Origin of the sequence: Streptomyces lycii (genome assembly GCF_009735685.1) — a bacterium.
Classification (GTDB): Bacteria; Actinomycetota; Actinomycetes; order Streptomycetales; family Streptomycetaceae; genus Streptomyces; species Streptomyces lycii.
Window position 1 is genome coordinate 1 of the sequence record NZ_WHPN01000301.1, and the last position, 42,265, is coordinate 42,265.

Genomic DNA, 42,265 nt, shown 5'->3' on the forward strand with positions numbered 1-42,265 from the left:
GCACCCGCACCCGCACCCGCACCCGCACCCGCCAGCGTCACCCCGGCACACGGCTCCCCGCACCGCCACGAACGGCCCGCTCCCGGCCGGCACCCCACTCCCCCGCATCCGGCACACCCGCACCCCGCCCGCGACGCCCGAAGCCCTCCGCACCCCGTCCCCGACGCCCCCACACCCTCCGTACCCCGGCACCCCGCCGCCCCGCCCGCAGTGGACAGGAGGCCCCATGGCCGCATCCCCGAACCCCGCCCGTACCGTGCCGCCTCCCGACCTCCCCGGCGCCGGGCCCGGCCGCCCCCGGCGCCGCACCCTGCTCAAGGGGTCGCTGGCCGGGGCCGGGGCGGCGCTGGCCGCCGGAGCGCTCAGCGGCTGCGGCTCGGCCGCGGCGGCGGACGACCCGGACACGGTCCGCATGTGGAGCCTGTTCAGCGGCTCCGACGGCGCCCTGCTCACCGACATGGTGAAGGAGGTGCGCCGGGACATGCCCGGGATCGGCTGGGAGCACACCGTCCTGGAGTGGGGCCCGCCGTACTACACGAAGCTGTCCATGGCGGCCGCCGGCGGGCGCGCCCCCGACCTGGCGATCGCGCATCTGTCCCGGCTCCCCGGCTACGCGCCGACCGGGCTGCTCGACCCGTGGGACCTGTCGCTGCTGGCCGAGTTCGGGGTCGAGCGCTCCGATTTCGCCGAGCCGGTGTGGCGCAAGACGCTGACGGACGGCACGGCGTACGCCATCCCGCTCGACACGCATCCGTTCGTGACCTTCTTCCACCCCGACGCGGCGTCGAAGGCCGGGCTCCTGACCGCCGACGGCGCCCTCGACCTGGACGCCTTCGGTTCTCCCGAACGCTTCCTGGAGGCCTCGCGCGAGCTGGCGAGGGCGACCGGCAGGAGCGGGGTCGCGTTCGGCTACGTCCTCGACTACGCCCAGTCCTGGCGGCTGTTCTACGGCCTCTACCGGCAGACCGGTGGCGTGTTCCGGCTGCCGCCCGGCGGGCCCGCCGAGATCGACACGGACCGGATGACGCATGTCGTCGAGTTCATGACCCGGCTGCTCGACGGCAGGGCCAATCCCGCACGGCTCGACTACGTCTCCGCGCTCGCCTCCTTCAACAACCGGCAGACCGGGATGATCCTGTCCGGCGAATGGGAGCTGCCCGCCTTCCGGGCGGCCGATCCGGAGGTCGGCGGCGCGCCCTTCCCGAACGTCTTCGGGGAGGCGGCCGTCTACGCCGACTCGCACTCCTTCGTACTCCCCCGGCAGAAGGACCCCTCCGAGGAGAAGCGCCGCAATGTGCACCGCTTCGTCGCCGGGATGCTCAAGGCCGGGCAGCTCTGGGCGCAGGCCGGTCACATCCCGGCGTACGGGCCGGTGACCAGGACCGCCGCGTACCGCGGCCTGACGCCGCAGTCCGACTACGCCGCGGCCCAGGAGCAGGCCGTGTTCGACCCGCCCGCGTGGTTCACCGGCGCCGGGTCCGACTTCCAGACCCGGATGGGCCAGAGCCTCCAGACGGCGCTCGTGGACGGCACGGCCCCGGACCGGGTCGCCCGCGACATGGTCCGCAAGGTCAACACCCTGCTGGCCAAGCCGGATCCCGCCTGAGCCGCGTGAGAGAAGAGCCGCGATGACCGCAACCAGCACCACGAACGCCACCACTCCTCCGGGCGGGGGCGCGCCTCCCGAGCCGGGGGGCGTAGTCCCCCGCCGCTCCCCGATCCGCCTCCTCCCGCCCGGGTTCCTCCCGCCGGGCCTCCTCTTCGCCCTGCCCTTCCTGCTGCTGTTCGCCGCCTTCCTCGTCTGGCCCCTGGTCCAGGGGCTCTGGATGAGCTTCACCGACATCGCGCTGACCGGGCGCGGCGGCGACTTCGTCGGCACGGCCAACTACGCCGAGGCCCTGGCCGACGCCGAGATGTGGCGCACCGTCGGCCACACCCTGTTGTTCACCCTGATCTCGACCGTGCCGCTGGTCGTCGTGGCGCTGGTGATGGCGCTGCTGGTCTACACCGGGCTGCCCGGCCAGTGGGTCTGGCGGCTGGCGTTCTTCGCCCCGTATCTGCTGCCCGTCGGTGTCGTCGCGCTGCTGTGGCTGTGGCTCTACCAGCCGGACCTCGGCCTGTGGAACCAGCTGCTCACGGCGTTGGGGCTGGACCGGGTGGACTGGCTCAGCGACCAGTCCGTGGCGCTCTGGTCGATCGCGCTGACGACCCTGTGGTGGACGGTCGGATTCAACTTCCTGCTGTTCCTCGCCGCGCTGCAGGCCGTGCCGGACCATCTCTACGAGGCCGCGGCGATCGACGGCGCGGGCGCCTGGCGCCGGCTGTGGTCCGTCACGCTGCCGCAGCTGCGGCGGATCACCGGGGTCGTCACCGTGCTCCAGGTCCTCGCCTCGCTGAAGGTGTTCGACCAGGTGTACCTGCTCACCAAGGGCGGCCCGAACGGCGCCACCCGCCCGGTGCTGGAGTACATGTACGACGTCGGCTTCACCGGCTACCGGCTCGGCTACGCCTCCGCCATCAGCTACGTCTTCTTCGCGATCGTCATCGCCGTGTCGGTCGCCCAACTCGCGTTCGTTCCCCGGAAGGAGAGCTGAGATGGCAGTCCAGACGGGATTCCCGGCCCCGGCCGGAGCCCGCTCCGCCGCGCCCGGGCGCCGCCGGGCGGAGGCCGGGCGCGGCGGCGGGCGGCTCATCATCGGCGAGAGCCGGCTCGCCCGCCGGCTGGCGCTGGGCGCGCTGGCCGTCATGTCGCTGGCCTGGCTGCTGCCGCTGCTCTGGGCGGTGGTCACCTCCTTCAAGACCGACGCCGACGCCAGCAGCGCGGACCACTGGGTGCTGCCGCCGGAGGGCTGGACGGCGACCTCGTACCGCACGGTGCTGGAGCAGGGTGACGTCCTGCTGTGGATGTTCAACAGCCTGGTGATCGCGGCGGCCGTCACCGTCATCACCCTGGTGGTCTCCGCGATGGCGGGTTACGCCTTCTCCCGGACGGTCTTCAAGGGGCGCAAACAGCTCTTCGCGGTCACCGTCGCCTCGATCCTGGTGCCCGGTCAGCTGCTGATCGTGCCGTGGTTCCAGCAGATGCTGACGCTCGGCCTGGTGGACACCTACGCGGCCGTGATCCTGCCGCAGGTGGTCGCGCCGATCATGGTCTACATCCTGAAGAAGTTCTTCGACGGCATCCCGCGGGAGTTGGAGGAGGCCGCCCGGATCGACGGCGCCGGCCACTGGCGGGTGTTCCGGTCGATCGTGCTGCCGCTGTCGCGGCCGATGCTGGCGGCCGTCGGGATCTTCGTCTTCATCGGCGCGTGGAACAACTTCCTCTGGCCGTTCATCGTCACCAGCGATCCGTCACTGATGACGCTGCCGGTCGGGCTGACCTCGGTGAAGAACGCGTACGGCGTGCAGTACGCGCAGACGATGGCGTCGGCGGTGCTCGGCGCGCTGCCGCTGCTGGTCGTCTTCATGCTGTTCCAGCGGCACATCGTGAAGTCGGTGGCGACGACGGGACTGGGCGGGCAGTAGCCCGCGGCATCGCGGAAGGTCCGGGGGCCGGCCGGTCCCCGGACCTCCGTCGTTCCCGCCCCGGGCCTCAGCCGACCTCGACGGCGTCGAGTTCGGCGTAGTGCTCGCCCTTGCCGAGCCGGATCGTGTTCCAGCCGTCCCGCAGGCCGACCTCGACGGCGGTGTGCCGCCAGTTGTCCCAGCCGGTGTGCGGATAGGTGACCGCGCCGCCGGCGCTGCCGTTGACGGTCAGGGTGTGCGAGGCGGCGACGGGTGCTCCGCCGCTGAGGGAGCCGTTGCCGTACCGCACGGTCAGGGTGTGCGGGCCGGCCGACGCGGCGAACACGGTGAACTCCACGTGGCTGTCGGCGTGGTCGATCTTCCCGACCGCCCTGCCGTCCCAGGCGCCGGCGGCGTCGCGCACGACGGCGTTGTTCAGCGCGGCCCGCTCGGCCTGGTGGATGACCTTGCTGCCGCGGACGACGGGACAACCGTTCGCCCAGCCGAGGTCCGCGACGTACAGCATGCGCTTGGTGGTGGCCGCGTCCCAGCCGTGGAAGACGATGCGGTCGCGTCCGTCGGGTCCGGTGACGACGTCCTGCCCGCCGGGCCCGCGCACGGTTCCGTCGAAGGTCCCGGTGCTCATCAGGGGCGCGGCGGCCTTGGTGTACGGGCCGGTGAGGCTGTCGGAGACGGCGTAGCTGCTCTTGTAGCCGTCGCCGCCGTAGGAGGCGGCCGAGTAGAAGAGGACGTACCGTCCGTCGCGCTTGACGAGGGTCGGTGCCTCGATGACGTCGCCCTCCCAGGCCTGGTCCTGCCGGATCAGGCGGGTGGCGGGGCCGGTGGTGGCGGTGCCGTCCGCGTTGACAGGCTGGATGTGCAGCCAGGTGTCCCGGCCGCAGCAGTTGCCGTCGTTCTTCCAGAGCAGATGGCGCTGCCCGTTCTCGGTGTAGCCGGACGCGTCGATGGCGCCGCCCTGGTCGGCGGGGCAGACGAGCGGCCCGTCGCCGACGGGTTCGAAGGGGCCTTCGGGGGTGGCGGACCGGGCCACCCCGATGCACTGCCGGTCGGTGGCCCGGTCCCGGGCGGTGTAGTGCATGGTGAAGCCGCTGCCGTTGTCGAACACCTCGGGCGCCCAGACCAGGGGGGTCTCCGGCTTCGCCCAGTCCCCGAGCCGGGGCAGCGCGTCGGCGTCCGAGTACGTCCAGTGGACGAGGTCCGCCGACTGGGCCCGCTGGATGTTCCGGCCGTCGCTGTTGGTGGCGTACGCGTGGTACGTGTTCCCCGCCTTCACGACGTCCGGGTCGGGGAAGTTGCGGTCCAGTACGGGACCTCCGATGCCCGCGGGCGCGTAGGTGCCGGACGACGCGGCGGCGGCCGGGAGTGCCTGGGCCGCCGGGGACGTCGCGGCCGGGCCCGTGACGGCGGCGGCCGCCGCGGTGAGCAGTACCGCGAGTCTTCGGGCCGGCCGCCGGGAGAGGCGTCCGGGTCTGCGGTGTGTCGCTGTCATGCCGGGTTTCCTCCTGAAGAGAGGGGATCATCCGGAAGGGAAGCCTGCCTGGAAGGGACGAGGTGCCCGGAAGGGGCGGTGTGTCCGGAAGGAGTGGCATTCTCGTTTTACATCGATGTAACGATCGGGCGGACCGGGCGGCGTGTCAATGAACCCGACAGGGGTTCCTTGCCGCGCGGGCACAGCCGCCGAGGATCCGGTGCACGGCCGGGCCGCGCCCCGTCCCGGTAGCACCCCGCCCGGGGAGCGCCCCCGGGAGCGCACCCGAAGCGCGCCGCCCCCGCCCCGTCCCGGCGTCGCGACGCCCGTCCGGGGCCCGGCTCCCCGCCCACCCGGACCTCCGGCGGCGCGGCCCGGGGCCGGGTGGCCGGGTGTCCCGCCGCTCCGGAGGCGCGGGTCAGGCCCCGGCCGCCCCGCGCCGGCGCAGGTACGCCTCCAGCTCGGCCGCCCCGGTCAGCATCGACCGCCCGCGGCCGGACAGCCGTTGCCGCCAGTCGAGCAGCGCCGTCTCCAGCGGCTCCAGCCCGCCGGCCGCCCGCACCTGGGCGATCAACGGGGCGATCTGCTCCAGCGGATAGCCGCCCCGCCTGAGCTGGCGGGTCAGCCGGGCGTCCCGCGTGGCCGCCTCCTCGTAGACGCGATAGCCGGTCCGCGGGTCGCGGCGCGGGCGCACCAGCCCGGCGCGCTCCCAGGCGCGCAGTGTCGCGGGCCGGATTCCGAGCTTCCCCGCCAGCGGGCCGATGAACGTGCCGCCGGCCCCGGACACCGCGGGAGGTGCGGGCGGCCCGGAAGCCCCCGCGGACTCCAGGTCGCGCAGGGCGCTCTCCACGGCCCGGAGGGTCCGGCGGTCGTCCAGCAGCTGGGCGTGGCTCTCGTCGACGAGGCGGAACGCCTCGTCGTCCTCGCCCCGGTTCACGGCCCGCATGACCGCCGCCGCCGTGCGGTGGCCGTGGCCCGGCACCAGGGCGAGGAACGCGCGCAGGGCCGCCTCGTGCAGTGCGGTGTAGACCCGGTATCCGTGGGGCGTGCGATCGGCGGCCGGGAGGATGCCGGCCTCCTCGTAGTTCCTGACCGCCTGTGTGGACAGACCGTGCCCGCGCGCCAGATCAACCGGCCTGAGCCGATCGCCGTTTTGAAGGTTTCGCCCCATGGAGCGGACTTATCGCGGAAAAGTCTCCACCAAAGGTTCAACGATACCGTCGAAGGCATGGCTACCGACATCAAGGACACCACCCGTGCCGTCGAGGCCGCCGCCGTCATGGGGCTGCTCCCCGCCCGGCCGCGGCTGCTCGCCCTGGGCGAGCCGGCCCACGGCGAGGAAAGCCTGCTCGAGCTGCGCAACGAACTCTTCCGGCAGCTCGTCGAGCAGGAGGGCTACCGGACGATCGCGATCGAGAGCGACTGCCTGGCGGGCCTGGCCGTCGACGACTGCGTCACCTCGGCCACGGGCACGCTCGACGAGGCCCTGGAGCACGGGTTCAGCCACCCCGACCTGGGCTTGAGCACCTCCGCGGCCAACCGCGAACTCGTGCGCTGGATGCGCGCCCACAACGACGGCCGGCCCCCGTCCGAGCAGGTCCGCTTCGCCGGCCTGGACGGCCCGCTGGAGATCACCCACGCGGCGAGCCCCCGGCGGGCCCTCACCGCGCTCCACGACCACCTCCGGGCCCGGGTCGCCGCGGACCTGCTCCCGTGCACCGGGGAAACGCTCCACCGCCTGCTCGGCGCCGACGAGAACTGGACCGATCCGGCCGCGATGACGGACCCGTCCCGTTCCGTGGGGCGGTCGGCCGGGGCCGGCCGGCTGCGGCTGCTCGCCGACGATCTGGTGGCTCTGCTCGACGCCCAGACGCCGCACCTGCTCGCGACGGCGCCGCGGGACGAGTGGGAGCGGGCACGGCTGTACGGGCGCACCGCGACCGGCCTGTTGCGCTATCACTACTGGATGGCCGACACCTCACCGGCCCGCATGACCCGGCTGTGCGCGCTGCGGGCGCTGATGATGGCGGACAATCTCCTCGCCGTCGCCGAACGGGGCCCGGCACTCGTCCACGCCCACAACATCCATCTGCAGCGGGAGAAGAGCACGATGCAGATGTGGCAGGGGCCGGTGGAGTGGTGGGGCGCCGGTGCGCTGCTGAGCGCCCGGCTCGGCGAGGAGTACGCCTTCGTGGCCACGGCCCTCGGCACGATCCGGCACCGGGGCGTGGACACCCCTCCCCCGGACACCGTCGAGGGACTCCTGTACGCGCTCCCGGAGGACCGCTGCCTCGTCGACGCCCCGCGGCTGGCCGCCGCCCTCGGCACCGCGCCGCCCGCGCCCCGGGTGTCCCCCTGGTTCGGCTACGCCCCGCTGGACCCGGCCGGTCTGGCCCGGCGGGACGGGATCGTGTTCCTCAAGGACCTTCCCCGGGATCCCCGCGACGCCGCGGACAGCGGGCGTTGAAGGGCGGGTTCAGGCGCGGGCGGCGGCGTTGCGGGTCCGGAGCCGGAAGATCAGCAGACCGGCCGCGCAGAAACCGGCGCTCCAGGTGAGCCCGAGGGCCAGGTGTCCCCACAGGGCCGTGTCGGCGAAGGCGCCGCCGACCCCGAACTGCATCGGGCCGAAGGACGGAAACCACTGCAGCACCGGCTTGTTGGCCAGCGGGTTGCCGATCGGGTTCTGCAGGAACGTGTCCATCAGCCCGCCCATGATGATCAGGAAGAACCCTTCGAGGTCGTTCTTGACCAGGACGCCGAGCAGCAGGCCGAGGGCTCCGTAGGTGAGGGCGATGACCGTGAAGCCGGCCAGGACCGACGCCCAGCCCGCGAGATCCGGCCGCCAGAACACGAGCAGGACGAGTGCGGCGTAGCCGGCCACGGCCGTGGTCACGAGGCCCACCGAGAGGGTCTTGGCGGCGACGAGGACGGACTGCCGGTACCCGGCGAAGACCAGGCGCCGGTCGAAGGCGAGCGTCTTGCGCACCGCGTCGAAGACGGCGAAGCCGGTGATCATGGTGATGGCGTTGAGCCCGGCGGAGATCAGGGTCAGCCGGCCGCCGTCGACGACGAGCATCTCCCCGGTCGAGTACAGCTTGAAGCGCAGCGACTCGTCCCCGGCCATGGCACTCATCAGCAGATACCAGACGGGCACGAACACGAGCAGCAGCAGCGCCGCCATCCGGTTGCGGGTCTGGTTGCGCAGGGAGAAGCGCAGGGCGGTCGGGAACTGGCCGAAGGCGGGAGCGGTACCGGCGTGCCGCGGTTCAGACGTTGACATGGGTGTCCCTCCCGGAGACGGTACGGGGCTCCAGCCGGCCTCCGACCAGGTCCTCCAGCCGGTCGAACCGGTCCTGCTCGAAGACCAGATGGGTGATGATCACGACGGCCCTGCCGCGCTCCCGCAGGTCCTCGACCAGGTCCCAGAAGTGGAGGTACGTCTCCCAGTCGAAGCCCTGGTACGGCTCGTCGAGCAGCAGGACGTCCGGGTCGTGCAGCAGCGCGAGGGTGAGGTTGAGCTTCTGCAGGGTGCCCCCGGAGAGTTCGCCCGCGGGCTTCTCCTCGTACTGCTCGTAACCGAGCCGGCGGATCAGTTCGCGGCCCCGGTCGAGGCCGGGAAGCCGGTGGGCGGCGGCGAAGTAGCGCAGGTGCTGGCCGACGGTGAGGTTGTGGTTGAGGACGGGGACCTGCGGGCAGTAGCCCAGGCTTCCGGAGAGCCGGACCTCGCCCCGGTCGGCGGGGAGGGTGCCGGCGAGCGTCTTGAGCAGCGTGGACTTGCCGGAGCCGTTCTCCCCGACCACACCGACGAGTTGGCCCGGTGCCACCCGGAGGTCGGCTCCGCGCAGCACGTGGTGGGCGCGGAAGGACTTGTGGACGTCTCGCGCTTCCAGCACGGCGCCGGGATCGGGCACGGAGGTCATGACGGGTCTCCTTCGGCGTGGGAGCGGCCGGAACCAGGGCCGGAGTCAGGACCGGGGCCGGGATCCGCCGGGCTCGCGGTCAGGCCGCCCGTGTAGACGCTGAGCATCTCGGGGGCCCAGCGCGCCATGCCGTCCGCGGAGAGCGGGTCGAAGCCGAGCACCCGGGCGGCGTGGTCGTGGAGCAGCAGCACGGCGAGGTCGTTGAGCAGCAGGAACACGGCGCGCGCGGCGGGGTCCCGGCCGGGTGCGGCCGTACCGCCCGCCACCATGGCGTCGAGCGTCGCCCGGCTCAGCTCGAACAGCTTCCCGAAGAGCCGGTGTCCGGCCTCGCCTCCGGAGAGCAGCAGCCAGCGCAGATAGGCGGGCATCGGGGAATCGGGCGGCAGATGCCGGAGGAAGGCCTCCCCCAGCGAGCCCGCGGCCTCGGAGTCCAGGGACACCGCCCCGCCCTCCCCGGCCAGCTCGCCGAGCATGGCCTCGAACGTGGCCAGGACATGGCTGTCGACGGCCTCCCGCAGGCCCTCCTTGGAGCCGAAGTGGTGGACGACCAGCGCGGCGGACACCCCGGCGGCCGCGCCGACCTGCCGCATCGTCACGGCGCCGGGCCCGTGCGCGGCGAAGAGCCGCAGTGCTTCGTCCCGGATGACGGCGCGCGCGGTCCGGTCCTCGGACGGCGAGAATGCTGAACTCATGTTCAACATGCTAAACGCTTGTTCAGTCCACTGTCCAGCACCGGGCCCGGCACGGCCCGGACACACCGAGGGCCCGCCCGGGGTCGTCCCCGGGCGGGCCCTCCGTGCCGTTCCTCAGTCGCGGACGAGTCGCGGAATCTCGAAGGCCTCGGCGTACGCCACCGAAACCTGCGAACCCCGGTAGGCGGCCAGCGCCCTGACGCCCTCCTCGCTGCGCGGCTGCGGCCACTCCTCGACCTCGCGGCCGTAGGCACGCAGCGCGGCCAGCTTGCGTTCGACGTGGTCCTCGGAGACGACCTGCCAGCAGACCGGGCTGAAGGCCGGCCGGATGCCCGACGCCTCTCCCCAGTCGGTCGCCGACCGCACCTCGAAGCAGCGGATCTCCTTCACACCGCTGCGCCCGGGGCGGGCGGCCACCCGGACCGCCGCGCTGACCAGCCGGTGGTCCTGGTTGAGGTCGGCCGTGCTGGAGGTGAAGACGGCGTCCGGCCCGAACTCCCGGACCTCCGCCTCGACGGTCCGGTTGAGGTCCAGCTGGCCGACCGTGTCGAGCCGGTTGTCCCCGTAGCCGTGCACCCCGACCTCGGCGATGCCCAGGATTCTGGCCGCCTCCTTGACCGCCACCGAGCGGTCGGTGGCGGCCTGCGGCCCGGCGGCGTGGCGGGATCCGTCGTCGTGGGTCAGCACGCACAGCCGGATCCGTACGCCCTCGTCGGCCAGCCGGGCGAGGGTGGCCCCGGCGCCGAGCGTCTCGTCGTCGCCGTGCGCGACGACCACCAGCAGCCTGCGCATGCCGTGCTCCGGCAGCCCCTGCGGCGCTCCTTCCACCGGCCCCTGCGGCGCCGCCGGCTCCCGCGCCGTCACAGCCGCTCCACCAGCCGGCTCCGGGGCAGGACGCCCCGGGTGTCCAGCACGGAGCAGCCGGCGTCCGTCACCGCCCGCAGGTCCAGCGCCTGGTGGGGCTGGAGGAGTACGGCGATGTCGGAGACCGCGGCGGTGGACGCGAGGTCTTCGGCCCGGTGGACCGGCACCCCGTCCACGGACCACTCCTCCACCAGCGGGTCGGCGAAGGTGACGCGCGCACCGGCCCGGCGCAGGGAGCGGACCAGCGGGGTCGCGGGAGATTCCCGCAGGTCCGCCACGTCCGGCTTGTACGTGACACCGACGACGAGGACGTCGGCCCCCTGCAGGCACTTGCCCTCGCCGTTCAGCTGGCGCTGGACACGGGAGAAGACGTGCTCGGGCATCGCCTCGTTGACCTCGACGGCCAGCTCGACCAGCCGGAAGGGGCGGCCCAGCGCGCGGACGGCGTGCGTGAGGTACAGCGGGTCGACGGGGATGCAGTGGCCGCCGACGCCGGGGCCGGGCAGGAAGCGCTCGAACCCGAACGGCTTGGTCGCGGCGGCCCGGATCGACTCCCACAGGTCGATGCCCAACTCGTCGCAGAACACGGCCATCTCGTTGACAAGCGCTATGTTGACGCTTCGGTAGGTGTTCTCCAGGAGTTTGCAGAGCTCGGCCTCGCGGATTCCGGCGACGGGCACGATCTCCCCGATGAACTTTCCGTAGAACGCGGCCGCGCGGTCCGCACAGGCCTGCGTGTGGCCCGCGACGACCTTGGGGGTGTTGCGGATGTCGAATTCCGGGTTGCCGCAGTCCACTCGCTCCGGTGAGTAGGCGAGATGGAAGTCCGCGCCGGCGGTGAGGCCGGAGCCGTGCTCCAGCAGCGGCAGCACGACGTCCTCGGTGGCCCCGGGCCAGATCGTCGACTCGACGACCACCAGGGTGCCGGGGCGCAGGTGCCGCGCGACGGTCTCGGCGGCGGTGCGGACCAGGCTGAGGTCCGGCCGCCGGTCGGCGTCCAGCGGTGTCGGGACGCAGATGACGACGGTGTCGCACGAGGCCAGGACCGCCGCGTCCGTCGTCGCCCGGAAGCCCCGGTCCAGCATGAGGGCGAGGTCGTCGTCCGCCAGTACGTCGACGGGCGACCGGCCCTCGTTCAGCGAGGCGACCTTGCCCGGCTCCACATCGATGCCGACGACGTCACCGCCGACCGCGCTCGCGGCCTCGGCCACGGACAAACCCACATAACCAAGTCCCACGACTGCTTGAGAGTGTTCCACGAGCCCTCCTCGGGTCAGTTGGTGACAAGTCGGCGAGTGCGGCCGGCGCGGATCTCGGACGCCACGTCCCGCAGCACGTCGTCCAGGTTCCGGCTGGGCTGCCAGCCGGTCAGGTTCGTCAGACGGGTGGTGTCCGGGACCCGCCGCCGCGGCTCTTCGGAGTGGGGCCCGTACACCTCTTCCTGTGGTACGAGGACGATCCGGGACCGCGACCCGGTGACGTCGATGACGCGCTGTGCGAGTTCCAGGACGGTGATCTCCTCGGAGGAGCCGAGGTTGAACGTGCCGCCGACCGCGCGCTCCTCCTCCAGCAGCAGGAGCAGGCCCGCCACGGCGTCCGCGACGTGCAGGTAGCAGCGTGTCTGGCGGCCGTCCCCGTAGACGGTCAGGGGTTCGTTCGCGAGCGCCTGGTGCACGAGGCGGGGGATCACCATGCCGTGCGCGGGACTCTGCCGGGGACCGACCGTGTTGAAGAAGCGCACGATCACGGACTCCAGTCCGCGCTCCCGGCGGCAGGCGTTGACCAGGGACTCGTCCACGGCCTTGGCCTCGCTGTAGGACCACCGGGCGACGGCGGGGCTGCCGAGCACCCGGTCGGAGTCCTCGCGGAGCGGGACCTCGGGGTTCTTGCCGTAGATTTCGCTGGTGCTGGCCAGCAGCAGCTTCTTGCCGAAGCGTTCGGCGGCGTGGACGACGACCTCGGTCCCGCGCACGTTGGCGGCCAGGGAGTCCAGGGTGCGTTCCACGATCAGCCGGACGCCGACCGCGGCCGCGAGGTGGACGACGACGTCGCACCGCTGGACCAGCTCGGCCACCAGGGCTTCGTCGAGCACCGAGCCCCGGACGAAGGTGAAATTGCCGCCGGACGTCAGACCGGCGTCGGACAGGTTGGCCTCGTCGCCCGTCTCCAGGTCGTCGAGCACCACCAGCGAATGCCCCCGGGCACAGAGAGCTTCGCTGAGATGGGAGCCGATGAATCCGGCTCCGCCGGTGATCAGGTATCTCACTGTGACTCCTTCTGGGAAACGCTCGCCGGACAGCTGACAGGAGGTGTCTCGTCCAGGACCATAGCCAAGCTTGGCAAGCGTTGACAATATTTGCCACAGACTCGGGCGACATTATTTGCCCAGTCAGGCACGATGTGGCAAAATTCCTGCTGCCCCATGGATAGAGGGAGAGCGATTCGGCTATGACAAACCTTGAAGAGGGCGCGGTGGGCGCCCCGGACGCCGGCGTCGGCCGTGCCCGCTGGGCGGCCCCCGCCCCGTTCCTGATCACCGGGCTGCTCTTCGCGAGCTACTTCGTGCGGATTCCGTCGCTCAAGCTCGAACTGGGGCTGTCGGACGGGCTGCTGGGCGTCTTCCTGATGCTGCCGATCGTCTCGGGCCTGCTGGCCATGCAGATGACGGGACGCCTGGTGGCACGGGTGGGCAGCGGCCCGGTCCTCCGCGTCGTGATGATCGCCCTGCCGCTGTCCCTGCTCGCCTTCGCCCCGGTGAACGGCCTGGTGGGCTTCGCCGTCGTGCTGCTGGTGTTCGGCGCGGTCGACGGACTGATCGACATCTCCATGAACGCCCACACCATCGCCGTGGAACGGACCCTGAAGCGGCCCATCATGAACAGCTGTCACGCGGCGTGGAGCATCGGATCGGCGATCGGCTCGCTGCTCGGCGGCGGCGCCATCAAGATCGGCCTGTCGATCACCGAGCACTACGCCCTCGTGGTGGCGGCCATGGTGGTGCTGGCGGCCTTCGCGGGCCGGCATCTGCTCCCCGGGCAGGCCGACCGGGCCGACCGCGACGCGGCGGTGCCGGAGAAGACCACGGAGCGGGCGAGCTGGCGCACCGGCTGGACCCCGCGGCTGATGCTCCTCGCCGTCACCGGCACCGTCGTGCTGGTGTGCTCCGGCGTGGCCGGCAGCTGGAGCGGTGTCTACCTGCACGACGAGCTGGACGCCACCCTGGCCACGGCCTCGCTCGGCTACATCGCCTTCTGCGTCTGCGAGGCCGGCGCCCGGCTGGTCGGCGACCGGCTGCACGAGCGCTACGGGGCGCAGCTGCTGGCCCGGTGCGCGGGGGGCATCGCCGTCGCCGGACTGGCCGTGGTGGTCCTCAGCCCCTCCGCGGCGATGGCCATCGGCGGCTTCGCGCTGTTCGGGCTGGGGCTGTCGGTCCTGGTGCCGCTCGTCCTCAGCGCGGTCGGCCACGGCGCCGCCGAGTCCGGCTCCGCCGACGCCGCGGCGGCGCTGGCGAAGGTCGGCACCATCACCTACAGCGGCCTGCTGGTCGGTCCGATGCTGGTCGGCTGGTTCGCCGAGGGGTTCGGCCTGACGGGCACGCTGACCGGCCTGCTGGTGGTGATGGCCGTGGCGCTGGGCGTGGGGCTCCGGTCTGTCTGAAAGGCCGCCGAAGGTCTGTCTGAAGGTCTGTCTGAAGATCCGCGCGAGGGACCGTCTGAAGGGCTGATCGAGGGGCCGTCTGAACCGCCGCGGGTCCGGGGCGCCGGACCCGCGGGCCGGGCGGACCGGCTCCGGCCGGGGTTCCGCCCCGGCGCGACGGGTTCCGGCGCGACGGTCCCCGCCACGGCGGCCCGTGGTCGCCCCTCCCCGCCGCAGCCGTTCCGTGGTCGGTCCTCCCCGCCACAGCGGCCCGCGGCGCGAACAGCCCCCGGCCCGGCAGTCCGTGGCGCGACAGCTCCGGCCCACAGTCCGTGACGCCATCAGCTTCCGGCCCAACGGCCCCCTGGCCCACCAGTCCCGCAGCCCAACGGCCCGTGGCCCGACAGCCCCGGACTCCTTAACCCTGGCCCCTGACTCCCGGCCCAACAGTCCGGCCCCGTCCCCCGCGGTCTTCCTCCGCGGCGGACGGGGCCGTTCCTTGTACCCCGGCGTCAGCCGAGTCCCGTGGGGGTCAGGAGTTCCCGGGAGACCCGCCCGGCCTCCCGGAGGACGGGCTTGCGGTACCGCTCGCTCAGCCGCCCGACGGCCGGGAGCACGCGGCAGACGTCCACGGCGGAGTCCTCGTACGGCAGCGCGAAACCGGCCAGCGGCAGCACCTCCAGGGACGACCGGGGGTCGAACAACGCGTCGACCTCCGCGACCGGGGTGCGGGACTCCGGGTCGATCTCCGCCCCGACGACTAGGGTGTCGCGGCCCTCGATCCGGCCCCGTACGACGCCCAGTGCCCGGCCGGGGCCGCTGACGGCTCCCGCCAGCTCCCGCTCGACCTCCGGGTAGCAGCGGTCGGTGTCCAGCCAGCCGAACTCGATGGCCAGCTCCAGGTCCAGCCGGGGCCACTTGGCCAGGTAGTAGCGGTTGGTGATCCTGGCCTCCTCCCCGTTGACGGCGAGATCGCGCTTGTGCGGCAGGTGGATGGCGTACACGTCCTCGGCGAACACCAGGGGGGTGCCGCTCATGGCGATCCGGAACCCCCACTCCTGGTCCTCCGCGCCCCAGCCGTCGAAGCCCTCGTCCAGCCACAGATCGTGCTCCCGGAAGGTCTCGAGGCGCAGCGCCATCAGGGCGGTGCGCGCGAACGCCCAGGGGAAGCGCGTCAGCGCCGGGCTCCACTCCTCGGACCAGCGCATGTCCAGCCTGCTGCGGTCCGTCGTGGCCAGCTCGTCCAGGGTCTTCCGGTAGTGGCTGTACGGAAGCACCTCGACGGTGTCGATGTGTGTCGCGTGCACCTCGTCATAGCCGATCATCTGGCCGACGACGCAGAGGTCCTGCCCGTGCTGGAAGTGCCGGTCGTACAGGTTCTCCAGGAAGTCGGCCGGCACGACCATGTCCGCGTCCAGCACGATGAGCACCTCGCCCGTGGCATGGCGGATGGCGAGGTTCCTGGCACGCTGGGCGTTCCAGGGCTCGGCGGACATCACGGTGACGATGTTGACGCGGTCGGCGTACTCCTGGCACACGGAGACGTACTCGTTGGAGTACTCCATGGCGCCGACCACGACCTCGAACTGCGAGGAGTCCATCGTCTGGTCCGCGAGCGAGGCGAACACGACCTTGATGTTGTCCAGTCGCTGCTTGTACGGAATCACGATGCTGCACTTCAAGTCACCCATGCTGGGAGTCTGACAGCACGGGCAATCCTTGGCAATATGAGTGGCAATTTTCTGTCAGCCGACTATGCCCTGTGGCCCGCGTCGGTCCGTGGGCCGGCGTCGAGCGTGCCGTGCCCGTCCCACAGCCGCCGCATCTCCGGGCAGCTGCCGAGGAGTTCGTCCAGCGGCCCGCTGCCGACGACCCGGCCCCGGTCCAGCACGACGATCCGGTCGGCCCGCCGGAGAACCGCCGGGCGGTGGGACACGACCAGCAGCGCGGCCGGACCGCTGCCGTCACGGGTGGCGCGCGCGATCCGCTCCCACAGCAGCTCCTCGGTTGCGACGTCCAGCGCCGACGACACGTCGTCCACGACCAGCAGTTGGGGATCGCGCGCCAGCGCCCGGGCCACCGCGGCGCGCTGCGCCTGGCCGCCGGAGAGCCGCAGCCCGCGGGTACCGATCACGGTCTCCAGACCGTCGGGCATCTCCGCCAGATCCCGTTCCAGCACGGCCCGCTCCAGCGCGCGGTCCACCCGCCCGCCGTCCTCCGCGCCCAGCAGCAGGTTCTCCCGCAGCGTCGCGGAGAACAGCCGGGGCACCTGGCCCGCGTACGAGACCCGGCCCGGCACCATGAAGAGGCCCGGCTCCCCGACGGGGCGGCCGTTCCAGCGGATCGTCCCCGTCGCGGGAACGAGCCCCAGCAGCGCCCGCACCAGCGTGGTCTTGCCCGCGCCGACCGCACCGGTGACCACGGTGAACGACCCGCGCGGCACCGTCAGTCCGGCGTCCGTCACCCCGCCGTCCGCGAGCGGGTCGTTCCCGGGCCGCGCGGTCAGCCCCTCCACCTCCAGGAGTTCCAGCCGGTCGCCGTCCGGGGCAGGCGCGGGCTCCGGGGGCTCCCGGTGGAACCAGACGCCCGGGGTCCTGGTCAGCCCGGCCACGTCCTCGTCCGCGGACAGCAGCCGGCGCAGCCGTTCCGTGGCGACCGCGGCCTGCGGCAGCCGGGCCAGCAGCGTCCCGACGGCGCGCGGCAGTTCGGTCAGCCAGCTGAGGTACAGCGTGAACAGCGCGAGATCGCCGACGGTGAAGTCGCCGCGCCGCATCGCCGCTGCCGACAGCAGCAGCATCAGCCCGATGCTGATCTCGACCGTCGCGCCGGTCGCGGTGTCGAGCATGTCGGTCGCCAGCCGGTCCTTCACGGCCGCGTCCCGGCGCCGCCGGTTGTGCTCGCGCAGCCGCTCCACCGCCGCGCCCTCGGCCCCGGCCGCCTTGATCGCCAGAACGCCGGTGAAGACGTCGCCCACGAAGCCCGTCACCGCGCCGCCGAGTTCCCGGGCCCGTCCGTGCAGCCGCCTGATCAGCCCTTGCATCAGCCGGCTCAGCACGGCGATCACCAGCATGGGCAGCACCAGGACCACGGTGACCACGGGATCGATCGACATCATGATCCACACCGCCGCCACGCCGAACAGCAGCGCGCCGGCCAGGTTCACGAACTCGTCGGTGGTGTCCACCACCCCGCTGACGTCGTCGCGGAGGCGGGAGACCGCCTCACCCGAGGAGTCCGGCAGCCGCGCCGCCGCGGGCTCACGCCCCGTGAGTACCGACCGGAGCACGTTGCCGCGCACCAGGGTGGCGGCGGCGTCCCACCAGTACACGCCGTACGTCCAGGCCGTCATCATCACCACGCCCCGGACCAGTTCGACCCCGACGAACGCCGCGCACAGCCACAGCGTCGCCCCGAGGCCCGCCTCCCGCTGACCGCTGATCTGGTCCAGGACCCGCTGCAGCAACAGCCCGCCGGCCAGCGGAATGACATGGACCGGCAGCCACAGCAGGCCGCCGATCACAAAACGGCGCAGGTCGAAGCGGGCCAGCCCGCCGATCACCCGCCGGACCCGGCTCACCACGCCACCTCCGCCTGTCGCAGCATCCCGGCGAACCGGCTGCCCGGATCGGCGGCCAGTTCCTCCCGGGACCCGAACTCCACCACTCGGCCCCCGGCCACCACCGCGACCTTGTCGACCCGCGCGAGGGACGACAGCCGGTGGGCGATCAGAATGCCGGTGCGGCCCGCCAGCAGCCGGTCGACGCCGTCCTCGACCAGCCGCTCCGTCGCCGGGTCCAGCCGGCTCGACGCCTCGTCGAGGACGACCACCCCGGGACGGGCGAGGAAGGCCCGGGCCAGGGCGAGGAGTTGCGCCTGACCGGCCGACAGCCCGGCGCGCTGCCCGCCGGCCAGCTCGGTGTCCAGGCCCCGCGGCAGCCGCTCCAGCCACTCGCCCAGCCCGGCGGCCGTCAGGGCGGCGGCCAGCGGGGCGTCGTCGGACACGGGCCGGAACAGCGTCAGGTTGTCCCGCACGCTGCCCGGCAGGATCTGCACGTCCTGGGTGACGACGCAGAGGCGCCGGTGCAGCTCGGCCGGGTCGGTGTCCCGCAGGTCGGCTCCGCCGACGCGCACGCTGCCCGCGACCGGGTCGTAGTGGCGCAGCACGAGCCGGCCGATCGTGGTCTTCCCGGCTCCCGTACGGCCGACGAGGCCCAGGGTCTCGCCGGGGGCCAGCGCGAAGGTGACGTCCGACAGCACCCGCTCGCCACTGCCGTCCTCGTCCGGGTAGCGGAAGCCGACGCCCTGGAACTCCACGCCCAGCGGGCCGTTCTCCGGCAGCGGCACCGGTGCGGGCGGGGCCGTGACCCGCGGCCGCTCGGCCAGCAGCCCGCCGATGCGCGCGGCGCCGGCCAGCGCGTCCTGGTACTCGCGCAGCCGTCCGATCAGCCGCTCGAACGGGGTCCGCACCATCAGCGTGTACTGGAGGAGCAGCACGGCCGTCCCGACCGACAGGGCGCCGGAGGAGGCGAACCAGGCGGCGAGCGCCAGCATCAGAGCCGTCCCGGCGGCGAACGCCACGGACGTCCCGGCGATCACGCCCGTGCCGACGAAGGCGTCCCGCCGTTCGGCGCGGTACCAGGCGGAGCTGACACGGTGGAAGGAGCGCACGGTGTGCTCACCGGCCCCGTTGGCCCGGATGTCCTCCGCCGCCGCCAGCCGCTCCTCCATGTGGCCGTAGAGCACGGCGCTCGCCTCGCGGGAGCGGGACCCGGACGGCACCGTGCGGCGCTGGGCGCGCACCATGCCGTAGCCGAGCAGCAGGCAGTAGGCCAGCAGTACGGCGCCCAGCCGCGGGTCGATCGTGACCACCACGGCGAGCATGCCGAACAGCAGCAGCACGCCGGCCACGACGTCCAGCAGGAAGGCGACGGCGAAGTCGGTCAGGGCGGCCACATCGCCGTCCACCCGTTCGATCATCTCGCCCGGGGTGCGCCGGCCGTGGTAGCCCATGTCCAGTCCCAGGGCGTGCCGGGTCAGCCGTTCCCGCACGCGGTTGCCCGCGTCCCAGGCGAGTCCGCTCGCCAGCCAGGCGGTGACGAGCCGGGCGGCCTGCCCGGCGACCGCCACCGCGAGGAACCACACGGCGAGCAGGCCGAGCCGCCCGGTGCCCGCCCCGGCCAGCGCCTCGTCCACGAACGCCCGGGTCAGATACGGGGCGGCCAGCGGCAGCGCGGTCATCGCGACGACGGCGACCGCGAGGGCCACCCCGGCGCGGCGCCCGGGGCGCAGCTCGCCCAGCACGAGGCCGCGCACGGACGGTGGCTTTCCGGAGGCGCGACCGGTCGCTTCGCCGCGGGCTTCCCGCCCGGTGAGGGTCACCATCGACGTGCCTGCCTTCCGGGCCGTGTGCCTCTCGTCACGACGGAGACCTTACCGCAATGTGCCACACTTCTCACCAATTCACTTCGACAATTTGACAACTTTTCCTGCACATAATTGCCTTCTTTTGCCTATGGATCGCCTGTGTCCCGGTGACGTCCGCCGGGTGACGTTCCCCGGGTGACGTCCGCCGGCTCCGGGCCGCCGGCGCGGAACCGGCGGCGGCACGGCGCGGGGTGCGGCCGGTCGGCAGGAGGCCCGTGCCCCGCCCCGTCGAGCCGGAGGCCCGTGCGCCGGTGCGCGGCCCCGGCCCGGGGGCGTTGGGCCGGGGACGTCGGGACGGTGTTCAGCCGCAGCCCGCGCCACGGTTCAGCCGCAGCCCGTACCGCGGTTCAGCCGCGGCCCGTACCGCGGTTCAGCCGGAGGCCCGGGCCAGGCTGCGGTCGGCCAGAAAGCGCAGATACGCGTCCCGGTCGAGCGGATCGCCGTCGAAGCGCTCACGGAGCGGTGTCCTGCCCCGCACCGGGCGGTCACCTCCGGGCCGGGCCCACAGGGAGCCCTCGCCCCGGGTCAGCCCGGGCAGCGCCTTCGTCAACTCCTGTACGAGGCGCGTGGGCAACTCGGCGGTCAGGCTCCAGGCGGTTCCGTTCTCCACCGGCTGGGAGATGCCCGCCCCCAGCCCGGCCAGCAGGCCGACGACCGCGCTCAGGGTGTCCGCCGGGATCTCGATCTCCGCGGTCTGGCACGGCTCGTACAGCCGGCTGCCGGCCGCGCGCAGGGCCCGCAGCAGGACCTGCGGCGTCAGGTGGCGGAAGTCGGCGGCCGTGCTGTCCGGGGCGTGCTGCCGGGCACGGAACACGGTGACCCGGCAGTCCGTCACCTCCCAGCCGTACAGCCCCTGTTCCAGGGTGCGGAAGACGGCCTCCTCGATCGCCCGGTGGAAGGCGCGGGGCAGCACGCCCCATTCGTCCTCGCGGATGAAGGAGACGCCGGAGCCCGGCGCGGTGGGCTCGACGCGCAGCCCCACGGTCGCCCAGAAGTCGTGCAGCCCCTGGCGGTCCATCTCGGCGAGCGCTTCGCCCTTCGCCACCGGCCGTTCGAAGTACACCGGCGTGACCGGCTCGAACGCCGCCTCGACACCGAAATCCCGCTGGAGCCGCGCGGCGATGACTTCCCGCTGCACCGCCCCGTACAGCAGTACCGATGTCGCGCCGCCGGCGGCGGGCCGGGTCCGGATCAGCGGGTCCTCGTCGGCGAGGGCGGTGAGCGCGGCGTGCAGTTCGGTCTCCCGGCCGGGCTGTCGCGGGCGTACGACCGTCTCCAGGCTCGGCGGGGTGAAGTGCTGCTGCCCGCCGGGGCGGGGCGGTTCGCCGAGGTGGTCGCCGACCCGGATGCCGGGGACCCAGCGGAGCCGCGCGATGCCGCCCGCGTCGAGGCTGCGGACCGCTGCGGGCCGGGCGGAGTGCGGGCCCCCGCCCCGGCCGCCGGGCCTCGGCGGGGTGACCCTTTCGAGGCCGGTGACCCGGCCGGTGAACGCGCTCGTGGCTCCGTTGGGCTCGCGGCGGCGGAAGGTGACACGGTCCCGTTCGCGGAGGCGGCCGGAGAAGAGCCGCAGATAGGCGGTCTTCTCGCCGCCGGGCGTCCGTTCGATGGCGAAGACGGTGCCGGAGGCCGGACGGTCCGGGTCGGCGGCGGGCGGCCGCAGGAAGCGCGCGACGGCGGCCGTGAGCCCCGGGATGCCCTCGCCCGTCAGCGCCGAGCCGAAGAGGACCGGGTGCGCCAGTCCGGCTGCCGTCTGCGCGGCCAGGATCTCGCCGAGTTCGTCCGCCGCCGGGAGCGCTCCGTCGACGAGACGGGCGAGCAGGGCGTCGTCGTGCTCGGCCAGCGCCTCGGCCACCCGCGCCCGTACGTCCGGCCGGGTGAGCGGCTCGGGCACGGCCCGCGCGCCCGGGCTCCCCGGGTGCTTCACCGTGCTCAGCGGCACGATGTCCGGGACCAGCCTGGCGCGGATCTCCGCCAGCAGGCCGGTCTCCCGGGCGCCCGCGCGGTCGATCTTGTTGACGAAGATCAGGGTCGGCAGCCGCAGCTTCCGCAGCGAGCGCATCAGCACGCGGGTCTGCGCCTGCACGCCCTCCACGGCGGACAGCACGAGCACCGCGCCGTCCAGTACGGACAGGGCGCGTTCGACTTCCGCGATGAAGTCGGGGTGGCCGGGCGTGTCGACCAGGTTGACCTGGAGGTCGTCGCCCAGGGCGAACGTCGCGACCGCGGTACGGATCGTGATGCCGCGCTCGCGCTCCAGCTCACCGGTGTCGGTGCGGGTGCTGCCGGCGTCGACGCTGCCGAGTTCGGGGACGGCCCCGTGGTCGAACAGCAGACGCTCGGTGAGGCTGGTCTTACCAGCGTCGATGTGGGCGAGAATGCCGAGATTCAGGGTGGTCTCGATGGGCACGGACGTCCTCGGAAGTGGAGAAGTGGACACACAGCAACTCGACTGCTCCGAGGTGACGCCGCATCTCGATCTTCCCTTCCCGATCTCCGACCGGACGATCGTCCGTGATCGCTCCGTAACGACCGTACAGGGCCGTCCGCCCGCGCGGGAACCGCTTTTCCCGACGGCGGGCCGGCCGCCGCCGCGCCGGGGGGGGGACGACCGGGGCCCTGAGCCGGCACCGCGGGACCGCTCCGCCGGTTACCCGTCCGACACGACGACGCGATCCATCCACTCCGCCAGCAGCTCCCGCTCGGCGGCCGACAGCGCGGGGAGCCGGGGGGCGAGGGCGGCCATGGCCACCGCGAGACCGGTGGGGCCCGCGTCGGCGGCGCCGGTGTCCTCGGTGGTGACCGCCGCGATGACCGACTCGCGCCCCAGGGCGGAGAGTCCGGGATCCCGCTCCTCCTCCGGCAGCGAGATGAGCGTGAACGTCATCCCGCAGCCGGCCGAGTGGACGAGGTGCGCCGCCCGCTTCTCGCCGACCCGCAGCCGTCCGGACTCGGCGATGCGCCTGATCTGCCCCGCGAGCACGGCCGAGGCCCGCCGGGCGGCCGAGGTCTCCACACCGGGGCGGGCCTCCCCGTAGATCAGCGCGTAGCAGGCCGGGTTGGCGAGCCCGAAGCCGACGTGCAGGTCCCAGCCGCGGCGCAGGTCCTCGACCGGGTCGTCGGTCGCCGCGAGGGCCGTCTTCCGGGCCAGATAGCTCTCGAACGCGTGGTCCGCGACCGCTTCGAGCAGTCCGTTCTTGTCGCCGAAGAGACGGTAGATGGTCGGCGACTGCACGCCGGAGGCCGCGCAGACGGCCCGGGTGGACACCGCGTCGCGCCCGCCCTCGGCCAGCAGCTCCGAGGCCGCTGTGACGATCCGCTCCCGCGTGAGGTCTCGCTTCATGGTGGCGACGATAACAACGGCCGCGGACAACCGGCATTGACATCGATAACATTTTTTCGTTATCGCCTTGCACTGTGCCTGCTGGCGACGCTAGCTTGGAATTGTTATCAACGCTAAAGCGGGAGAGAGTCATGACCGACAACCAGCGCACCGCCATCGTGACCGGCGGGTCCCGCGGCATCGGCCGCGCCGCCGCCGAACGTCTCGCCGAGGACGGACAGGCCGTCGTCATCGCGTACGCCGGCAACGACGCCGGGGCCCGGGAAGCCGTGGAGGCCGCCGAGAGGGGCGGCGGGCGCGCCGTCGCGGTCCGGGCCGATGTCGCGGACGAGGAAGCCGTCACGGCGTTGTTCGACACCGCGGAGCAGCGGTTCGGCGGAGTCGACGTCGTCGTCCACGCCGCCGGAGTCATGCGGCTGGCCCCGCTGGCCGAGCTGGATCTCGCCGATCTGGACGCCGTGCACCGCACCAACGTCCGGGGCACGTTCGTCGTCGGCCGGGAGGCCGCCCGCCGGGTGCGCCGCGGCGGGGCGATCATCAACTTCTCCACGTCGGTGACCCGTCTCAACATCCCGGCCTACGCGGCGTACGCGGCGAGCAAGGCCGCCGTGGAGGCCATCAGCCCGATCCTGGCCAAGGAGCTGCGCGGGCGCGACATCACGGTGAACGCCGTCGCTCCGGGACCCACCGCGACGTCGCTGTTCCTCGACGGCAAGAGCGAGGAACTGGTTGAGCGGTTCGCGGCGCAGAACCCCATGGAGCGGATCGGCACCCCGGAGGACATCGCGGAGGTGGTGTCCTTCCTGGCCGGCCCCGGCCGCTGGGTCAACGGCCAGACCGTCTACGCGAACGGCGGCGTGGCCTGACGGGTCGGACATCTCCGACGGACGGGCACGGCCCCACGCCCCCGACCCCGGCGCCTCTGTACCGGGCGCCCAACACCCGGCACCCGGCACCCGGCCCCCCGATACCCGGCATCACAACACGCGGCAGCCGACACCCTGCATGACCTGACGGCAGCATCGGCACGACCTGACGGCGGGGGCATGGGCTGGGCGCGCGAGCGGAGAACGCGGGGGGCTGACGGCGTGAGGCGGCGGCATGGGGCGGCGGCATGGGGCTGTGACGGCGCGGGCCGCGGAATGCCGTGGTCCGCGTTGCCGCGCCCCCGGGCCGGTCCTAGGATCGGCCGGGTGACTGCCGGGTCGGCCAAGGGCCACGCACGAGTGAGGCGCCCGGTCCCGGCGTGACCGCGAGGCGGGCCCGGGGCCCGCCCTTCTCTCCGCGCCTTCAGCAGGAGCCCGCACACGGCGCTCCGTTCCCGACGGCATCCGAGACACAGACACCGGAGAGACCACACCCGTGCCGCACGACCAGCAGCACCGGCAGGCGCCGCCCGCCACGACCACCGTCCAGCTGAACCACACCGCCGTCTACGCCAGTGACCGGCAGCTCTCGGCGGAGTTCCTGGCCACGATCCTGGGCCTGGAGGTGGGCGCCCCGTTCGGCCCGTTCCTGCCCGTGGACCTCGGCAACGGCGTCACCCTCGACTACTACGAGAAACGGGACGAGCCGGTCCAGGGCCAGCACTACGCGTTTCTGGTCCCCGAGGACCGCTTCGACGCCATGATCGCCCGCCTGGAAGCGGTCGGCGTCACCTACTACGCCGACCCCGGCCACACCGAACCGGGCCGCGTCAACGACCTGTTCGGCGGCCGGGGCGCGTACTTCGACGACCCGGACGGCCACAACATGGAGATCATGACCCGGCCCTACGTCCGGCCGTAGACCCGGCGGGCGGCCCGACCCGCCGGTGACGCACCGTCCGCCGCCGCCCGCCACGCCCCGGCCACCCCCGGCCCCGGCGGCACGTCCTCCGTCCGCCCGGCGGCGGGGCAGCCCCGTGAGCGCCGGGGCAGCCCCGCGCAGGCACGCCCGCGCAGGCGATCGCCTCGGCCTGGGGCTCACGCCGCACACCGGGCGGCGGCAAGCGCCGGGGGACGCGGGCCGGGGCAGGCCCGGGACGCTGGCTGGAGCGGGACCGGGGAGCGGTCCGGCCGGGGGAATCGGTCCGGCCGGACCGCTTTCCCCGGCCGGCCCCGCGGCTAGCCGTGCCGCTCGTCGACGATGCGGCGGATCTTGCCGACCGAACGCTCCAGGGTCTCCGGGTCCACGATCTCGACCTCCACCGACACCCCCACGCCGTCCTTCACGGCGGCGATCAGCGCCGCCGCCGTCTCCCGCTGTGCGGAGGCCGCATCCCGGCGGGCCTCCGCCCGGACCGTCAGACGGTCCATCCGTCCGTGCCGGGTCAGCCGCAGCTGGAAGTGCGGCGCGACGCCCGGGGTGCGGAGGATGATCTCCTCGATCTGGGTCGGGAAGAGATTCACCCCGCGCAGGATGATCATGTCGTCGCAGCGGCCGGTGACCTTCTCCATGCGGCGGAAGGCGGGCCGAGCCGTGCCCGGGAGCAGCCGGGTGAGGTCGCGGGTGCGGTAGCGGATGACCGGCACGGCCTCCTTGGCGAGCGAGGTGAAGACCAGTTCGCCGGTGTCGCCGTCGGGCAGCACCTCCTCGGTGACCGGGTCCACGACCTCCGGGTAGAAGTGGTCCTCCCAGATGTGCAGTCCGTCCTTCGTCTCCACACACTCCTGGGCGACGCCGGGGCCCATGACCTCGGACAGGCCGTATATGTCGACGGCGTGGATGCCGAGCCGGTCCTCGATCTCGCGGCGCATCTCCTCGGTCCACGGCTCGGCACCGAAGATGCCGGTGCGCAGCGAGGTGGTGCGCGGGTCGACACCCTGGCGCTCGAACTCGTCGAGCAGTGTGAGCATGTACGACGGGGTGACCATGATGATCTCGGGCCGGAAGTCCTGGATGATCTGCACCTGGCGGGCGGTCATCCCGCCCGAGGCCGGGACGACCGTGCAGCCGGCCCGCTCGGCGCCGTAGTGCGCGCCGAGGCCGCCGGTGAAGAGGCCGTAGCCGTACGAGACATGGGCCATCTGGCCGGGGCGGCCGCCGGCCGCGCGGATCGAGCGGGCGACGACGTCCGCCCAGCGGGAGATGTCGCCCTCGGTGTAGCCGACGACGGTCGGGCGGCCGGTCGTGCCGCTGGACGCGTGGATCCGGCGGACTTCCGAGCGGGGCACGGCGAACATGCCGAAGGGGTAGGTGTCCCGCAGATCGGCCTTGGTGGTGTACGGGAAACGGGCCAGGTCCTCCAGGGAGCGGCAGTCGTCCGGGGTGACCCCGGCGGTGTCGAACTTGCGGCGGTACAGCTCGACGTTGTCGTACGCGTGCCGCAGGGTCGCACGGAGCCGGTCCAGCTGGTGCGCGCGGAGCTTTTCCCGGTTCATGCGCTCGCCCGCGTCGAGGAGACCGGCGGGCGGGGCGTCGCCGAGGCGCCGGGCGGCACCTCCGGCGCCTGGGGCGGGGGCCGGTCCGGTGCCCGGCGGGACGGTGAGTTCACTGCTCATGTCTGCTCCGTACCTCCGCCTCGGACGGCGCGGCTGCGGCCGCGGAACTCCGCGACCACAGTCTCGCCCCGAAGGACGCTCACGTCATAGATGCCGCTCCGGCCGAAGAGCGTGCGCTCCCGGGCTTCCGCCACCAGCTCGTCGCCCTCGTGGACCGGGGCGGTGAAGGTGATGTCCGCCCCGGCGGCGACGGTCACCGGTCCCCGGCTGTTGCAGGCGCAGGCGAACGCGGTGTCGGCGAAGAGGAAGAGATAGCCGCCGTGCGCGATGCCGTGGCCGTTGACCATGGCCGGGGTGACGGTCATCCGGAGCCGGGCGGCTCCGTCGGCGGCCTCGACCAGCTCGATGCCCAGCCCCCGGGAAGCCGCGTCGGCGGCGAACATGGTCTGCGCCGGGCCGCCGGCCTCCCGGTGCCCGGGTGCCGGCCCGCCCGCCCCGGCGCTGCCGCCGCCACCGGCCCCGTCACTGCCGCACACGGGCTCCGGACCGGTCCTCGCCCGCACCATCACGTCACCACCTCTTCGCCCGTCGCGGCTTCCTGGGCCGTCCGACCCCTCCGGCCTGCAGACCTGCCGGCCGGACCGACCGGTCGCCCGCCGACCGGATCACCGGGCGGCCGGCCACCCGGGCACCCAACCGACCGATCGTTCGGTTTCTGTCCGAGCCGCAGTTAACCGATCTCTCCGGCCGCCTGTCAAGAGGTCCCGCGGCAGCCCGCGACCTCCTGACCGGCTGCCGGAGGTTCGTAGCACCGGCACGGCGGCCACCGGTTCGGCGCGCCGCCGGCCGGAGGCCGCTGCCGGCAACCCGGCGGCCGGCCCCGCCTGTTGTCGGCGATCCGCTGCCGGTCGGCGATCCACTGCCGGTCGGCGATCCACTGCCGCGAGCCGGACCCGGGGCCGGGTCCGCGAGCCGGGCCCGGGGGCCGTGGCGGGTGGCCGTGGCGGCTGCCGCCCCTGGGCCCGGGGCGGTGGGCGGACAGCGGGGCCGGAGCCCGGCTGCCGGGCCGTGCCGGTCCTGCCGCACACTGTCTCCCATGGAGCTGCAGATCACCGCGACCTCGCCCGAGCACCCTGCCGCCCTGCTCGACCTGCCGTGGAGCGTCCCGCTCGTCGACTGGCCGCAGGAGCACTTGGTGGCGCTGCCGCGCGGCATCTCCCGGCACGTGGTGCGGTTTGCCCGGGCCGGGGACGAGGTGGTGGCGGTCAAGGAGGTCGGCGAGTGGGCGGCAGTGCGGGAGTACGGACTGCTGCGGGACCTGGACCGGCTGGCCGTACCGGCGGTCGACCCGGTCGCCGTGGTGACCGGCCGGACGGACGAGCGGGGCGAGCCGTTGGAGCCGGTGCTCATCACCCGGCATCTGAACGGCTCGCTGCCGTACCGGTCGATGTTCGAGACGACGATGCGGCCGAGCACGATCAAACGGCTGCTGGACGCGCTCGCGGTGCTGTTGGTGCGGCTGCACCTGTCCGGCTTCGCGTGGGGTGACTGCTCGCTGTCGAACACCCTCTTCCGGCGCGACGCGGGCGCCTATGCCGCGTATCTGGTCGACGCGGAGACCGGCCAGATCCAGCCGGGGCTGTCCGACGGGCAGCGGGAGTACGACATCGAGATCGCCCGGGTCAACATCGCGGGCGAGCTGATGGACCTGGAAGCGGGCGGCTCGCTGCACCCCTCGGTGGACCCGGTGGAGTTCGGGGTGGCGATCGAGGAGCGCTACTGCGACCTGTGGCACGAGCTGACCCGGCAGTCGGTGTACCCCCTCGCCAAGCGGCACTACATCGACCGGCGCATCCGGCGTCTCAACGAACTCGGCTTCGACGTGGCCGAGATGCAGATCCAGCGGACCCCGGACGGCGACGCGGTCACCTTCTTGCCGAAGGTCGTCGACGCGGGCCACCACCAGCGCCAACTGCTGCGGCTGACCGGCATGGACGCCGAGGAGAACCAGGCTCGCGGTCTCCTCAACGACCTGGAGACCTGGATGGTCACCCAGGAGGACTACGCCCCCGAGGATTCCGCCCCGAACTCCGGGCCCGGTTCGGGCAGGGGGAGTTCCCTCGGCGCCCGCCCCGAGGTCCTGGCCCACCGCTGGGTGCGGGAGGTCTACCGGCCGACGGTCCGCGCGGTGCCCCGGGAGGTGCGCGGCGACACGGACACCGCGCAGATCTACCTCGAACTGCTGGAGCACCGCTGGCTGATGTCGGAGCGCGCGGAGCGCGACGTGGGCCTGGAGGCGGCGGTGGAGGACTACGTGAACACGATCCTCCGCCACCGCCCGGAGAGCCGGCCGCCGGCCGAGTCCTGACGCCGAGCCATAACGCCGAATCCGGTGCCGGTGCCGGATGGTACCGATTCCGGTCCCGGTGCCGGATGGTGCCTTGCGGCCGAGCAGTGTCGGTGGGACCGGGCGTGCGGACGGTGCCCGCACGCCCCGCCGCACCCGGGTGACGCCCAGGGTCACGGCACGGCGCGGGCGGACACCGGGGGCGGGCCCGCCACCGTGTCACGTCCGGACAGGCCCCCGGCCCGTCCGGCCGACGCCCCGGCCTCCGGACCTCTGCCCCGGGGTGCCGATGTGCGATGTGCGTGCCGGGGTGCCGATGTGCGTGCCGGTCAAGCGCTCCGGCCGGTCGTCACTCGCAGGCCACGCCGTCGCCGTCACGGTCGAGATGCCGGCCGTAGCCCGCGTCCCCGGTCCGTACCGGCGCTGCGCCGGCGGCCTTCGCGGCGGCACAGTTCTCGTAGTGGACGCTGCCGCCGCCCCCGCCGTCCCCGGAGGACGTTCCGCCGGAGGAACCGTCGGCGTCCGCGGCCTCCCCGGTCACCGTCGCCGTCACGGTCTCGGTCACCTTCTCGGTCTTCGTCGCGGTCACGGCCGGCCGCGGCTCCGGGTCCGCCGTGGCGGTCACGGTGGCGCTCGCCGTCACGGTCGGCCCCGGTTCCGCGCCCTTGCCCGGCGACCCGTCACCGGCGGCCGTGCCGAGGCTCGCGCAGCCCGCGCCGATGAAGAACAGCAGGGCTCCCCCGGCCCACACCCGCTTCCTCCGGCGCAGCGGCCGGACGTCCGGCGCGGCCGGCCCACCCGGTCCGGGCCGCCCCGGTCCCGGCCCCGGTATGCCGGGATTTCCGAACTGACTCATGTGGCCCCCCACAGTCGCTGCCGGTGCCCCGGAGAGGTTCCCGGCCCGTCAAGGGAGCCGACATTAACAGAAGATCGAATCGTGTACTGAGTTCACGTAAAAATTGTTGCGGCGGGCGCGGAATTCGGTAGCGCCGGCAGGGCGAGGACGGCGGCCCCGGGGCGCTGCGAGGGGTTCAGCAGTTCGGCGACGCGTATCTCCGCGGTGACGGCCGACGGAGATGTACGGGCACCGCGGCCGGCCCGCCGACGGGTTTCCGGCCGCCTCGGCGCTCGCCGGCCCGCACGCAGCCGCGCGCGAACCGGCGCGGGGCACGGTGCCCACGGAGAGCCGCTCACCGCGAAGACCGGACCAGAACGCCGGAACAGCGCCGGAACAACGCCGGAACGCCGCGCGAACTCCGCCGCGGGGCCGTTCAGGCGACCGGGACCACCGCGACCGGGCAGGGGGCGTGGTGGACGGCGGCGTGGGCGACCGCGCCGATCCGGGGGGCGATGCGGTGCCGGTGGCGGCCGAGGACCAGCAGGTCGGCGCCGCGTGACGCCTGGATCACGGCCTTCGCCGGACTGATGAGCCGCGCCCCCGCCTCCACCGTGACTCCGGGGTACTTCCGGGTCCACGGCAGCAGCAGCGTCCGCAGATCCTCCGTCACGGCGTTGCCGACCTCCTCACGGGCCTGTGGCGCCACACCGGCCGGCGCGCTGTAGTGCAGGCTCCGGCCGTGTACGGCGTACAGCGGGAGGGCCCGGCGTGCCGCCTCCTCGAAGGCGAAGCGGAGCACCGCGTCGTCCGGGCCGCGCAGGTCCAGCCCCACGACCACGCGGGGCTCCGGGGCGCCGGGCGGCGGCTCCTCCGGCCGCTCCCCGGCGCGCACCAGGACCACGGGGTTCACGGTCCGGGCCATGACGTGCAGGGCCGTGTCCCCCAGGAAGAAACTCTCGACCGCGTCCAGGCCGCGGGACCCGAGCACCAGCAGTTCGGACTCCTCGCCGGTCCGGAGCAGCGCGCGCTCCGGGTCCTCCGCGGTCACGTGCGCGGTGACCGGCAGATCGGGGTGCCGCTGCCGGATCTCGTTCTTCGCGTCCTCGACGATCCGTTCGGCCCAGTAGTTGCGCTCCTTCTCGGCCGGGCTTCCTGAGCCGTCGGCAGCGTAGAGGACCCATGCGTGCAGCAGGCGCAGGGAGGCCCCGCGGCGCACGGCCTCGACCGCGGCCCAATGCGCGGCGGTGTGGCTCTCGGCCGAGCCGTCGAGGCCCGCCGTGACGACTGGTTCCATGATCCGTGCCTCCGTGTTCTGCGACGCCGCTTCCCCGGGCCCTGTCCGGGCGCCCTCCCACCGTCCCGCGTTCCCGCCCCTTACGGCAGGATGCCCCGCGCGGCCCGGATCGGCCCGGCGGGAGACCGGTCCGGTGTGTTGCACGGCGCAACCATGCGGAGGGGCGGGACGTCGTAGCAGGTGCGTTCGAGCTGAACCACGCATGGACACGAGGTTGCGCCCCGGTGAACCCCGCGGCGCGCCCGGCACCCTGCGCCCGCGAAGGTCCCCTGGAGGTTCCGTGCACCGCCTGCCCCCGACGCTGCTGACCGCGCGCTGCGCGATCGTGGCCGCCCTGATCACCCTGCCGGCCCTCCCGGCCGCCTCGGCCGCGTCGGCCGCGCCCGGGGATTACCCGTCCGGGCCCCGCAGCGCGGGCGCGGCGGCCCCCGACTTCGACGGTGACGGCCACGCGGACACGGTCACCGCCGCTCCCGGCGGCACCGTCGCCGGACAGGAGAACGCGGGTTACCTCACGGTGGTCCACGGCTCGGGCCCGGGCGCCGACGTGACGCGCCACAAGCTCCTCCACCAGGAGCTCGGCGGCGTGCCGGGGCAGGCCGCGCCGGGCGCCCGTTTCGGCGGCCGCACCGTAGCCCGCGATCTGGACGGCGACGGCCGCACCGACCTCGCCGTCCGCGGCGCCGGCGGTTCCTCGGCCATGATCCTCTGGGGATCGGCCGAGGGACTGGCCGAGGGCACGGAGCTGCCCGAAGCGGCCGGCACCGACGGCGAGAACCTGATCGGCGGCGACTTCAACGGCGACGGCCACGCCGATCTCGTCGGCGGCAGCACGGTCTCCGAGGAGTGGGGCGACCTCCGCGTCCTCTACGGCCCGTTCGGCCGCGACGGCAGCCCCGCCGCCACCGGCGACCTCGCCACCCCGCACGTCTACGAGCCCCGGGACCTGGTCTCCGGGGACGTCACCGGGGACGGCAAGGACGACCTGGTCTCGCTCCACGACTTCGAGGAGATGTCGGAACGGACCAACTTCTGGCGCGGCACCGCCGACGGGCTCGAGGCCGACGAGGACACCCTCCAGGGCGCCGACACGGCCACGGTGGGCGATGTGGACGGCGACGGCTACGGCGACATCGTGATGCGGACCGTCCCGGGCGGCGTGGTCGAGAACCTGCCCTACGACGAGGGCACGCTCAAGGTCGTGTACGGCTCGGCGGACGGCCCCTCCACGCGCACCGCGGTCATCGACCAGGACACCGCCGGTGTGCCGGGGACCGGCGAGGACGGGGACCAGCTGGGCGCCTCGCTGGCGGCCGGGGACGTCAACGGGGACGGCTTCGCGGACATCGCCGCCGGCGTCCCGTACGAGGACATCGACGGCGTCGGTGCGGACGCCGGGGCCGTCGTCCTGCTGAAGGGCTCCGCGGACGGGCTGACCGGCCGCGGCGCGCAGGCGTTCCACCAGAACACGGCGGGCGTTCCCGGGACCGGGGAACGCGGCGACGCCTTCGGCACCGGACTCGCGCTGCTGGACACCGACGGCGACGGCAGGGACGATCTGGCCGCGGGCGCGCCGGGCGAGGACGGGGACACCCGGGACCCGGGCGCGGGCTGGGTGCTGCGCGGCTCCGGTGGCGGACTGACCACGGACGGTGTCGTCTCGTACGGGCCGAACGCCTTCCCCGGCGCACCGCGGGCGGGCGCCCGGCTCGGCGAGTCCTACCCGCGCTGACGGGGCCGGCCCCGGTGGCAGGCGCCTTGCCGTCACCCGTCTCCGCCCACGAGTTCCGACGGGCCGCCGGGACGGCTCCTCGCTCCCGGCGCCGCTCCCGGCGTCCCGCGCCGCCCGCTCCCCCGTGCCCGTGCGTCCCGGCCACCCGCGGACGCTGCGGACGGGCGGGGACCGCCCGGCCGGGGGACGCTGGAAGGGGGCCGCGGACGAGCTGAGGAAGGGAGCGGTGGCCGTGTCCGGTGAGACCGCGCCGCGCGGGGCGCAGGAGCCCGGCGCGATCGGCAGGCGGGTGGCCCGGCACCGCGAGCGGCTGGGGCTGGGCCGTGACGAGCTGGCCGCCCGTGCCGGGATGGCGCCCGGCTATCTGCGGTATCTGGAGGAGCAGCCCGCCGACCCGGGCGGTCCGGGCCTGCTGCGGCTGGCCGCGGCGCTGGAGACGTCGGTGGACGAGCTGCTGGGCCGGGCGGCCCGGCCCCGGCCGTTCAGCGGCGCCGACCCGGCCCGGCCGGAGCTCGACGCGCTGACGCCCGGCGACTGCCTGGCCCGTCTCGCGGCGCACAGCGTCGGGCGGGTCGCGGTGCCGACGCCCGAGGGGCCCGCGATCGTCCCCGTCCCGTACCGGCTCGACGGGGACACGATCCTCTTCCGGGCGGCCGAGGACGCGGTTGCCGCGGGCGCGCCGGGACACGAGGTGGCCTTCGAGGTCGACCATGTCGACGAGGCCTCGGGGCGGGGCTGGAGCGTCCTCGTCGTCGGACCGGCCAGGGCCGTCCCCGGCGCCGCGGAGGGCCGCGGATCGCCGGGCCGCCGCGACGCCGCCGGGACTCGGCCGGCGGATGCCGGGGCGGCGGAACGGGGCGACGAGGACGGCGTACGGGTCCGGATCACGCCGGACCACATCACCGGGCGTCACATCCATCCCGGCTGAGCCCGGCTCGCTCCCGGCTGTCGGCCGCGACGGCGCGGGCCGGCGCCCCGAGCCCGCGCCCCGCGCCGCTCCCGGACGGCCGTCGTCCCGCGCCCGCTTCCCCGCCCGTCCCGGGCCCGCGCCGGTCCCCGCGCCGCGTCCGCCGGTCAGCCACAACCATAAAACCTGTAATAACTTGGCAAGGTGGACGAAAAGCCTCGTACCGCCGCATATACGCACACGCCACCCGGCTTCACCGTGCGCTTCATGAACGACGACGACCTGCCGTTCGTCGTGCGCGAACACCAGCGGCACTTCCCGCACGGGTTCTTCCCCCACCTCGGCACCGCGTTCCTCACCGCCTACACCCGGGCCTACCCGACCAGCCCGCACTCCCTGGCGTTCATCGCCGAGCTGGACGGCCGCCGGGTCGGCTTCCTGGTCGGCGTCACCGACCCGGTGCTGCACCGCCGCCATGTGCTGCGCGCCCACGGGCACCGGCTGGCCGGACGCGCCGCCCTGGCCCTGCTCCGCCGCCCGAGGCTGGCGTGGCACTTCGTCCGCACCCGGCTGCCGCGCTACTCCCAGGAACTCACCCCCCACCGCGGCGCCGAACCGGACGGCACCCCGCCGGGCGCGCGCGGCCCGGTGGCCGTGCTGGCGCATGTCGCGGTGCTGGAGCAGGTCCGCTCCCTGGGCATCGGGACGGAGTTGGTCGAACGGTTCACCCGGCACGCCGCCGCGGCCGGCTGTTCACGTGTGGCGCTCGTCACGGCCTCGGGCGGGGAGGGCGCGGGACGCTACTACCAGCGGCACGGCTGGCTGCGCCGCGGCGAGACCCGGACACCGGAGGGGCGCCGGCTCGTCACCTACGAACGGGCCCTCCACCTGCCCGCCTGGCTGCCGGGCACCGCCACGGTCGAGGTCGCGGCGGAAGTCCTGGCGGAGGAGGCCGGGGCCGCCGCCGGCGGCGCCGCCCCGGACACGGGTGACGGAACCGACGGGCATGACCTTCCCGCGAACGGGTAACAGCCACGCTGATGCTCGGAATCGCCCGGACACGAGAGGAGCCCTTTGTGCTGATGGCGCATCCCGCCGTACTGCGGAATCTCGTCGAGCAGTACGAGACCCTGGAGATCCTCGGCGCGGAGGCCGGAAGCCCGGCGGTGCGGCAGCGACTGGCGGACGTCGCCTACAGTCTCTGTGTGGCCACCGGCACCCGTGACGTGGACGCCGCCCTGGTCGCGGCCCGCCACGGACTTCCGGGTGCGCGCGCCGGGGACGACTCCCTGTTGTCCGTCTGAGTCGCCGTGCGCTTCGGGGGACGCCGCGCACGGCGGGCGAGCAGCGGTCCGGCCGCGGCCGGACCAAGGCAGAGGTGGATATGAAGGAGCAACTGAACAATCCCGGCATTCCGCTCCCTCGGGAGGCCGATCCCTTCGACCACCCCGCCTTCTTCTACAGCGGTGAGCAGGAGTACGTCGCGGGCACGGTGCCGTATCTCCTGGACGGCCTGGCGGCGGGCGACCCCGTCGCCGTCGCCGTGCCGGGACCGCAGCTGGAACTGCTGCGGTCCGCGCTCGGCGGCCGCGCGTCCGAGGTGCGGATGCTGGACATGACGCAGGCGGGCCGCAATCCCGGCCGGATCATCCCGGGCGTCCTGCGCTCCTTCGCCGACGCCGCGCCCGCCGGGACCCGGCCGCGCATCATCGGGGAGCCCATCTGGGCCGGGCGGAGCGCGACGGAGTACCCGGCCTGCGTCCAGCACGAGGCGCTGATCAACCTGGCGTTCGAGGGCCGCACCGTCAGCATCCTCTGCCCGTACGACGCCGCGCGGCTCCCGGAGACGGTGCTCGCGGACGCCCGGGCCACCCACCCGGTCCTGCGGGACGCGGCGAGCGAGCGCCCCAGCGACGCCTACGCGGTGGAACGGATGATCCGCCGGTACAACGAGCCCTTCCCGCCGCCCGTGGAGGCGGTGAGCCTCAAGTTCAGCTCCGAGGACCTGCCGGAGGCTCGGATCCTGGCCTCCGACGAGGCACGGCGCGCCGGGCTGGACCGCAGCCGCGTCACCGACCTCGAGCTGGCGGTCAGCGAGCTGGCCACGAACACCGTGCTGCACGGCGGCGGGTCGGGGACCCTACACGCATGGACCGAGGACGGGCACTTCGTCTGTGAGGTCCGGGACCGCGGCCACATCTCCGATCCGCTGGCCGGACGCAGACCCGTCGAACCGGCCGCGGTCGGGGGGCGCGGCATTCTCATGGTCAACCAGGTCGCGGATCTCGTCCGGGTGCACACCTCGGTGACGGGCACGGCCGTCCGCGTCTACTTCGCCCTGCCAACGCCGCAGGACGGGCCGGGGAGGGCGGCCGCGGCCCGGGGGCGTTAGGGGCGGCGACCGGGGCTCGTCCGTCAGGAGCGGCGCCCGTCAAGCAGCGCGCCGCCGCCACGGAGGCCCGTGACGCGGGCCTCCGCCGCGAAATCCCGCGATGCGGACCGCCGTCAGGACGGCGGCCGTTCCCCGGAGGCCGGTGCCGCCAGGGTGAGGCCGTCCGCGTCGGGCGTTCCGCCCGGATCCCCGGGTGTGCCCGGCGGCGCGGTGCTGCCGCGCAGCACCAGCCGGGTGGGAAGCACGATCTGCCGGGTGTCGTCCGCGTCCTCCTCGCACAGCACGGAGCGCACCAGCTCCCCCGCGGTCCGGCCGACCTCGACGGGCGACTGGGCCACGGTGCTCAGGTCGAAGAGTTCCGCCAGTTCGTGGTCGTCGAAGCCGAGCACCGAGACCGTCCCGGGCACCGCGATCCGTGAGATGTGCAGGGCCTGGAGCACGCCCATCGCCACCTCGTCGCTCTCCGCGAAGATCGCGGTGGGGAGCTGCGGGGTGGTCAGCAGCCGCGCCACGGCGTCCGCGCCCGCGCGCTGCCCGATCCCGCCGCAGATCACCAGGTCCTCCTCCACGGGGATCCCGGCCTCGGCGAGCACCTTGCGATAGCCCCGGACCCGTTCCTGAGCGCTGAAGGCGAAGCCCTTGCCGCTGTCCGTCTGGACGAACGCGATCCTGCGGTGCCCCAGGTTGACCAGGTACTGCGTGCCGCGCCGCGCGCCCTCGACGTCGTCCACGCACACCCCTGCCCGGCCCTCCGTCTGCTGGCTGACGAAGACCACGGGCATGCCGAGTTCGTCGAGGCGGCCCCGCTCCTCGCGGGAGAGGTCGAACGACACCACCAGCAGCGCGTCGGCGTTGCGGCGCGCGGGCAGCCGTTCGAAGAACCGCCGCCGCTCGGCCATGCTCGGGACGTCGTAGATCATCAGGTCGAGGTCCGCCGCCCGCAGCGCCGAGCTGAGGCCCGACAGCATCGCGCCCATGAACCACGCCTGGAGCGTCGGCACCATCACGGCGACCCGGCCGGTGCGGCCGGTCACCAGGCTCGACGCGCTGCGCGAGATGCTGAACGACAGCTCCCTGGCCGCCTGTTCGACCTTGCGCCGGGTCGCCGGCGAGACCGTGGGCAGACCGCGCAGCGTGCGGGAGACCGTGGACACCGACACCCCCGCACGCCGGGCCACATCGGGCATGGTGGCGGGTCGCTGACTGGGGCGCATGGGCTCAACGTACCCCACCGCACAGCACCGCCGGGAGTGCTCCCCGCACACCGGAATTCACCCCGCCGCGACCCGCTGGTGACAGCGTTACCATTCCCGCCCGCTCCGGCTTCTTTGTCCCGAAACGGCGAATGTCATGGGCGTTCTTCAAGGATCACTCGGGCCCGGAGGGTTGACGTGGCTCCATCGACTACCTAGCTTGCAAACGCTGTCATCGCGGCTCAGGCCGCAGTCGAGGAGGACGAATGACCTTGAGCCGCCGTTCCCTGCTCGCCGGGACCCTCGCCGGAGCCGCGACCACCGCGCTCGCCGGCTGCGGGTCCGCGAACACGAATCCCGTGGCCGGCCAGAGCACCGCGATACCGGAGAAGCCGACGACCATCACCTGGTGGTGCCACCGCCTGACCGACCGGCGCAACCGGGACCTCGCGCCGCTGATGATCGACGCGTTCGAGCGCCGGCACCCCACGGTCAAGGTCCGGCTGCTCAGGTCCCCCTCGGACACGGACACCAACCGCACGACGCTCACCACGCAGATCGCCAGCGGTTCGCCGACCCCGGACGTCTATCTGGGCGACGTCGTCTGGCCGGGGCAGTTCGCGCACAACAGCCTGGCGCTGCCGCTGGACCAGTTCGTGCCGAAGGACTACTGGAAGCGCTACCCGGCAGCGCTCATCGAGGCCTGCTCGGGCGAGGGCGGGGTGCACGCGTTCCCGTTCTTCATCGACCAGTCCTTCCTGTTCTACCGGCGCGATCTGCTGGACAAGCACGGACTGCGGGTGCCGCGCAGCTGGGAGGAGCTGGCGGACTCGGCGGCCAGGGTCCGCGACAGCGGCGACGTGGCCTCCGGCTTCGTCTGGCAGGGGTCGGTGTACGAGGGCCTGACGGTGAACTTCACCGAGTTCCTCGCCGACGCGGGCGGCTCGGTCCTCGGGCCCGACGGCTCCGCCGTGACGGTGGCGGGCGACGCGGGCGAACGCGCGCTGACCTATCTGCGGGACCTGGTCGCCACCGGGGTCAGCCCGTCCGCGGTGACGACCTACATCGAACAGGACTCGCTGGACGCCTTCCTCAACGGCAGCTCGCTGTTCCTGCGCAACTGGGCCTACGCCTGGGCCGCGGCGAACGCCGAGGGCGCGAAGACCGCGGGCCGGGTCGGCGTCGTACCGCGCCCCGGTTTCGAGGGGCGCGACGGCGCCCACAGCGGCCTGGGGGGCTGGAGCGCCTTCATCAACCCGCACACCGAGAAGCTCGGCGCCTCGCTCGCCTTCGCCCGCTTCCTGGCCGGGGACGGCGGCCAGGAAGCGCTGCTGCGGGAGAGCAGTTACATCCCGGCGCTGAGCGCGGCCCTGGACAGTCCGCTCGCCCGCCGGCTGAACAGCCCGGTCATCGACAACGCCCGGAAGCTCGAGCTGGTCCCGCGGCCGTCGTCCACCCCGTACTACCCGAAGGTCAGCAAGGCCCTCTACACCCGCGCCAACTCCGCGATCGGCGGATCCGCCTCCGTCCGTGCCTCGCTGTCCGCCATGGAGACCGAGGTCCGTTCGGCCCTGAAGGGAGCGGTGCTGTGAAGACGCTCGAATCCGCCCCGCCGGAAGCACCGCCCAACCGCGCCGCCGCTGCCGGCGGGAAGTCCCGCGGCGGCCCCGGCAGCGCGCGACGGCAACGCGCCCGCACCGGCTGGGCGTACACCGGTCCCACGCTGTTCGTCGTCGGCGCGGTCACCATCTTCCCGATCCTGTTCTCCGTGGTGCTGAGCTTCACCTCGGTGCGGATGACGTACGACGGCTTCCGGATCGAGTCCTTCACCACGGGCAACTACGCCGCGCTGCTGCAGAGCGCGGAGTGGCGCGAGGCGCTGCTGTTCACCGTCTTCTACACGGTCGTCACGGTGTTCGCGGAACTGGTGCTCGGCACACTCGCCGCGCTGATCCTGGAGCGGCTCGGCGCCGGGCGGGGCTGGATCATGGCGCTGCTGCTGGTGCCGTGGTCGCTGATCACCGTGGTGTCCGCCCAGCTGTGGGGCTATATCTACGACGCCTCGTACGGGCTCGCGACCTGGTTCTTCGACGCCGTCCTCGGGCACGCCCCGGTGATCCTCGGCACCCCGTCCTCGGCGGTCGGCGGCATGATGATCGCCGACATCTGGAAGACCACACCGTTCGTGGCGATCATCGTGCTGTCCGGTCTGGTGATGCTGGACCGCGACGTCTTCGAGGCCGCCGAGATCGACGGGCTGGGCGCCTGGTCGACGTTCTGGCGGGTGACGCTGCCGCAGTTGCGGCCCGTCATCGGGATCGCGGTGCTGTTCCGCATCCTCCAGGCCTTCGGGATCTTCGATCTGCCGTTCGTGCTGACGCAGGGCGGTCCGGGGACCGCGACCCAGTCGCTGGCGATCCTCGGCTACAAGACGCTGTTCCAGAACCTGAACATGGGGCCGGGTGCCGCGATCGCGACCAGCACCGCCCTGCTGGTGCTCGTGTGCTGCCTGCTCTTCCTGCGCGCGTTCAGGTCCCAGGTCTCGGAAGGAGAGCTGCGATGAAGGCGATGAACGCGAGCCCGGGGACGTCACGGGCCGTCCGCCGGCGCCGGCATCCCTGGTTCAACCTCGTCAACCTCGGGGCGCTGATCCTCGTGGTGGTGACCGCGCTGCCGCTCTACTGGATGGCCGCGGCCTCCTTCAAGTCCCAGGAGGAGATCGGGGCGAACCCGCCGACGCTGTTCCCGACAAACCCCACGCTCGACAACTACGGCGACGCCTTCGGCACCAACAGCCTCGGCCACTACCTGCTCAACAGCACCGTGGTCGCCCTCTCCTCGACCGCCGTCGTCCTCGGCCTCGCGCTGTTCGCGGGCTACGCCCTCGCGCGGCTTCCGGTCCGCGGCAGCGGCACCATCATGGTCGGGCTGCTGATGATCTCGGTGTTCCCGGCGATCGCCGTCGTCACGCCGCTGTATCTGGTCGAGCGCTCCCTGGGGCTGCTCAACAGCCATCTCGGGCTGATCATCCCCTATGTGGCGTTCCATCTGCCGTTCGCCGTCTGGATCATGCGGAACTCGCTGGTGGGGCTGCCGCGGGGGTTGGAGGAGGCCGCCGAGATCGACGGCGCCTCGATCACCAGGACCCTGCTGTCCGTGGTCCTCCCGCTGGCGCGGCCCGGGCTGTTCACGGCCGGGGTGTTCACCTTCACCGCCACCTGGACGGAGTTCCTGATGGCGATCACCCTGAACAGTGAGGACTCCGCCCGCACCGTGCCCGTCGGGATCGCCCTGTTCGGCAGCGAGTACAGCATCCCGTACGGCGCGATCTTCGCCGGGGCGATGTCCGCCACCGTGCCCATCGCGATCCTCGTCCTCGTCTTCCGGCGTTCCATCATCTCCGGCCTGACCTCCGGCGCCGTCAAGGGATGACGCAGCACCCTCCGCCCCCCCGTCACGTCCACCGCCGAGCGGCCGCCGGCCAGCCGCTCCCGGAGCACGCCCCCGGCCGGGGCCCCGACCAGCCGATCCCGGCACCCACACCCCACAGAACTGGAGAGCCTCCTGTGACCACCCCGCAGCACGCGGAGCCGGCGACCCCCGACCGCGACTGGTGGCGCCAGGCCACCGTCTACCAGATATACCCGCGCAGCTTCGCGGACTCGGACGGCGACGGCATCGGCGACATCCCCGGCGTCACCTCCCGCCTCAGCCACCTCGCCGAACTCGGCGTGGACGCCGTCTGGCTGAGCCCCTTCTACCCCTCCGCGCTGGCCGACGGCGGCTACGACGTCGACGACTACCGCGATGTCGACCCGCGGCTGGGCACCCTCGACGACTTCGACACGATGGTCCGCGAGGCGCACGGGCTCGGCATGAAGGTCGTGGTCGACATCGTGCCGAACCACACCTCCAACCGGCACGCCTGGTTCCGGGAGGCGCTGAACTCCCCGCCCGGATCACCCGCCCGGGAGCGCTACGTCTTCCGGGAGGGCCGCGGGGCGGGGGGCGAGGAGCCGCCCTCGGACTGGGAGTCCAACTTCGGCGGCCCGGCCTGGACCCGGCTGCCCGACGGACAGTGGTACCTGCATCTCTTCGCCCCCGAACAGCCCGACCTGAACTGGGACCACCCCGAGGTGCGGGCCGACTTCCTGAAGACGCTGCGGTTCTGGTCCGACCGCGGGGTCGACGGCTTCCGCGTCGATGTCGCACACGCCCTGGCCAAGGACCTGTCCGAGCCGCTGCGCGACCTCGGTGACGGCCAGGGCCGTCCGCTCGGCGGCCTCCCCCTTGACGGCAGCCACCCGCTGTACGACCGGGACGACGTGCACGAGATCTTCCGCGAGTGGCGGCAGGTGTTCGACGAGTACGACCCGCCGCGCACCGCCGTCGCCGAGGCCTGGGTGGAGAACGCCCGCCGCACCCTGTACGCGCGGCCGGACGAGCTGGGCCAGGCGTTCAACTTCGAGTTCCTCGAATGCCCGTGGAGCGCGCCGGAGTTCCGTACCGTCATCGACACCTCGCTGGCCACCGCGCGGACCGCCGGGGCGTCCGCGACCTGGGTGCTGTCCAACCACGACGTGGTGCGGCACGCGTCGCGCTACGCGCTGCCCGTCGGGCTGAGCCGCGCCGACCTGGACACCTGGCTGCTCGGCGACGGTCTCGACCCGGCGCCCGACCTGGAGCTGGGGCTGCGGCGGGCCCGGGCCGCGACGCTGCTGATGCTGGCGCTGCCCGGTTCGTCGTATCTCTACCAGGGCGAGGAGCTGGGCCTGCCCGAGGTCGCCGACCTGCCCCCGGACGTCCTCCAGGACCCGGTCTGGGAGCGGACGCACCACCGGCGCAAGGGCCGGGACGGCTGCCGGGTCCCGCTGCCCTGGACGGCGGACGGCTCGTCGTACGGCTTCGGTTCCGGCGGGTCCTGGCTGCCGCAGCCGGAGAGCTTCGCCCGGTACGCGGCCGGGGCGCAGGCCGGGGTCGAGGGCTCGACCCTGGAGCTGTACCGCGAGGCGCTGCGGCTGCGCCGCAAGATGCTGGGCGACGAGACCCTGGAGTGGGGCGGCGCCGAGGACGCCGCCCTGGACGGCATCCTGCACTTCCGCCGCAGCACCGGCTGGCACTGCGTCACCAACTTCACCGCCTCCCCGGTGCCGCTGCCGCCCGGTGAACTGCTGCTGTCCAGCGGCCCGCTGACGTCCGACGGCAAGCTGCCGGCGGACACGACGGCCTGGTTGCAGCACTGACGGATCCGCTCGGCGCGCGCCGGGTGCC

Annotated in this window: 35 protein-coding genes; 17 read left to right on the plus strand and 18 right to left on the minus strand. The window is 73.4% G+C overall.

The features are described from left to right. Nucleotides 1-226: 226 nt before the first annotated feature. Genes GCU69_RS17670 through GCU69_RS17680 form a run of 3 tightly spaced genes read left to right on the plus strand, consistent with a single transcriptional unit; the run spans nt 227 to nt 3,525 of the window. Nucleotides 227-1,606 carry an extracellular solute-binding protein gene (locus GCU69_RS17670; protein ID WP_156206587.1) on the plus strand — a complete coding sequence of 460 codons (1,380 nt, stop codon included), beginning with the start codon at nt 227-229 and terminating at the stop codon, nt 1,604-1,606. Between the two features lie 22 nt (nt 1,607-1,628). Then, on the plus strand, nt 1,629-2,594 hold the full coding sequence (locus tag GCU69_RS17675; protein ID WP_156206588.1) for a carbohydrate ABC transporter permease: 966 nt from the start codon (nt 1,629-1,631) through the stop codon (nt 2,592-2,594). A 1-nt stretch (nt 2,595) separates the two neighbouring features. After that, on the plus strand, nt 2,596-3,525 hold the full coding sequence (locus GCU69_RS17680; protein WP_098755423.1) for a carbohydrate ABC transporter permease: 930 nt from the start codon (nt 2,596-2,598) through the stop codon (nt 3,523-3,525). A 67-nt stretch (nt 3,526-3,592) separates the two neighbouring features. Here the strand turns inward: GCU69_RS17680 and GCU69_RS17685 are convergent, their stop codons facing one another. Together GCU69_RS17685 and GCU69_RS34380 are read right to left on the minus strand one after the other, a co-directional pair. Continuing rightward, nucleotides 3,593-5,014: a family 43 glycosylhydrolase gene (locus GCU69_RS17685; protein ID WP_156206589.1), complete on the minus strand. Its 1,422-nt coding sequence runs from the start codon at nt 5,012-5,014 to the stop codon at nt 3,593-3,595. Between the two features lie 397 nt (nt 5,015-5,411). Then, nucleotides 5,412-6,164 (minus strand): TioE family transcriptional regulator, encoded by a 753-nt coding sequence (locus GCU69_RS34380; protein WP_098754673.1) that lies wholly within the window; start codon nt 6,162-6,164, stop codon nt 5,412-5,414. A 57-nt stretch (nt 6,165-6,221) separates the two neighbouring features. On the opposite strand from GCU69_RS34380, the gene GCU69_RS17695 reads away from it, so the two are divergent. Next, on the plus strand, nt 6,222-7,460 hold the full coding sequence (locus GCU69_RS17695) for an erythromycin esterase family protein (protein ID WP_156206590.1): 1,239 nt from the start codon (nt 6,222-6,224) through the stop codon (nt 7,458-7,460). A gap of 9 nt (nt 7,461-7,469) precedes the next feature. Here the strand turns inward: GCU69_RS17695 and GCU69_RS17700 are convergent, their stop codons facing one another. From GCU69_RS17700 to GCU69_RS17725, 6 genes are all read right to left on the minus strand, one after another. Beyond that, nucleotides 7,470-8,273: an ABC transporter permease gene (locus tag GCU69_RS17700; RefSeq protein ID WP_156206591.1), complete on the minus strand. Its 804-nt coding sequence runs from the start codon at nt 8,271-8,273 to the stop codon at nt 7,470-7,472. Beyond that, complete coding sequence (locus tag GCU69_RS17705) at nt 8,260-8,913, minus strand: ABC transporter ATP-binding protein (protein WP_098754670.1); 654 nt, start codon at nt 8,911-8,913, stop codon at nt 8,260-8,262. The genes GCU69_RS17700 and GCU69_RS17705 overlap by 14 nt, the downstream gene beginning before the upstream one ends. Beyond that, nucleotides 8,910-9,605: a TetR/AcrR family transcriptional regulator gene (locus GCU69_RS17710; protein WP_156206592.1), complete on the minus strand. Its 696-nt coding sequence runs from the start codon at nt 9,603-9,605 to the stop codon at nt 8,910-8,912. The genes GCU69_RS17705 and GCU69_RS17710 overlap by 4 nt, the downstream gene beginning before the upstream one ends. A gap of 114 nt (nt 9,606-9,719) precedes the next feature. Further along, on the minus strand, nt 9,720-10,469 hold the full coding sequence (locus tag GCU69_RS17715; RefSeq protein ID WP_235978535.1) for a PIG-L deacetylase family protein: 750 nt from the start codon (nt 10,467-10,469) through the stop codon (nt 9,720-9,722). Beyond that, entirely contained in the window at nt 10,466-11,728 is a 1,263-nt protein-coding gene (locus GCU69_RS17720; protein WP_098754668.1) for a nucleotide sugar dehydrogenase, read from the minus strand. The genes GCU69_RS17715 and GCU69_RS17720 overlap by 4 nt, the downstream gene beginning before the upstream one ends. A 14-nt stretch (nt 11,729-11,742) precedes the next feature. Beyond that, the gene (locus GCU69_RS17725; RefSeq protein ID WP_156206593.1) at nt 11,743-12,735 is read right to left on the minus strand and encodes an NAD-dependent epimerase/dehydratase family protein; all 993 of its coding nucleotides are present in this window, start codon (nt 12,733-12,735) and stop codon (nt 11,743-11,745) included. A gap of 182 nt (nt 12,736-12,917) precedes the next feature. Between GCU69_RS17725 and GCU69_RS17730 the strand changes: the two genes are divergently transcribed. Continuing rightward, nucleotides 12,918-14,126, plus strand: coding sequence for an MFS transporter (locus GCU69_RS17730; RefSeq protein ID WP_156206594.1), 1,209 nt, complete (start codon nt 12,918-12,920; stop codon nt 14,124-14,126). A gap of 491 nt (nt 14,127-14,617) precedes the next feature. Here the strand turns inward: GCU69_RS17730 and GCU69_RS17735 are convergent, their stop codons facing one another. The 5 genes from GCU69_RS17735 to GCU69_RS17755 form a co-directional block, all read right to left on the minus strand. Beyond that, complete coding sequence (locus GCU69_RS17735; RefSeq protein ID WP_098754665.1) at nt 14,618-15,796, minus strand: glycosyltransferase family 2 protein; 1,179 nt, start codon at nt 15,794-15,796, stop codon at nt 14,618-14,620. A gap of 62 nt (nt 15,797-15,858) precedes the next feature. Beyond that, nucleotides 15,859-17,685: an ATP-binding cassette domain-containing protein gene (locus GCU69_RS17740; protein WP_235978536.1), complete on the minus strand. Its 1,827-nt coding sequence runs from the start codon at nt 17,683-17,685 to the stop codon at nt 15,859-15,861. Then, nucleotides 17,679-19,487: an ABC transporter ATP-binding protein gene (locus GCU69_RS17745; protein ID WP_098754664.1), complete on the minus strand. Its 1,809-nt coding sequence runs from the start codon at nt 19,485-19,487 to the stop codon at nt 17,679-17,681. The genes GCU69_RS17740 and GCU69_RS17745 overlap by 7 nt, the downstream gene beginning before the upstream one ends. Nucleotides 19,488-19,899: 412 nt before the next feature. Further along, on the minus strand, nt 19,900-21,930 hold the full coding sequence (locus tag GCU69_RS17750; protein WP_098754677.1) for an elongation factor G: 2,031 nt from the start codon (nt 21,928-21,930) through the stop codon (nt 19,900-19,902). Nucleotides 21,931-22,176: 246 nt separating this feature from the next. After that, nucleotides 22,177-22,869, minus strand: a complete 693-nt coding sequence (locus tag GCU69_RS17755) for a TetR/AcrR family transcriptional regulator (RefSeq protein WP_098754663.1) — start codon at nt 22,867-22,869, stop codon at nt 22,177-22,179. Between the two features lie 131 nt (nt 22,870-23,000). Between GCU69_RS17755 and GCU69_RS17760 the strand changes: the two genes are divergently transcribed. Then, nucleotides 23,001-23,735, plus strand: a complete 735-nt coding sequence (locus GCU69_RS17760) for an SDR family oxidoreductase (RefSeq protein WP_098754662.1) — start codon at nt 23,001-23,003, stop codon at nt 23,733-23,735. A gap of 496 nt (nt 23,736-24,231) precedes the next feature. Beyond that, a complete protein-coding gene (locus GCU69_RS17765) occupies nt 24,232-24,657 on the plus strand; it encodes a VOC family protein (protein WP_156206595.1) in 426 nt (141 codons plus the stop codon). Nucleotides 24,658-24,974: 317 nt separating this feature from the next. Here the strand turns inward: GCU69_RS17765 and paaK are convergent, their stop codons facing one another. Next, nucleotides 24,975-26,351, minus strand: coding sequence for a phenylacetate--CoA ligase PaaK (gene paaK / locus GCU69_RS17770; protein ID WP_156206596.1), 1,377 nt, complete (start codon nt 26,349-26,351; stop codon nt 24,975-24,977). Next, nucleotides 26,348-26,734: a hydroxyphenylacetyl-CoA thioesterase PaaI gene (gene paaI / locus GCU69_RS17775; protein ID WP_235978545.1), complete on the minus strand. Its 387-nt coding sequence runs from the start codon at nt 26,732-26,734 to the stop codon at nt 26,348-26,350. The genes paaK and paaI overlap by 4 nt, the downstream gene beginning before the upstream one ends. Before the next feature lie 653 nt (nt 26,735-27,387). Between paaI and GCU69_RS17780 the strand changes: the two genes are divergently transcribed. Next, nucleotides 27,388-28,659: a DUF4032 domain-containing protein gene (locus GCU69_RS17780; protein WP_176604598.1), complete on the plus strand. Its 1,272-nt coding sequence runs from the start codon at nt 27,388-27,390 to the stop codon at nt 28,657-28,659. Nucleotides 28,660-28,987: 328 nt separating this feature from the next. On the opposite strand, the gene GCU69_RS17785 is transcribed toward GCU69_RS17780, so the two are convergent. Both GCU69_RS17785 and GCU69_RS17790 read right to left on the minus strand, forming a co-directional pair. After that, entirely contained in the window at nt 28,988-29,494 is a 507-nt protein-coding gene (locus GCU69_RS17785) for an excalibur calcium-binding domain-containing protein (protein ID WP_098754658.1), read from the minus strand. 415 nt (nt 29,495-29,909) lie between these two features. Continuing rightward, a complete protein-coding gene (locus tag GCU69_RS17790) occupies nt 29,910-30,770 on the minus strand; it encodes a universal stress protein (RefSeq protein ID WP_098754657.1) in 861 nt (286 codons plus the stop codon). Nucleotides 30,771-31,050: 280 nt separating this feature from the next. On the opposite strand from GCU69_RS17790, the gene GCU69_RS17795 reads away from it, so the two are divergent. The 5 genes from GCU69_RS17795 (at nt 31,051) to GCU69_RS17815 (ending at nt 35,801) form a co-directional block, all read left to right on the plus strand. Further along, nucleotides 31,051-32,502: an FG-GAP and VCBS repeat-containing protein gene (locus GCU69_RS17795; protein ID WP_235978537.1), complete on the plus strand. Its 1,452-nt coding sequence runs from the start codon at nt 31,051-31,053 to the stop codon at nt 32,500-32,502. A gap of 232 nt (nt 32,503-32,734) precedes the next feature. After that, a complete protein-coding gene (locus GCU69_RS17800) occupies nt 32,735-33,430 on the plus strand; it encodes a helix-turn-helix domain-containing protein (protein WP_235978538.1) in 696 nt (231 codons plus the stop codon). 246 nt (nt 33,431-33,676) lie between these two features. After that, nucleotides 33,677-34,438, plus strand: a complete 762-nt coding sequence (locus GCU69_RS17805) for a GNAT family N-acetyltransferase (RefSeq protein ID WP_098754675.1) — start codon at nt 33,677-33,679, stop codon at nt 34,436-34,438. Nucleotides 34,439-34,485: 47 nt separating this feature from the next. Then, the gene (locus GCU69_RS17810; RefSeq protein ID WP_098754655.1) at nt 34,486-34,713 is read left to right on the plus strand and encodes a DUF5133 domain-containing protein; all 228 of its coding nucleotides are present in this window, start codon (nt 34,486-34,488) and stop codon (nt 34,711-34,713) included. Between the two features lie 80 nt (nt 34,714-34,793). Continuing rightward, on the plus strand, nt 34,794-35,801 hold the full coding sequence (locus GCU69_RS17815; protein ID WP_156206599.1) for a sensor histidine kinase: 1,008 nt from the start codon (nt 34,794-34,796) through the stop codon (nt 35,799-35,801). Between the two features lie 113 nt (nt 35,802-35,914). Here the strand turns inward: GCU69_RS17815 and GCU69_RS17820 are convergent, their stop codons facing one another. Next, nucleotides 35,915-37,015 carry a LacI family DNA-binding transcriptional regulator gene (locus tag GCU69_RS17820; RefSeq protein ID WP_235978539.1) on the minus strand — a complete coding sequence of 367 codons (1,101 nt, stop codon included), beginning with the start codon at nt 37,013-37,015 and terminating at the stop codon, nt 35,915-35,917. A gap of 245 nt (nt 37,016-37,260) precedes the next feature. Between GCU69_RS17820 and GCU69_RS17825 the strand changes: the two genes are divergently transcribed. The 4 genes from GCU69_RS17825 (at nt 37,261) to GCU69_RS17840 (ending at nt 42,237) form a co-directional block, all read left to right on the plus strand. After that, nucleotides 37,261-38,586: an extracellular solute-binding protein gene (locus tag GCU69_RS17825; protein ID WP_156206600.1), complete on the plus strand. Its 1,326-nt coding sequence runs from the start codon at nt 37,261-37,263 to the stop codon at nt 38,584-38,586. Further along, a complete protein-coding gene (locus GCU69_RS17830) occupies nt 38,583-39,557 on the plus strand; it encodes a carbohydrate ABC transporter permease (RefSeq protein ID WP_098754651.1) in 975 nt (324 codons plus the stop codon). Before GCU69_RS17825 ends, GCU69_RS17830 begins: the two co-directional genes overlap by 4 nt. Next, nucleotides 39,554-40,426, plus strand: coding sequence for a carbohydrate ABC transporter permease (locus GCU69_RS17835; protein ID WP_235978540.1), 873 nt, complete (start codon nt 39,554-39,556; stop codon nt 40,424-40,426). The genes GCU69_RS17830 and GCU69_RS17835 overlap by 4 nt, the downstream gene beginning before the upstream one ends. A 134-nt stretch (nt 40,427-40,560) precedes the next feature. Beyond that, nucleotides 40,561-42,237, plus strand: coding sequence for a glycoside hydrolase family 13 protein (locus GCU69_RS17840; protein ID WP_098754650.1), 1,677 nt, complete (start codon nt 40,561-40,563; stop codon nt 42,235-42,237). Nucleotides 42,238-42,265 lie beyond the last annotated feature (28 nt).

Bases quoted from the DNA above. Each gene is read 5' to 3' on its own strand.
- GCU69_RS34380 (WP_098754673.1), bottom strand. From the start codon at position 6,164: ATGGGGCGAAACCTTCAAAACGGCGATCGGCTCAGGCCGGTTGATCTG.
- GCU69_RS17805 (WP_098754675.1), top strand. From the start codon at position 33,677: ATGAACGACGACGACCTGCCGTTCGTCGTGCGCGAACACCAGCGGCAC.
- GCU69_RS17680 (WP_098755423.1), top strand. From the start codon at position 2,596: ATGGCAGTCCAGACGGGATTCCCGGCCCCGGCCGGAGCCCGCTCCGCC.
- GCU69_RS17835 (WP_235978540.1), top strand. From the start codon at position 39,554: ATGAAGGCGATGAACGCGAGCCCGGGGACGTCACGGGCCGTCCGCCGG.
- GCU69_RS17675 (WP_156206588.1), top strand. From the start codon at position 1,629: ATGACCGCAACCAGCACCACGAACGCCACCACTCCTCCGGGCGGGGGC.
- GCU69_RS17730 (WP_156206594.1), top strand. From the start codon at position 12,918: ATGACAAACCTTGAAGAGGGCGCGGTGGGCGCCCCGGACGCCGGCGTC.
- GCU69_RS17785 (WP_098754658.1), bottom strand. From the start codon at position 29,494: ATGAGTCAGTTCGGAAATCCCGGCATACCGGGGCCGGGACCGGGGCGG.
- GCU69_RS17815 (WP_156206599.1), top strand. From the start codon at position 34,794: ATGAAGGAGCAACTGAACAATCCCGGCATTCCGCTCCCTCGGGAGGCC.
- GCU69_RS17825 (WP_156206600.1), top strand. From the start codon at position 37,261: ATGACCTTGAGCCGCCGTTCCCTGCTCGCCGGGACCCTCGCCGGAGCC.
- GCU69_RS17745 (WP_098754664.1), bottom strand. From the start codon at position 19,487: ATGGTGACCCTCACCGGGCGGGAAGCCCGCGGCGAAGCGACCGGTCGC.
- GCU69_RS17780 (WP_176604598.1), top strand. From the start codon at position 27,388: ATGGAGCTGCAGATCACCGCGACCTCGCCCGAGCACCCTGCCGCCCTG.
- GCU69_RS17670 (WP_156206587.1), top strand. From the start codon at position 227: ATGGCCGCATCCCCGAACCCCGCCCGTACCGTGCCGCCTCCCGACCTC.
- paaI (WP_235978545.1), bottom strand. From the start codon at position 26,734: ATGTTCGCCGCCGACGCGGCTTCCCGGGGGCTGGGCATCGAGCTGGTC.
- paaK (WP_156206596.1), bottom strand. From the start codon at position 26,351: ATGAGCAGTGAACTCACCGTCCCGCCGGGCACCGGACCGGCCCCCGCC.
- GCU69_RS17790 (WP_098754657.1), bottom strand. From the start codon at position 30,770: ATGGAACCAGTCGTCACGGCGGGCCTCGACGGCTCGGCCGAGAGCCAC.
- GCU69_RS17755 (WP_098754663.1), bottom strand. From the start codon at position 22,869: ATGAAGCGAGACCTCACGCGGGAGCGGATCGTCACAGCGGCCTCGGAG.
- GCU69_RS17710 (WP_156206592.1), bottom strand. From the start codon at position 9,605: ATGAGTTCAGCATTCTCGCCGTCCGAGGACCGGACCGCGCGCGCCGTC.
- GCU69_RS17695 (WP_156206590.1), top strand. From the start codon at position 6,222: ATGGCTACCGACATCAAGGACACCACCCGTGCCGTCGAGGCCGCCGCC.
- GCU69_RS17705 (WP_098754670.1), bottom strand. From the start codon at position 8,913: ATGACCTCCGTGCCCGATCCCGGCGCCGTGCTGGAAGCGCGAGACGTC.
- GCU69_RS17760 (WP_098754662.1), top strand. From the start codon at position 23,001: ATGACCGACAACCAGCGCACCGCCATCGTGACCGGCGGGTCCCGCGGC.
- GCU69_RS17700 (WP_156206591.1), bottom strand. From the start codon at position 8,273: ATGTCAACGTCTGAACCGCGGCACGCCGGTACCGCTCCCGCCTTCGGC.
- GCU69_RS17685 (WP_156206589.1), bottom strand. From the start codon at position 5,014: ATGACAGCGACACACCGCAGACCCGGACGCCTCTCCCGGCGGCCGGCC.
- GCU69_RS17735 (WP_098754665.1), bottom strand. From the start codon at position 15,796: ATGGGTGACTTGAAGTGCAGCATCGTGATTCCGTACAAGCAGCGACTG.
- GCU69_RS17820 (WP_235978539.1), bottom strand. From the start codon at position 37,015: ATGCGCCCCAGTCAGCGACCCGCCACCATGCCCGATGTGGCCCGGCGT.